Source organism: Ruminococcus flavefaciens MA2007 (assembly GCF_000621845.1).
In the GTDB taxonomy this organism is placed as follows: Bacteria; Bacillota; Clostridia; order Oscillospirales; family Ruminococcaceae; genus Ruminococcus; species Ruminococcus flavefaciens_E.
In genome coordinates, this window is record NZ_KK211355.1 from 230,685 (window position 1) to 271,342 (window position 40,658).

The following is a 40,658-nucleotide window of genomic DNA, read 5'->3' on the forward strand; positions in this document are numbered from 1 at the left end:
ATGTTGATTCTCCTTTCACGATCATAATTCGGGAGTCAGTTCAAGGCGCAGTCTCTGCTTTATGCGCGAAAGCTTTGAGCGTACCGTACCCGACCTGATACCGCACATACGCGATATCTCGTCGCTTGTATAGCCGCCCAGCACTGACATTGAAAGCAGAAGCCTTGATTCGTCGTCCAGCTTGTCCACAGCCTCGCGGAGCTCTACCGACTCGAAGCTGAAGCCCTCCGAAAGGGGAGAGCCATCGCTGAGCTCGTCGGCAGGCTCGAAATACGAGCGCTGTTTACGTTTTATCTTAGCAGCGAGGATAGACATGATCCAGCTTTTGAAGCTTTCAGGACTGCGTAATTTTTTTATGGAGCAAAAAGCGTCCAGAACAGTATCGCTTACCGCGTCGGCAGCGTCATGGGAGCTTCGCAGACTGTATAGGGCTATATGGTAAAGGTCCTCGTATACAGTGGAGTAGAGTCTTGCGAAAGCTTCGGTATTGCCCTGTCGGGCGAGATCGACGTCATTAGAAAAGTCGTTCATGCGAATCCCTCCTTTGAATCCGAATTCATAACATAAGTGTCGAGAAAGGTAAAAATTGCTGCAAAGAAGCTTGAAGTTCTGCTCTTTGCACAAAAAGAATGCCTTTTCATTATGCATTATAACGATATATAAATATTCAACCCACAAAAATGCGCTTTTGGTGGAAAAAACGCAGGAAACTTCATTGACATTTCTTAATAAATAATGTATAATATATGTAACTTCTATTGCTCCATATCTGAAATTATACATTAAAACACTGTGAAAGTAAAGGATTTCCGCACAAAAACCGACCGAGCGGATATGTGCGTCCCTGAAAATCAATAACGGGGTGGGAACATGGTAAGAAAAAAGAGAATGATTTTCGGCGTTGTTGCAGCAGAAGCCAACAGCATCGAACAGAGACAGGTCATAAAGGGCATCGCCCGTTTTGACCAGTGTATCGGAGTAGACACTGTCGTTTTTTCAAACAATTACAATCCTAACGTCAAGGAAAAGGAGCTTTTCTGCGAAAACAGGATATACGACCTGATACTCTCCGACGAGCTTGACGGCTTGATACTGCTCTCAGAATCTTTTGTCAATGAGGATCTGAAAAAGCTTATTGCCGACCTTATATCGCGCAAAAATATTCCTATCGTAGTTGTGGGTACTTATATCGCGGAGCTTGACCTTCCTAACTGTACCTTTATAAATACCAGCGACGAGAACGACATGGAGGATATCACAGACCATCTTATGGACGTTCACGGCTTTACGGAAATAGATATACTCACAGGCTATGACTTTATCAAAGCTTCAAGTCTCCGAGTAAACGGCTACAGAAAGTCCCTTGAAAAGCACGGCATAGAGTTCGACGAGAGCCGCGTTCACTACGGAAACTACTGGATGAACTCGGGCGAGGAGCTTGCCGAGCGCTATTACAGCGGCGAGCTGAAGCTCCCTCAGGCTATAATCTGCGCAAACGACTATATGGCTTACGGACTTATCGACAAGTTCGACGAGCTGGGAATAAAAATACCCGAGGACGTTACGGTAGTGGGCTATGAGTACATAGGCGACCGCTTCATGCACACCCCTCTGCTGACGACCTATAAGCGAAACCGCGAGACCATAGGCGAGGACGCCGCAAATATGGTCTACAGCCGCATAAAGAAGAGGGAGTTCCTCTTTGCTCCGCCACAGGGCGAGATAATCTGCGGAACAAGCTGTACCTGCGGAGTTGACCGCAGGATATATACTACCGAGCTGAAAAACGCAAGGCAGAAAAAGGAATACGACAACTGGAACCTGTTCAATCCTCTTGACCAGAAGCTGACAGAGTGCCGTACTCTCAACGAGTTCGTTGATATCTGCGGTCAGTTCCACTGGCAGGTAAGAGGCATTCAGAGCTTCTATCTGTGCCTTTACAAGAACTGGTACGACAGCGACGCAGAGCTCAGCGACATACTCTCCTGTCAGTGTATGGTGGACTGGGAGGATAAGACGCCCTTTGATATGCAGAAGTACAATTTCTCGGCGCTTCTTGCCCAGAATTACGAGCCTGCAATATACTATTTCAATCCGCTGTTCTTCAATGACCGCCTTTTCGGTCATCTGGTGCTCAAATTCCACGATCCCGATACCTACGACGATATCTACAGAAACTGGCTGAAATCCGTTTCCAACGGTCTGGAATTCCTGCGAATGAAGAACGATATCCAGTATCTGACACAGTGCCAGAACCTCTCAGACCTGCGCGATACTCTCACGGGTATGTACAACGAGACAGGTATGAGAAAGGCTTATCACACCATAGACTTTGAAAATCAGGAGCACTGCCTTGTTATGATGAGGATAGGCATATCCAATGCAGGCTTCTATGAGCTCAGCGGCAAGATACCTGCTATCATGGACGCCGCCGAAGCTGTCAAGCAGTTCTGCGGAAGCAACGATATCTGCGGCAGGGTGAACGATAACACCTTTGCCTGCATAATCAGCGGCGAGAACGATATAGAGCTCCTTGAAAACAGGATAAATTCAATAATGCTCCAGCACGGAGTATACATCGACCAGTACGGACTGGATTCCTTCGTCTGCGCGGCTGTGAAGTGCACAGAGAAGTCCTATACACGTATCACAGGTATCTGCTCCGATATACTTGCGGAGCGCCAGCGCGAGAAAATGGAGATGCGTATGCGTCCCCACTACGAGGATATGCTCCATATAAGAAGCTATATCTACAGCAATCCCCAGGACAGCTTCGAGTCGGAGAAGCTCCAGAAGCTCTATCCATACAGCGCAGGACATCTCCGCGAGGTATACAAGAAGTGTTTCGGCGTAAGCATACATAAGGACTGCATAAACGCACGAATGGCAAAAGCTACCTACTGCCTGACGGTAACACCGCTGAGTATGGCTGAGATAGCCGAGCAGTGCGGCTATGTGGACAGCAAGTATTTCCTGAGACAGTTCCTTGCAACAGTCGGCGTAACGCCGAACCAATACCGCAATATGGCGAAGTAGGCAGCGTGACGCTGCACCCTTGCCACGCTGCGAGCTGAGCCAGCTCGACCGCTTCCACGTTGCCGCTCGTAAACTCGCTCACGATCATCAAAAACGATAATCGTACATCGCTTACAGCACTTTTTGTATAGGCGGCGTGAATATCAAACAATAAAAACAGACCCCCGAAAGCAATTGCTTTCGGGGGTGTTTTTGGTAATTTATTAGCGCAGATCATTCAATATCATAATCTTCTTCGATCCTTTCAAATATACGATTTTCTATCCAGTCCTTCAATGAAAACTTACGGAGAGGCTCATCATGGTTCTCGTGATCGGCTAAATAAAGTTCGCCGTTTTCGTTTGAAACCAAATATGCACCGTCTCCTATGATCGAACCAAGGTCTAACCAGCCATCAGGCACGGAGTCCCAGTTTTCAATTATTTCTATTTTATCAAGCGGAAAAACAACGATTGTTCCCCAGCCATATTCAAAACCGTCAGAGAACTGTAAAAATTCCTTTATTTCTTCGGGAATTACGGCATTATGTATATTTTCCCATTCAACTATGTCATTGATAGAAGCAGGAGGATTGAGCTTATCGGAAATACCTGCTTTTTCGAGTAAGAGCTTTAATTTATCGAGTGTCGTTTTCATGAGTTTTTCTCCTTGGTTCCGGGGTTTTATACTGAAATTATAACCTGAAAATATGGATATGTCAACAAAAAAGCCACAGCACGATAAATGCTGTGGCTTTATTTCATTATTTAACGGGCTGTCGAGAACGCCAGCCCCTACAGAAAATCAGCCGATTGCGCGTCCGAGGAATGCTGCACCGATGATACCTGCGTCGTTTCCGAGCTTTGCAATAACTATCTCGGTATTCTTGGGTGAGTTGCGTGTGTAAACTTCCTTTGCAACGAGCTCCTTCATTGGCAGGAGAAGCGGATCTCCCTCATTGCAGACACCGCCGCCGATGCAGAGTATATCGGGCTGGAAGATATTGATAGTATTTGTGATACCTGCTGCGAGGTACTTGATGTACTTGTCAACAACAGCCTTTGCGTACTTGTCGCCTGCTCTCATGCAGTCGAATGATGTACGTGCTGTTACCTTGCCCTTTTCCTTTTCGGACTGAGCCATAATGCAGTCAGGGTGCTCTGCGATAGCTTCCTTTGTCATGCGGATAAGACCTGTAGCTGAGGAATAAGCCTCGAAGCAGCCCTTTCTGCCGCATGAGCACTGAGCGCCGTCAACTTCGATAACTGTGTGGCCTATCTCAGCGCCTGCAAAGTTAGAGCCTGAGTATATCTTGCCGTCGATGATGATACCGCCGCCGACGCCTGTGCCGAGAGTGATGCATACTGCGTTCTTAGCGCCCTTTGCAGCACCTGCAACGAACTCGCCGTAAGCTGCTGCGTTAGCGTCGTTCTCGATGAATACGGGCTTGTCGATAGTCTCCTGTATGTACTTCACCATAGGAGTGTTCTTGAAGCCGAGGTTGTTTGAATACTCGATGATACCTGTCTCGCTGTTTGCGATACCCGGTGTACCAACGCCTATCCACTCTATCTGGTCGATAGTGAGGTTTGCATTCTTGACAGCCTCAAGAGCCATTCTTGCCATATCGTCTGCGATCTCCTTTTCGGGACGAGGGCAGTTTGTCTTGGTGCTTGCCTTTGCGATGATGTTGTATTCCTCGTCAACTACACCTGCAACGATGTTTGTACCGCCGAGGTCGATACCTACGTAATATTTCATGTTTATATCCTCCTTATTGGATAGTTGTGACTATTATATCACAATTTCCTTTTATAGCAAATGCGCCTGTTCCTGCGGGAACAAAAACGCTTGAGCCCATAGTAAGCGGTAATGTGTAATTGTCAGCGACAAGCTCGCCGCCGCTGCCGCCTATCATCAGAACGTGTGCAAAGGAGCTTTTATCTGCATAGAGCTCAAGCTCCTTGATTATCCTGTGGCGGTTTACATTGAAGTACTCGCAGTCTGCGAGAAGCTGAGTGACAACGCCGTCAAGCTCCATTCCGTAAACAGGGCTTTTCGGCTCGGCAGGGACTGTATTTGTAACGTCCAGTGCCTTTTCGATGTGGAGCTCGCGGGGCTTGCCGTCAGCGCCCAGCCTGCCGTAGTCGTAAACTCGGTAGGTGACGTTGGAGCTCTGCTGTATCTCGGCAATGAGAATGCCCTTGCCGATAGCGTGGAGCGTACCCGGCTTTATGAAGAAAACGTCGCCCTGACGGACAGGAACGCGGTTCACCTTGTCCATGAGGGTGTTGTCCTCGATAGCCTGTCGGAACTCCTCTTTGGTGAGCTCCTCCTTGAAGCCGTATATCAGCTCCGAACCGATGTCAGCGGAGATAACGTACCACATCTCGGTCTTGCCGCTGTCGTTTTCGTGCTTGCGTGCGTAGTCGTTGTCGGGGTGTACCTGAACGGACAGGTCTTTCTCTGCGTCGATGAGCTTTACCAGCACGGGAAAGCTGTCGCCGCTTTTAAAGCTGCTGCCCACAGCCTCGGGGTGCTGCTTCACGAAGTCGCTGAGCTTCATGCCGTCGAAGTCGCCGCCGCTTATGGTGCACTCGCCGTCGGGGTGACAGCTGAGCTCCCAGCTTTCGGCGAGGCGTTCAGTATCGCTTTCCTTGCCGAAAACAGTGCGGAGCTTTGTACCGCCCCATATATAATCCTTGATAGGTGCTTTCAGAAAAAATGGTCTCACGTTGCTGCCTTTCTTGTAGAAACCGCGGAATCATCCGCTTTTTTAGTGCTTTTTGCAAATTCTCTCTCGAAGTCCTCCTCGGAACCGTTATATACGTTGAGGTCGATGTGTTCCTCGTCGCCGTTATAGCCTGTGAGAGTGCCCTTGTCGCTGTACTGCCAGAATTTCCAGTCCATAAGGTCGGGCTCGAAGCTCACGCTTCTTATCCACAGGGGATAGTCGGAGAAGCTTTCCCTGACGTATCGGAAATAAACGGGGAGAGTTGTGTATATAATGGGCTTTACGCCGTAATAGGCTTCAAGCCTGCTGAGAAGAGGCTTCAGTATGCTTTCTGCTTCTGCCTGTGAGGGCTTGTTTTTGCGCTTGTCGCCGTAGTATTCGATATCCACAACGGGGGGCATATTTATCTCATCTCTGCCGACAGCGGAGATGAAGTTGTCAGCCTGAGTATCGCCTGCGCTGTCAAAGCTGAAAAAGTGATACGCCGAGACCTTTATGCCTGTGCCTGCGGCACGGTCAAGGTTGCGCCTTACGGACTCGTCAGTGTGACCGCTGCCCTCGGTAGCCTTTATAAAGGCGAAGGAAACGTTCTGTGATTCAAGCTCCTGCCAGTTGATATCGCCCTGATAGTTTGATACGTCAACGCCGAAAACGGGATATTTAGCCTTGTTTACCTTGGCTGTGGAAAACAGCATAGCGCCTGCCGCGGTGGCTGTCATAAAGACTGAGCCCAGCAGGGTACAAAGGATATTACGTTTTAAGGTCTTCATATACGGGCAACACCTTCCAAAGCGGCGCTCCCGAAAGGGAACGGAGCAAAAAGTCATACTCTATTATAATAAACTAAAACGCTGAAATAGTCAAGAGTTTTCGTGAAATTCCGTTGCAGAACTTGGAAAGAGAGCTAAAGACCAAGAACTAAGCTGAAGGGGACGCCGTACTCGGCGCCCCGTTGTTTGCTGGCGGTGTGATTTTTAATGTGTATTGACATATCGGCGGAAAAATGATAGAATTTTCTTGATACAATATAATAGGAGGCACATATCATGGATTTTGAAGAAGAATACAAACAGAACAGGACGCAGATGAAAAAAATAAAAAAAGAAGACACAGTGATACTTATAGTATTTGCAGCGAATGTCGTTATGTCGCTGTGGATGCTGTTTGCATTTGTGATGACGTTTAACAAGACGGCGCTCCTGACCGCAGTTCTTGGGCTGGCAGCTTCGGCAGTTGGCTTTTTCAGCGCATACAGGAAGGATTCGGCTCTTGCTATAGCGGCAGGAGTGCTTCTCTTTGCGGAGATATCAGCTCTGTTCTTTTCTAACGGTATTTCGCTCTTGGGAATTCTGGAGATAGGCGTATTCGGGTGGTTCGCTGCCAGAAACTTCATGAATATAAAGAAATACAGGTGGCTCGAACAGCAGGACGGCTTTCCACAGTTTGAGCCTAAGCTGAAAGAGTACGACATGGACAGAGTACAGCGAGCCATAAAGGACCCTTATGCTCGGAAAATGGAGGAAAGGCAGAGAAGCTCATCAGGCAGTATGGAGGAGTTATGAGCTAAGGGCTAAGCGACTGAAAGGAGCGATATATGCAGAATAAATGGAAACAAGCCGCCGCGGAGCTTCAATGGCTCGCCGACAGCTACTCGGCAGAAAAGCTTCTGCCGCCAAGTGAAATACATCAGGAGATACTCATTCGCGCATTGAAGCTTCTCGGGGAGGTCTCTCCGCAGGCAGAAGCGCTGATACGCCCGAATTTAGGGATAATGCTGCCCTATACCATAATTGCAGATGTTAAGGGAGACCGCGAAAACGGTGCAGGCAGGCATTATTACTGCGGCTGCGCCACCAACGGCAAACCGCAGAAGACCGTTCGCGGCTATTATAAAAACGGAAAAGACCTTTTCGCAAAGAGCGCCCGAACCATGTTCGAGGAGGACTATACCATGGCGCTGTCTATGCACTGCGGCGGCTTCGTGAAGCATGGCGCAGTCTATCTTGCCCGTGCCGTCCATATGCTGGCTGATATGTGCTGTCTGCCCCATGCGGCGAAAATGACCTATTTTTCCAGCAAGCGCGGTGTCCACATGAGCTATGAGAACCTCGCCCGTGCCATGTATCCCGAGTTTATCCCTGAGCAGCACATCAAATACGAACAGCTCCGCCGCTTTGCCAAGAGAAGCAGCTTCACCGCGGCCCTGAACAAAAATACAGTTGCCATATGCAGCGAGATACCTGAGATATTTACAGCTCCCGAGGCTGAGATAAAACACCGCCTTTACGATACGGAGACGGCAGTTGCGGCACTTCTGTACCGATTCTACCGCGATACAAGGGTAGACGCTATCCACGGTCACTATGTCGCCGACGGCATGACCTGCCGTCCCTTTGCGGACTTCCCAACCCTTGAAATAAGGCTTACCGAGCATGGTATCACTTTTGAATTTGAGGGCGTTCCCGTCAATACCCGTTTCGGCAGCGCTTTCCGTGCCGCCCACCGTTTTGAGGGGCGTTTTACTCTCACACCTGTGGGAAATACCAACGGACTTGTGCTCTCTCGCAGAAAAAACGGGCTGGTGCCCTTTGATCCCCGTGATATGGAGCAGATGTTTACTATTTTGTAGAGCTAAGGATTAAGAACTAAGAGCTAAGAGCTAAGAACTAAGAGCTAAGAGCTAAGAACTAAGTAGGGGCGCCGTTTCGGCGCCCGTTAATTACGTTGCAAACAAAATTGTGTCTGTAGGGGCTGATGCCCACATCAGCCCGTTTTATCTATACAATACTTACGGGGCGATGTAGGCATCGCCCCCTACATTGTGTTCGCGTTCATGCAATAATTATGCATTATGAATTACAAATTAAAAAGGGCGTTCGTGATGAACGCCCTTTGATATTGCATTAGTTTCAGCTATTAGCCGAGCTCTGCAAAGTACTTGATTGTTCTTACCATCTGTGATGTGTAAGAATTCTCGTTGTCGTACCATGAAACAACCTGTACCTCGTAGAGGCCGTCACCGATCTCAGCAACCATTGTCTGTGTAGCATCGAAGAGTGAACCGAATCTCATGCCGATAACGTCAGAAGAAACGATCTGATCCTCATTGTAACCGAATGACTCGGAAGCAGCAGCCTTCATAGCAGCGTTGATGCCTTCCTTAGTTACGTTGCTGCCCTTAACAACAGCTGTGAGGATTGTTGTAGAACCTGTTGGAACAGGAACTCTCTGTGCAGAGCCGATGAGCTTGCCGTTGAGCTCTGGGATTACAAGACCGATTGCCTTAGCAGCACCTGTGCTGTTAGGAACGATGTTTGCAGCGCCAGCTCTTGCTCTTCTGAAGTCGCCCTTTCTGTGAGGACCGTCGAGGATCATCTGATCGCCTGTGTAAGCGTGGATTGTGCTCATGATACCGCTCTGGATAGGAGCATAATCGTTAAGAGCCTTAGCCATAGGAGCGAGGCAGTTTGTTGTGCATGAAGCAGCTGAGATGATCTTGTCATCCTTTGTAAGAGTCTTCTCGTTTACGCTGTAAACGATTGTAGGAAGATCGTTACCAGCAGGAGCTGAGATAACAACCTTCTTAGCGCCAGCGTCGATATGAGCCTGTGACTTGTCCTTTGAGCAGTAGAAACCTGTGCACTCGAGAACAACGTCAACGCCGATCTCGCCCCATGGGAGCTCTGCAGCGTTAGCCTTAGCGTAGATTGTAAGAGTCTTGCCGTCTACAGTGATTGTGCCCTTCTCATCGTCTGCTGAAACAGTGTGAAGATTCTCACCGATCTTTCCGCAGTAACCGCCCTGAGCTGTATCATACTTGAGAAGCTGAGCGAGCATTGAAGGCTTTGTAAGGTCGTTGATTGCAACTACCTCATAACCTGGAGCATCAAACATCTGTCTGAATGCAAGACGACCGATACGGCCGAAACCATTAATAGCAACTTTAACTGACATTGGATATACCTCCTAAAAATTTGTATGAATTAATTATACCCCAACTGAGAAATTTTTTCAAGTGGTTCGATAAAAAAATAACAGAATTTTCTATAAAATCACAGATTGTATAAAACGGGCACTGTTGAAACGAAAAATTTTGTCAGCATTTTACTGTACCAAATCATCACTGTAACTATTTCTTTTTTTACTCAAATGGTGTATAATATATACATATATTATGTCTCTGCACATTTGCGGAGAGACTGGAGATACTATGGACAACAACAAAGACTTCGGGGAATTTTTCGGGAGCCCCTTTGCTGCGGAGCTCATAAGCAGCACGGAAAATGTGATAAGGCGCTCTGTGTCGGGTATAGCGGCTGCCTGCGAGACGCTCAGCGAGTCTGCGGAGAAAAAGCACTCAAAGCAGGATAAACAGCTCATTGACGGCATAATGGCGATGTGCTGCGACCTTATGCGCAGTGCTCAGCTCAGTAAGGCTCTCACGGCTGAAAAGCTCACCGACGAGGATATGAGTACGATACGTGCAGACGCCTTTCTCAGGGATTTCGCCGAAAGCTGCAAGGCGGCTTCAAAGGGCAGGTGCACTGTAACGGTAGGCGAGACCTCGGCTTCTTATATCAGGACTGACAGGGAGGCTCTGCGCTTTCTGCTGCTGAGCTTTGTGAGACGGCTCACGGCTTGCGGCGAGGGCGGAAAAAACGCCTTTGAGGTGTCCTGCGGTGAGAAGTTGAAAACTTTAAACATTTCTGTCAGGGCTTTGGGGACATTTGTGGACGAATCCCATGTGGGACAGACCGATATTTTTGATTCCCGTTATCGTGAAGTATGCATGGGCTTTGCAGAGCGCATAGGCGCCTGCGCAGAGCTCTCGGACAATGCGCTGACAGTTGGTATTCCGCTTAGTGACGGCAATAGCAGGGCTGTTGCGGAGGCTGCCTCGGCAGAGCCCGAGAGGGACAGCTTTGATCCCTTCGGCGTTATGCTGGGCAATATGTGAAGCCCATTGTGACAGGATTGTGACAATTTCGTAAAACTAAGCAATATTGACAGAATAATCTGAAAATTTTGTTGACATTATTCAAAAAAAGTTGTATAATAAAAATGTTGAAAGATCTCAGCGAAAAATTCATCGTTTTGGAGTGCTTTTATGGGAAAGAATTATGAGATCGAGAGGAAATTCCTCGTTGAGTTTCCCGATGTTTCACTGCTGGATGTAAAGCGCAGGATAGCTATAGTCCAGACCTATCTCAAAAGCGGCAGCAACGGCTCGCAGCGGAGAGTAAGGTACGTGGACGAGAACGGCAGTGTTAAATATACCTACACGGAAAAGATATTTCTTACTCCTGTGACAAGAGAGGAAAATGAATCCGAGATAAGCGGCGAAATGTATCAGCAGCTCCTTAAAGAGCACCGCGGCGACTGTCCGCCTGTGGAAAAAGTCCGCTACTGCTTTGACTATGAGGGGCAGCTCTTTGAAATGGATAAATATCCCTTTTCGGATAAGCTTGCTATCATGGAGCTGGAGCTCAGCTCTCCCGAGCAGACTATCGATTTCCCCGACAAGGTCAGAGTTATAAAGGAAGTATCCGATGATCCGCGTTACTCCAATGCGGCTCTTGCAGCAGCAGGGGCGTTTCCCGAACAGCAGATTGGAGAATAGATTCAATGTCGGAAAAATTTGTACCCGCTGACAGCCCCGAGCAGCTCTCCGCATTATTCGGTCAGCTTGACGGCAATATCAGCGGTATCCAGAAGGATTTCAATGTCACCGTCGTAAGCAGGGACGGGGGCATTAAAATTATCGGTGACGGCGATACCGAGGGCGCTGAAAAGGCTCTGAAGGCTCTTATGAAAATGGCAAGCAGCGGCAATTCTGTCAACGAGCAGACCGTCCGCTACGTCACATCTATGGTGGCTGACGGAGTCGAGCAGGAGCTTCAGGAGCTTGGAGGCGACGGCATATGCATGACCGCCTCGGGAAAGATACTCCGTCCGCGAACCGTCGGTCAGAAACGCTATACCGACGCTATAAAAAATAATACCATAGTTCTGGGAATAGGTCCTGCGGGTACTGGCAAGACCTATCTTGCAGTTGCTATGGCTGTAAAGGCGTTCCGCGAGCATAAGATAAAGAAGATAATCCTTACCCGTCCTGCCGTTGAAGCAGGCGAGAAGCTGGGATTTCTGCCAGGTGATCTTCAGGATAAGGTGGATCCTTATCTTCGTCCGCTCTACGACGCACTTTTCGATATGTTCGGAGCAGAGAGCTTTGCACGATACATGGAAAAGGGGATAATCGAGGTGGCTCCGCTGGCTTATATGCGCGGACGTACACTCGACGAAGCTTTCATTATCCTCGACGAGGCTCAGAATACCACCTCCGAGCAGATCAAGATGTTTCTCACAAGACTGGGAAACGAGAGCAGAATGGTCATCACAGGCGATATCACGCAGATAGACCTGCCCGACACCAAGAAATCGGGACTTGTGGAAGCCATTAAGGTGCTCAAGGGTATAGATGATATCGAGATACACCGCTTTACCGAGAAAGACGTTGTGCGACACAGATTAGTACAGGATATCATCAAGGCTTATGAAAAATACAATGAAGGGAGAAAGAATTATCATGGCTAAGTTAAAAGTTTATGTAAAGAACAATCAGACAGAGGTGAAGGTACCTGTAGGTATCAGACTCCTTATCAGAAGATGCTGTCAGGCAGTACTCACTACAGAGAATTTCGGAAAGGACGCAGAGGTAAGCGTTTCATTCGTAAGCAACAATGAGATAAAGAATCTCAATAAAATATACAGAAACAAGGACGCTGTAACAGACGTTCTCTCATTCCCGCTCACAAGCGAGGACGGCACTGTTGAGATAAATCCCGAGACAGGCGCAGTTCAGCTTGGCGACGTTGTTATCTCACTGGAGACAGCAGTAAAGCAGGCTCAGAACTTCGGTCACTCACTGGAGAGAGAGGTGGGCTTCCTTACCGTTCATTCAATGCTCCACCTGCTTGGCTACGACCACGAGACAAGCCAGCTCGACCAGCGTATCATGCGCGAAAAGGAAGAGTCTGTCCTTGAAAAGCTTGGTATCTCCAGAGACGCTACATTTGTTATCAACGGAGAAAACAACTGATGTCAAGAACGGCTTTCGTTACTATCGCAGGACGTACAAATGCAGGAAAATCCTCGCTCCTTAACGCTATCGTGGGCGAGAAGATAGCTTCTGTCAGCAATAAGCCCCAGACTACCCGTACCCGTATCACGGGCATACGCAATATAGACGACGTTCAGCTGGTATTCTTCGATACTCCGGGATTACATAAGCCCGTGAACAAGCTCAGCGAGCATATGCTCAATACCGTCAAGGAGTCCGTAAGCGACATCGACGCGGTAGTGTTTGTTATGGACTGCACCAAGAAGATAAACGAGCAGGAGCTGAATTTGCTCAGGTCTATGAACGACTCGAAAATGCCCGTTATCCTTGTGCTGAACAAGATAGACCTCCTTAAAAACAAGGACGAGCTTGCTCCTGTTATCGCTGACCTGACCTCGAAGATAAAGTTTCAGGCGGTAGTTCCCGTAAGCGTTACGGAGAACAGCGGCGTTGACATAGTTATCGACGAGATAATCGCTCTTTCAGAGGAGTCCGTGCACTTCTTCCCCGAGGATATGATAACAGACCAGCCTGAAAAGGTGCTGGCGGCAGAGATGATACGTGAAAAGCTCCTTATGCTCCTCAGCGACGAGGTGCCTCACGGCATAGCTGTAGGCGTTGAGCAGATGACCGAGCGCGAGGACAAGGATATCCTTGATATATCCGCTGTTATCTACTGCGAGAAGGAGTCCCACAAGGGCATAGTCATAGGCAAGGGCGGAGCTATGCTGAAAAAGGCTTCCACTGCCGCAAGAATAGAGCTGGAGGACTTCTTCCAGATAAAGGTCAACCTCAAGTGCTGGGTAAAGGTCAAGGAGGATTGGCGCAACAGGGAGAATCTCATCAGGAGCTTCGGACTTTCCGAGAAATAATTACCGCAAATAATAACAGGCTTTCCGCAGATGATATTTTCAGAGCTATGGCTCGTATCTTATCTGCGGAGGCTTTTTATGAATGAAGATATATTATGGGATAAATTCGCCGAAACAGGCAGGATAGAGGACTATCTGCGGTATTCGGCTTGCAGGGAAGATAAACATGACTACTGTTGAAGGCATCGTCCTTAAAGAGCGTTCTGTGGGAGAACAGGACAAATTCATTGATATACTCACCAAGGAGAGCGGAGTTATCGAGGTTTCCGTCAAAGGCGCAAGGAAAATAAACGGAAAATCGGGCAGCTCTACTCAGCTTCTGGCGTATTCTCGGTTCTGCATAGACAAGAGGGGCAGCTATCTGTACCTCAACAGTGCAGAGCCGATACATATTTTTTACGGGCTCCGCGAGTCCCTTACCAAGATATCCCTTGCCTCTTATTTTGCGGAGGTGCTTCGCTTCTGCATAAGACCTGAGACTCAGAACGGGGATATACTGCGGCTCATGCTGAACTGTCTCCACTACCTTGAAAATGGCGAGCGTGATGAAGCCTTCCTCAAAGCAGTGTTCGAGCTGCGACTGATGTCCGAGACAGGCTATATGCCCGATATCGTGGCTTGCAGAGGCTGCGGCGTTTTTGAGCCCGGGGAGCTCTTTTTTTGTATCCGCGACGGCGGCTTCTTCTGCGCAGACTGCTTCGAGAGCGAGAACGCAGACGACTTTATGAAGATAAAACTGCCTGTACTCAGCGCTGTGCGGCATATAGTTCTTGCGGATATGGGCAGGCTTTTCAATTTTCGCGTGTCCGAGGGCACTCAGCAGAGACTTTCGGCACTGGCGGAGTCCTATGCGCTGACTCATCTGGAGCGCAGCTTCGGGACTCTGGATTTCTACAGGTCGCTTCTCTGAAAGACTGAATTTTTGGCTTCAATGTAATTTTTTTTATGATTTTTAGCGCAAATAATGAAAAAGTTATTGCATTATTGCTTTTTTTGATGTATAATTATAATGTCTATTTATGCATTGAAGGGGAGGTGCGCACTGTGAAGAAGAAAAAAACAATAGCTGTTATTGCTGCTGATGTGTTCAACGACTACATGAACCGTATTTTTGTGGGAATTTCTGAGCAGTGCAAAGAGCTGGGCTACGATGTTCTGACCTTCCTCATGGCTTTCAATCTTGACAGCGGCAATCTCATTCAGCAGGGCGAGGAGAATATCTTCACCCTTGTTAAAAAGAATATAATAGACGGCGTTGTGCTCATGGCAGGTAATCTCGCCAGCCAGAACCTTATCGACAAGTTCGTGAAGGTGTTCTCTCACTGGGGCATACCTGTTGTGGCTCTTGACCACGACTTCGATTTCTGCGACAGCATTTACGCAGACGATACAAAGCTTTTCGAGCAGATGACCGACCATTTCATCGAGGTACACGGCTGCAGCAGGATAATGTGTCTTACAGGTCCCGATGGCAGCAAGCCTGCGGAGACAAGACTTGCAGGCTATAAAAACTCTATGGAAAAGCACGGTCTGGAGATCGGCGAGGGAGACATAGTCTACGGCGATTTCTGGAAGATAGTCTCACAGAGACTTGCCAAGGAGTTCATAGAGGGCAAAAGAGAAATGCCCGAAGCTGTTATATGCGCAAATGATACTATGGCAAGGTATCTTGCCAGCGCACTGGTCAAGGGCGGCAAAAATATCCCAGAGGATATAAGGATTTCAGGCTATGACGGCAGCAATGACGCTATACTGAATATCCCGTCCATTTCAACGGTGCTCCCCGAAAATGAGCGCATGGGCGCAAGAGCAGTATGCATACTCCACAAGAAGATAAGCGGCATTACTGTTGAGCCTGTGGAGACTCTTGCTCACGGAAGACTGCTGTTTGCACGTTCCTGCGGCTGCGGCAGCGCTACATATCACAGCGTTTCTACCCGTGAGGAGTACCATAACCGCGTTGTAAGATACGAGAATTATTTCAAGAAGAGCGGTATGCTGGAAAGCCTTATGGAGGAGGAGAACCTTGACGGGCTCCTGCATAAGCTCAACGGCTTTGTTTACGCTATAAACGGGCTGGATACCTATATGCTCTGCCTCAATAAAAACTGGGACAACATCGAGGGCGACGAGGGAGACTACGTCCGCGAGGGCTATGCTGCCTTAATGGAAGCAAGAATGGTCTATACCAGAAAAAAGACGGAATTTACCAGCAGGAGCTTCCGTTCAAACGATATCCTGCCTCATTTTATCGACGAGTATTGCAGCGAGCCGTCTACTTATTTCCTGCTGCCTGTTCACTTCATGGACAGGTGCTTCGGTTATTCGGTATTCAGATTCAGCGATATACGCTGTGCGGCAAGCAATGTTTTTGCTCTCTGGAACAGGAATATCAGCGTTGCGCTGGAGTTCCTCCGCGTGCGTACAAAGCTGCTCAGCATAAATCAGCGTATTTTCATGAGCTCTATCCGTGATACCCTTACAGGTATCTACAACCGTCACGGCTTCAACCGTATGGCGGAGGGCATATTCCGCAAGGCTTGTCAGGAGAAAAAACAGCTCTTTATCATCATTGCTGACCTTGACAGGCTCAAGATGATAAACGACAACTACGGTCATATAGAGGGAGACACAGCTATCACGGCTGTGGCGAACGCCCTTAATACCTCCTGTGAGATGAACGAGGTCTGCGCCCGTACAGGCGGCGACGAGTTCGCTATCATAGGCTGCGGAAACTACACCCCCGATAAGATACAGGAGCATTACAGGTATATCTACGACTATCTTACAAGGTATAACGCTTCTGCGAAAAAGGGCTATGCTGTGGGAGTCAGCCTCGGCTGCTTCTGCGAGGTGCCCGATGAGAACGAGCCTCTTGACAAGTATATCAAGATAGCAGATACCCGAATGTATGAAAATAAGGTGAAGCGCAAAAAGCTCCGAGAGGACTGAGGCTGCTGTGGGAACACGGCAGCTTTTTTTGTGCGTTTTGCCTTGATATAAAATATGTATTGCTATTGACAAAAAGGCTGAAATGTGGTAAAATAAACTGAATTGCAAAAGAAGCTTCGGTTTCAGCGCAAGACTATTGACCACTCCTTTCGGAGTCGAGGCCATACGGACAGCCGGGTCAAATGCCGAATGCCGAATTATCGGCTGGCAACTTTCTGTTGCCTTATTGATTCGACTGTGCGTCGATAAAGTTTTTATAAGTTCTCATCAGCTTGTGAAAGGTCAATAAGAGTAGTAAAAGGTAGTACTTGCTTGTATAGACTCTGAAACCGTATATGAAGTTTCTGCGTTTTCCGCATAATATTTCATGCACACAATGGCTGATAAGGTCTTTTGTGTGCATTTTTTGTTTAAAGGTGTGGTATTATGGAGAATAAACTGAAACTTTACGGATTCAATAACCTTACGAAGTCTTTGAGCTTCAATATATACGACGTCTGTTATGCCAAGACGGCACGCTCTCAGCAGGAGTATATCGCCTATGTTGACGAGCAGTACAACTCCGAGCGTATAACAGATATCATGACTCATCTTACCGAGATGATAGGAGCACAGGTGCTCAGCGTTTCACGTCAGGACTACGATCCTCAGGGCGCTTCTGCTACCTTCCTTATCGCCGACGATACTATGATACCCGCAGGGGGCACTGAAACTGTAGCTCACCTCGACAAGAGCCATGTTACCGTTCATACCTACCCCGAGTTCCACCCCGATACCTCTATCGCTACTTTCCGTGTGGATATCGACGTTGCTACCTGCGGCAAGATAACTCCGCTGACAGCCCTCGATTACCTCATCGGAAGCTTCGATTCGGATATCATCACCATGGACTACAGGGTAAGAGGCTTTACCCGTAATCTGGACGGCGAAAAGCTCTTTATCGACCACAATATCACTTCCATACAGGACTATATCGACTCAAAGATACTCGATAAATACGACGCTGTGGACATAAACGTATATCAGGCGAATATGTTCCACACAAAAATGCTCATTAAGGAGCTTGACTTGCAGAATTACCTGTTCAATACAGATGTGAACGAGCTTCCTCCAAGGCGCAGACTTGAGATAACAGACGCGCTGAAGCGGGAGATGATAGAAATTTTCAGCGGAAGGAACGTGTTCGGAAATGGCTGAGCTTTCCCAGACAAATGCGCCGATATATGAGGCGCTGAGAAAATTCCGCCGCATGAGAGTAGTGCCCTTTGATGTCCCCGGACATAAGCGCGGCAGAGGAAATATGGAGCTTACCGAGTTCCTCGGCGAGGACTGCATGAACGTTGACGTCAACTCCATGAAGCCTCTCGACAATCTCTGTCACCCCGTATCCGTCATCAAGGACGCGGAAATGCTGGCGGCTGAGGCATTCGGCGCGGCTAACGCCTTTTTCATGGTGGGCGGAACTACTTCTGCGGTCCAGAGCATGATAATGTACGCCTGCAAGGAGGGCGACAAGATAATCATGCCCCGAAATGTCCACAGAAGCGCTATAAACGCGATGATACTCACAGGCGCTGTGCCTGTTTACGTAAATCCCGACGTCAATCATCAGCTTGGCATCGCGCTGGGTATGTCTGTTTCACAGGTGGAGCAGGCTATCCGCGACAATCCCGACGCCAAGGCTATAATGATAAACAATCCAACATACTACGGCATTTGCTCCGATTTGCAGAGGATAACCGACCTTGCCCATGAGCACGGTATGCTGGTGCTTGTTGACGAGGCTCACGGCACCCATTTCTACTTCGGAGAGAACTTCCCCATAACCGCTATGGCGGCAGGGGCGGACTGTGCTTCCGTAAGTATGCACAAGTCTGGCGGAAGTCTTACCCAGAGCTCATTCCTGCTCATGGGAAAGAACATCAACGCCGACTATATGCGTCAGGTGATAAATTTAACTCAGACTACCAGTGCTTCCTATCTGCTTCTGTCGAGTCTGGATATCTCACGAAAGAGACTTGCTCTCGGGGGGCGTGAGATTTTTGCACAGACTGTTGAAATGGCAGAATACGCCCGCTCGGAGATAAACGAGATAGGCGGATATTACGCTTATTCAAGGGAGCTTATCAACGGCGACAGTATCTATGACTTTGACGTTTCAAAGCTGAGTATCTATACCCTGCCCATAGGTCTTGCAGGTATCGAGGTCTATGACCTTCTCCGCGACGAGTACGACATACAGATAGAATTCGGCGATATCGGCAATGTTCTCGCTTACATCTCGGTAGGCGACAGAAAGCGCGATATCGAGCGCCTTATCAGCGCTCTTGCCGAGATAAAGCGCCGCTTCGGAAAGAGCAGCGCACATATGCTCACTCAGGAGTATATAAGTCCTGTAGTTACGGAAACTCCGCGAAAGGCGTTCTATGCGCCCAAGCGTTCACTGCCTCTTGAAGAAGCGGCAGGACACGTTTGCAGCGAGTTTGTAATGTGCTATCCGCCCGGTATACCAATACTTGCTCCGGGAGAGCTCATAACTCCCGAGATAATCGAGTATATCAGGTACGCCAAGGAAAAGGGCTGTCAGATGACAGGTACAGAGGATATAAAAATCGAGAGACTTAACGTCCTTGATATATAAGTCGGCATAATAAAGGCGGCATTTTTGTTATTTTTTATTTAGGGGGAAATGTATATGAAAAAAGTAGGTATCATCATGAGTGTGCTTATGGGAGTTACCATGAGCTTCTGCCTTTCGCTTACGAACTCTATTGTGTCAGCGGATAAATTCGATATGACGCAGTTTCTCATAAGCTTCGGCGCAAGCACGGTGCTCAGCCTGATAATAGGCTTGATAGTGCCTATGAAAAAAGTTGAGGACGGAGCCTGCAAAGCAATGAAGCTGAGAGAGAACAGTGTTCCTGCAAAGCTTGTGTCTGCATTTATCTCGGATATCATATACACTCCGATACTCACATTGTCAATGATAATCATAGTACGCAAAATGGTAATGAAGATGAGCCACGGACACGCAGTGCTCCCACCCTTTGCGACAATGTTCATAAAGTCTTTTATACTCAGTCTGGTGGTTGCGTATATCATCATTCTTATCGTAACACCGATATTCCTGAAGCTTTCATTGAAGCTTGCAGGCGTTAATCCCGCAGGAGGTCCGCCTGCTGATAAAAAATAATTTGCGGAGCTAACTGTTTTTTTGATGTTAGCTTGTAGGGGCTGATGCTTAACAAGCACCCGTACCCTCTGTCAGCTTTGCTGACATCTCCCTACACTGTAGGGAGTCACCCACATCAGCCCGACTATATTCCGCAATTAAGCGGGGCGATGTGGGCATCGCCCCCTACATTTGGGAGTGATACCCATTTTGCAAAGCATAATGGGTATCATAGAACGGAGGTATTGTATGGAATTATGGTTCACGGAGAGACATACTCCTAATGTTAAATTTTCAATAAAGGTCGATCATCAGCTCTACAGCGGCAACAGCGAGTTCCAGCGTATCGACGTTTTCGACTCTAAGGAGTTCGGGCGGTTCCTCACTCTCGACGGCTACATGATGCTGACGGAGAAGGACGAGTTCATCTACCATGAGATGATAACTCATGTGCCTATGGCTGTACACCCGAATCCCAAGAATATACTTGTCATCGGCGCAGGCGACGGCGGCGTTGTCCGCGAGCTTACGCGCTATGCCTCTGTTGAGAGCATAGACCTTGTGGAGATAGACGAGCTTGTTGTGGAGGTCTGCAAGAAGTACCTGCCCACTACAGCCTGCCGTTTCGACGATCCGAGAGTTCACGTATACTACGAGGACGGCGTGAAGTTTATCCGCCGATGTACAGACCAGTATGACGTTATAATCGTGGATTCCACCGATCCTTTCGGTCCTGGCGAGGGACTCTTCACCAAGGAGTTCTACGGAAGCTGCTTCAAAGCGCTCCGCGACGACGGTATCATGGTAAATCAGCATGAGAGCCCGTTTTACGACGAGGACGCAGCCGCTATGCAGCGCTCGCACAAGCGCATAGTGGAGAGCTTCCCCATAAGCAAGGTATATCAGGCTCATATCCCGACCTATCCCTCGGGACACTGGCTCTTTGGCTTTGCTTCAAAGAAATATCACCCGACTAACGACTATAACGGCACAAAATGGAGTATGCTCGGCATAAAGACGCGCTATTACAATCCAAGACTCCATACGGGAGCTTTTGCTCTCCCGTGCTATGTAGAGGAGCTTCTCAGAGATGTTGAATAAGAATATACAGACCTTTATCGCCTGCGACAGCGAATATGAGGACGCTAAGATAGTCCTCTTCGGAGCAGGCTTCGACGGTACTACAAGCTTTCGTCCGGGAACGAGGTTCGCACCCTCGGCTATCCGCAATGAGAGCTTCGGTATCGAGACATACAGTCCTTACCAGAATAAGGAAATGACCGACTACAGCTACTTCGACAGCGGAGACTTAGAGCTCCCATTCGGCAGTACAAAGCAGGCGGTTGCCGATATCACAGCACGCTCAGAGAAGATACTTTCCGACGGCAAGCTGCCCTTTATGATAGGCGGCGAGCACCTTGTAACTCTGGGCTCGGTCAAGGCGGTCAATGACAAGTATGACGACCTTTATATCGTTCACTTTGACGCACACGCTGACCTCCGCGACGACTATCTCGGTCAGCAGATGTCCCATGCCTGTGTGCTGAGACGCTGCCACGAGCTTGTTGGTGACGGTCATATCTTCCAGTTCGGTATCCGCAGCGGTGACCGCGAGGAGTTTTACTTTGCGGACAAGCATACGGAAATGCATAAATTCAATTTCGACGGGCTTGAAGAGGTCGTTGAGAAGCTCAAGGGAAAGAACGTTTATTTCACCCTTGACCTTGACGTGCTTGATCCGTCCATATTCCCGGGCACGGGTACTCCCGAGGCAGGGGGCGTGACCTTCGAGGAGCTTAGAAAGGCTGTGACGCTGGTTTGCAGCAGGCTCAACATCGTAGGCTGCGACGTGAACGAGCTCAGTCCCGTTTACGACCAGAGCGGCGTTTCCACAGCAGTTGCCTGCAAGATAATCAGGGAAATGCTTCTGGCTCTTTCATAAAAAGTCTGTATGGGGGAAATGATATGGACTATAATTTTAATAATGATAACAGGGACGACTTCACACTGAAACGTGAAGCTATGGTGGATAAGTTCCGCGAAAAGAATGATCTGGAAACAAGAGCAAATGAAAGCCTTAAAGCAAATAAAGCTTTTATGAAGCTACGCATACGTATTTGTTTTCTTTTTATACTTGGCGGTCTGGTGTTCTTCATACTGGGAATGGTTCAGGTAGGTCTGCTTATCAAGTCTAAGCACGACTGCACAGTACTTGTCAAGGGCAAGGTGGATTCATTCGCTGTCAGCTCTTCTATATCTGATGAGGATTCGTCGCCGTCCTATGCTCCCGTGTTCAGCTATGAGTATAACGGCGAGAAGCATATCTATGACGGAGATACCTACTCCGACAAGGGCAAGCTTTACGTGGGACAGGAGGTAGACGTTTACGTCGATCCCGACAAGCCTGACCATATTTATGTGCCTGCTTACAAGGCAAAGAAAAGAACTCCTATCGCTTTTATCATTATCGGACTGCTGATGTCCGTAGGACCTGTTTTGTACTCGCTCCATGAGTACAGATGCGTCGAAAGATACTGGGAGAACGAAAAAAGCAAGGCGCTGTAAGCCGTAAGATGAATGATATCGAGGAAAATATGGATAATAATTCTTATAATGATACGAAAAACAGAAAAAATCCTGCTGGGATCATAATAATTGCTGCCGCAGTTGTGATTTTTCTTGTGGCTGTAGGCGGTATAATACCGTTCATAATGGCAAAAAATCTCGTAGGCGACGCAATAAGAAAGGACACTACTCAGTATAATGTCCCTATTACCGCGGTCATTACCGAAAACCGCGTCAGAGAATCGGACGGCGGTCCCGGCAACAGCATTGCCGACACCAAAACGGGCAAGGTCTATACTCCCGTTTATGAGTACGAATACAGGGGCAAGACCTACAGTGTTGCAGGCAGCGTAGCTTCAAGTGAGAAGAAATATGAGGTGGGAGACAAGGTGAATGTCCTTATTTCGGACGCTAACCCCGGCAAGATGTACGATCCCGAGTATAATCCCACCAAGGTAATAGATGACTTCGGACACAAGATATCGGGTACGTTTATTCTTATACTTGTTGTACCGATAATAATGCTGGCAGTGCTGACGGCTTTTGTTATTATAATAATCCTCCGTGCTTCAAAGAAGAACAAGGCAAATAATGACGAAGAAAACGATCATGATCCCAATGACGACTACAGAGGATAAACGCAATAAGAAAGGCAGGATATGATATGAACATTTTCAGAGCACAGAATGTTTCGGGACTTGCCGAGATACGCATGAAGTATCTCCGCGAGGACTTCCCCGATATGACTACTGCGCAGGCGGCTCAGATAAAGGCTAAGCTGCCGCGGTATTACTCAGACCACCTTAACTGCGACTTCTTTGCATATCTTGCAGAGGAGGGCGGAAAGATAATCGGTTCGGCATTCCTTACAGTAAGGGAGCTTCCGCCCAATCCCAATTTCCCCAGCGGACGTGTGGGAACGGTGCTGAACGTATTTACCGAGTCGAGCCACCGCCGACAGGGTATAGCTACAGCGCTCATGGAACTCCTGATATCAGACGCAAAGGTAATGGAGCTTGACTATATCGAGCTTAAAGCCTCCGAGGACGGCTTCAAGCTTTATAAGCAAATGGGCTTTGAGGTAGAAAACACAGGCTTTACAAATATGAAGCTGAAAATAAGATAATATGCTGAAACTAAAATATTGAAAGGATATTATCAAATGAAGAAAATATTTGCATGGTTTAGTCCCAGCGGAATATTATTCATACTTATTGGCTGCTTATTATTTGTATTTGTTTTTTTTATAAAAAATATGTCTGTTGAAAAGTCTGAAAAATGCACTTTTGAGACCGAGGCTGTGGTAGAAAAAATAGTTGACAGCCGCAACTACGATAATGAAAGAACTCATATGCCAGTATATTCTTATGTTTATAATGGTGAGCCTTTTAAAGCAAATGGTTCAATCTCTCAAAAAAAGCCCAATGTAAAAGTAGGAGAGACAGTAAAGTTCTTTATTGATCCTGATGATCCGACGGACTATTATTGTCCCAAGGAAGAAAAAGGTGATAACCTTGCTTTTATAGCTATTATTATTATGGGCGTGGCTCTTTTTGCTGCGGGCATAGATTCAATTAGAAAAGAATATCAAAATAATACTGAAAAAAATTTTTAAGATACGGAGGAAATTAAAATGGGAAAATGTATGATCATCGGCTGCGGCGGTGTTGCGTCCGTAGCGATCCACAAGTGCTGCCAGAACAGCGAGGTTTTTGAGGGCATTATGATAGCAAGCCGTACCAAGTCAAAGTGCGACGCGCTGAAGGAAAAGCTCCAGCCTACAACAAAGACTGTTATCGAGACCGCACAGGTAAACGCTGATAACGTTGACGAGCTTGTTGCTCTTATCAACAGCTACAAGCCTGACGTAGTGCTTAACCTTGCTCTCCCTTATCAGGACCTCACTGTCATGGACGCTTGTCTCGCTACAAAGACTCATTACGTTGATACTGCCAACTATGAGCCTCTTGATACTGCAAAGTTCGAGTACAAGTGGCAGTGGGCTTACCGCGAGAGATTTGAAAAGGCCGGTATCACAGCCCTCCTCGGAAGCGGCTTCGATCCCGGCGTTACAGGAGTATTCTCCGCTTACGCTATGAAGCATGAATTCGACGAGATAAACTACATCGACATTCTCGACTGCAACGGCGGCGACCACGGCTATCCGTTTGCGACAAACTTCAACCCCGAGATAAATATCCGCGAGGTTTCCGCTAAGGGAAGCTACATCGAGGACGGCAAGTGGGTAGAGACAGAGCCTATGGAGATAAAGAGAGTTTACAACTTCAAGGGCGTCGGCGAGAAGGATATGTATCTTCTCCACCACGAGGAGCTTGAATCCCTTGCACTCAACATCAAGGGCATCAAGCGTATCCGCTTCTTCATGACATTCGGTCAGAGCTACCTCACACATCTCAAGTGCCTCGAAAACGTTGGTATGACATCTATCGAGCCTATCATGTATGAGGGCAAGGAGATAGTACCGCTCCAGTTTCTCAAGGCTGTACTGCCCGATCCTGCGTCACTCGGTCCGAGAACAGTGGGCAAGACCAATATCGGCTGTATCTTCCGCGGCAAAAAGGACGGCAAGGACAAGAACTACTACCTCTACAATATCTGCGATCATCAGGAGTGCTACAAGGAAGTGGGTTCACAGGCTATTTCCTATACAACAGGCGTACCTGCTATGATAGGTGCTATGATGATAATGACAGGCACATGGAAGAAGGCAGGCGTTTACAACATCGAGGAATTCGATCCAGATCCGTTCATGGAGGCTCTCAACAAGTGGGGACTTCCATGGGAAGAGGACTTCGATCCTACTCTTGTTGACTGATTTGCGAATAAAAAGGATCATCGTCTTTACGCTTTTTGCCGTATATATCATATGTGCGGTATTCATGCTGTTCTTTATGAGGAAAAGCCTGCTGGGGAGGTGCTCCTATGGGGAATACTTCCGAGAGAACACAAACTTCGTACCGTTCCGCACGGTCATTGAGTTTGCAGGCTATATCCGCGATGACGACACGGTGTACGGGGATATCTCCTTTGAGAATATCTTCGGCAATGTCATTGCGCTTATGCCTATAGGCTTTTTCTTCCCTGCAATATGGAAAAAACAGCGCCGCTTCGGGAGCTTTCTGCTGACGGCTTCGGCGGTGATAATCGGCGTGGAGACGATACAGTTCATTGCAATGTGCGGCGCCTGCGATATCGACGACTTTATACTGAATCTCACAGGCGCAGTCATGGGCTTTGGCTTTACAAGGCTCAATATAGTGAAAAGACTGATGTTTATCGACGTCATCTTAAAAAAAGGAGAATAGAAATGTCACATTTCAAGAATTTCAAGAAGATAATGGCTGTTGCCGCAGCAACAACTATGCTCATGCTCACAGGCTGCGGAAAGAGCATTTCCACCTCTGACGTAAACGATACGCCTCCCACAACTAATTCAAATCAGTCGGGAAACATTATCGTTCTCACACTTCACCCCGACGCAGCGCCGATTACCTGCGAAAACTTTGAAAAGCTGGTAAATCAGGGCTTCTACAACGGACTTACCTTCCACCGCGTAGTTGACGAGTTCATGGCTCAGGGCGGCGATCCAAAGGGCGACGGCACAGGCGGCAGCGCTGACACTATCAAGGGCGAATTTGCTGCAAACGGCGTTAATAATCCGCTTTCACATCAGCGCGGAGTCGTTTCAATGGCTCGCAGCATGGATTACGACAGCGCTTCAAGCCAGTTCTTCATCTGCTACACAGGCAATTATGCTTCGTCTCTGGACGGTCAGTACGCTGCATTCGCAAACGTTACCGAGGGCATGGAGGTCGTTGACGACTTCATGAAGGTAGAGCGCGACCTTAACTCTATGGGCGAAATGGCTTCACCGAAAACTCCTATCATAATGGAGAAGGTAGAGATGATAGCTCCCGATGAGAACGGCTCTCCGAGAGCAATGATAACCATGAACGACTTTATCAAGAAATGATGGATTATAATTTCGATGTAAATAAAGTGCCGACTCCCTGCTACATAGTGGATGAGTCGGCGCTTATCCGTAATCTGGAGATACTCCGCGGCGTTTCCGAGAGAACAGGCGCGAAGATACTCCTTGCACAGAAGGCATTTTCCTGCTATCACCTCTATCCCATGATAGGGGAGTACCTTGCAGGCACGGCTTGCAGCGGACTTTTCGAGGCAAAGCTGGGCTATGAGGAAATGGGCAAGGAAAATCACGTTTTTTCCGCAGCCTACCGCGAAAGCGAGATAGACGAGATAATCTCATACTGCGGACATATCATATTCAATTCGTTCACGCAGCTCGACAGGTACCGTGACCGCGTTCTTGCGGCAGGCAAGAAGATAGGACTGCGCATAAATCCCGAGCATTCCACACAGGAGGGGCACGAGATATACGATCCCTGCTCGCCTAAGTCAAGGCTGGGCATTACCCGCAGGAACTTCCACGATGATGACCTCAGCGGTGTTACGGGACTTCATTTCCATACTCTCTGCGAGCAGAATTCCGACGATTTAGAGACTACTCTGGACGCAATTGAGGATAAATTCGGAGATATACTGCCGAAAATGGAGTGGATAAACTTCGGCGGCGGTCACCACATCACCCGTGAGGACTACGATATACCGCGGCTGGAGCGCTGCATACGCCGTATGCAGGAGAAGTACGGGCTTGAGGTCTTTCTCGAACCCGGTGAAGCTATCGCTCTCAATGCAGGCTGGCTGGTGACGGAGGTCCTCGACCTTACGGAGAACGATATGCCTATCGCTATCCTTGATACCTCGGCTGCCTGCCATATGCCCGATGTACTGGAAATGCCATACCGTCCGCCCCTTGTGGGCTCGGGAGAGAGCGGCGAGAAGAAGTACAGCTACCGTCTGGGCTCTCAGACCTGCCTTGCAGGTGATGTCATTGGGGAGTACTCCTTCGACGAGCCGCTGAAGATAGGCGACAGGCTTGTATTCGGCGATATGGCTATATACTCAATGGTCAAGAACAACACCTTCAACGGTATGCCCCTGCCGCATATCCTGCTTCTGAAAAAGGACGGCAGCTTCGGGACTCTGCGCAGCTTCGGCTATGAGGACTTCAAGGAGAGACTGTGATGACGAATATTTACTTTGTGCGCCATGCACTGCCCGATCATTCATGCAGGGACGCGGCGCTGAGACCGCTCACCGATGAGGGCATGAGAGATACAGCCGAGGTAGTCCGCGCAATGAAGGATATACACCTTGACTACGCAGTATCCAGTCCCTATAAGCGCAGCTATGACACTATCAAGGGAGCTGCTGACGACCATGGGCTGAAAATAGAGCTTGACGACCGCCTCCACGAGCGTATCAGCGGCGAAAACGGCAACAACCGCGAGATGTTCCAAAGGCGCTGGAGCGATTTCAGCTTCTGCGAGGAGGGCGGCGAGAGCCTTGGCTCGGTGACAGAGCGCAATATGGCGGCTGTCCACGATATGCTCCGCGCCCATGAGGGGGAGAATATCATGGTAGGAACTCACGGAACAGCCCTGAGTACCATACTCAATTACTATGACAGCACCTTCGGCGTTGAGGGCTTTCTGCGTATCATCAACTATATGCCATATATAATCAGGCTTGGCTTTGAGGGCATGAAGCTTGTTGACAAAGAAGAGATACTTATTGTTGATAAGCCTTTTGATTGAGAACTAAGAGCTAAGAACTAAGATTGTAGGGGCGGCGTTCCGCCGCCCCTACAAAATACGTCTGCGTTAGCGGAAATATTAATTATGAATCAAAAAAGGACTCGATAGAGTCCTTTTTTCTTATATCCCCCGAATTACAGCCATTTATACGTTAAAACTGCCAAATAGAGGAAGAAGATATTGTATAAATAGACAAAGCTGATTTAACTTTTTACGATTTTATTTACAACTCTTACTGCCTGTGCTATAATTATGATGTATAGGTGCATATTCCGAAGCTCTGCTTTCCCTGTGCTCAGCTCCCGATATCACCGCATTTGTGACAGCTCCGATTTAGGCAGCGGAGGTCATCGTTAGAAAAGGAGTAAAAACTATGGCTACAAAATCAAGAAAGCTGGCTTTGCAGCTTTTTGCCTTTGCAGTTTCCATTGTCATGTTGCTGGCAGCGTTCGCGGCAGTTCCGCCCGTCAGCGTTCATGCGGCAGGAACAGACCTGTACGTGGGCTACTCAGGCAGAAACAACAACTTCTCAACAGTGCAGGCGGCTGTTGACAAGGCTGCAAGCCTCAATCCCTCATCAGAGGCAAACCGCGTGACGATACACATAGCTCCCGGTACATACCGTCAGCAGGTCATCGTCCAGACGCCTTACATCACATTCGTAAACGACGAGCCCCAGAAGGGCAGCGCAATTCTCACATGGTACTACGGTATCGGCTACAAGTACTACAGCGCAAACTCAAAGGGCTACTATGACGCAAATCTTGCTAAATCAAAGAGCGGCAAGAACGTTTCAAACTACCGTTGGGGCGCTACAGTTCAGCTCTGGCCAAAGGCTACAAACTTCAAGGCTAAGAATATCGTTTTCGAGAACTCCTTCAACCGCTATCTCACTCAGGAGGAGCTTGCGGACGGCGTTGAGTGCACCAACGAGACATTAAAGGTACAGCGCTACAACGGCGTTGACGTAAAGTCAAAGGCTTATACCGAGCGTGCGGCTGCTCTCTCAGTTGATACAGGCTATGCGGAGTTCCTCAACTGCCAGTTCCTGTCAAGTCAGGATACTCTTTACACAGGCGGCTCTCCTCAGTACTACAAGAACTGCCTTATCGAGGGACAGACAGACTATATCTTCGGCGGAAGCAACGCTGTTTTCGACAGCTGCGAGCTTCGCTGGAAGGGCTACAGCAGCGGTTCAGTAGGCGGTTACATCACAGCGGCAAGAGAACAGGGAAGTCCTTACACAGGATATCTCTTCAAGGACTGTAAGGTAACAGCAAACAGCGGTCTCACAGTAACAGCAGGCTATCTCGGCAGACCGTGGGCACAGAGCGCAAAGGTTCTCTTTGTGAATACTACTCTCCAGAACGGCAATATGATAACAGCAGCAGGCTGGACTTCGATGAGCGGCGTACAGCCCGAGAGCGTCAGCGGCTTCAAGGAGAACGGCACGAAGCTCTCAAACGGTCAGCGTGTTGATCTTTCACAGAGAAAGGGACATATCGTATCCGACAGCGACGCTGCAAGTATAAATATCAAGAGCTACATGAACAACTGGACACCGTCGTTCCTCAACGGTGATTCCGGCAGCACAGGTAATCCCGGCAATAACGACCAGCCTTCCAACGTACAGGGCGCTGTCAAGACCTGCGGCGGCTGGTTCGAGGAAGCCTACGTTGAGTGGGACAGCTCAAAGCTTGGCAATAACGTCAAGGTAAGCTATGCTCCCTCGGGCAGTACAAGCTTCACAGCTGTTGATTCGCAGCTCATCAGAGGTACAAGAGTTGATATCCCAGGACTCAAGGGCGATACAGAGTACGATATCGTATTACAGGGCTCAAACGGCACAGCAGGCTGCAAGATAAAGACTATGGCTTTTGACCGCAGCGGCTACGCTCACTATAACACATCAGAAGCTGTGGGAGCTTACAACAACGACGGTACTCTGAAATCAGGAGTGACAGTTATCTATGTGAACAACTCAAACAAGGATTCTGTCACATACGGCGGTCAGACAGGTCTCTACAACATCTTCTACAGCGGAAAGCCTAAGAACGTTGTATTCAGACTTATTGGCAGCATTGATGTGCCAAAGGGTGCAAAGGCTAACGACGGTCAGCAGAACGACGGCTCAAATATGCTGTATCTCCAGAACGCTGAAAACGTTACTATCGAGGGTATCGGCTATGATGCCGCACTCAATCAGTGGGGCTTTGAGATGAAGCGCTCAAAGAGCTGCGAGGTCCGCAACCTGTGGCTGGGCAAGTACCCTGATGACGGCGTATCCATGACAGGCTCTGCCGACAACAAGTCAAATCATATGTGGGTACACAACTGTACTATCGAAAAGGGCTATAATGCTTATGCAGGCAACGGTATAGTAGATGCCGACAAGGCAGACGGCGACGGTTCACTGGACATAAAGTGGAGTGAGTATATAACAGTTTCATATAATCTGTTCAAGGATGGTCACAAGACCTCACTTGTAGGCGGCGGAACCAATCATGAGCAGGACTGGATAACCTATCACCACAACTGGTTCAACAATACCGAGTCACGTAATCCCCGTGCGAGAAACGCACATATCCACAGCTACAACAACTACTTCTACAATAACAAGCAGTACGGTATCGGAGCTTCCTACAACTCAAAGGTATTCTCTGAGGCTAACTACTACGAAAAGACAAATCTTCCTCTTGATGCTGAGAATATGGGAAATGACGCATATTCGGGAACTATCAAGTCCTACGGCGACAAGTTCGACAGCTGCAATATGGGCAGCGGACTCGCTTATCAGATAGTAAACTCCAGAAACGACAAGTCCTATGTAGGCAACCTCAAGAGCGGCGGACAGGGCTATGATAACTTCGATACGGATTCATCGAAGATATACACCAGCTACAAGGTGCAGTCCGCAGACGCTGCTAAATCCGAGGTAATGGCTTACGCAGGACGTATGCAGAACAAGGCTTACAATGCAGGTACAGTCTCAGGCGGCGGAGATGTGGTCATCGACGAGCCTGTTTTAAAGAGCAACCTTATCTCCAAGTTCGAGACAAAGGACGCAAGTTACGGCGCACAGTGGTCTATCGCTGAGAGCTTCAATGTAGGCGACAAGGCATTCGGTGACCGTGAGCACGTTATCGCTTCTGTTCCGAGCAGCATAAGCGGCGGCGAGCAGATAATCACAGCCTGCAACTCAAAGAATACAGATTCAGACCTTGCAGTTCTTACAGCTGCCAAGGATATCACAGTATTCGTATGCATGGACGAGAGAGTAACATCTATCCCGTCATGGCTCGGCAGCTTCAACAAGAACGGCGAGATAGTTGAGGTCAACGACAGCGAGGCTATCAGACCATTCGATGTTTACGCCAAGGAGATAAAGGCAGGGGATACCCTCACTCTCGGAACAAACGGCATGAGCGGAGTCTGCATGAACTACATCGCATTCGTCAAGGAGACTCCCGTAGTTACAACAACTACAACTACAACCACGACGACTACTACAACGACTACTACTACAACGACTACTACTACAACAACGACTACTGAGTCCACAACTACTACGACTACAACACAGCCTGTACCACAGGGACTTCCGGGCGACGCAAACTGCGACAATACAGTTGACCTGTCAGACGCAGTTCTCATCATGCAGTCGCTGGCTAACCCAAACAAGTACGGAATCAACGGAACAGACGACCACCACCTCACAGAGCAGGGCTCTGCAAACGGTGATGTAGAGGGCAGAAACGGAATCACCTCCAATGACGCCCTTGCGATACAGCGCTATCTGCTCCACCTTATAACAACACTTCCGATAGACTAAATAATAAAGCCCGAGTTTAAAACTCGGGCTTTTAGCTTCTCGGAAAAGTGGCTTCCCCCATGAAATGGATTCCAAAGGGACTGTTTTACAAGAGGGGACGCCTTGCAAGTGAAGGCGTCCCTTTAATAAATTATGCTTTATATTACACAAAAAGGGCTATGCATTTGTATAGCCCTTAAAATTTTACTGATTATTCAGCGTCCTCAGCAGGAGCTTCCTCAGCGTCGTCCTCTGCATTCTCAAGGAGAGCACGCATAGAAATGCTGATTCTCTTTGACTCCTCGTCGATGTCGATGATCTTTACGTCAACCTCGTCGCCAACGTTAAGAACGTCCTTGACATTCTCAACCTTCTGGTCAGCGATCTGTGAGATGTGGATAAGGCCGTCAACGCCGTCGATGATCTGAGCAAATGCGCCGAAGCTTGTGATAGAAACGATAGTAGCCTTAACTACGTCGCCTACCTTATACTTGGACATGAAGATCTCCCAAGGATTGTCCTCAGCCTTCTTGAAGCCGAGAGAGATTCTGTTAGCCTCTCTGTCGAGGTCCTTGATGTATACCTCAAGAGTATCGCCAACGTTAACAACTTCGCTTGGATGCTTGATTCTCTTCCAAGAGAGCTCTGAGATATGAACCATGCCGTCAATGCCGCCGAGATCAACGAATGCACCGAAGCTTGTGAGTGACTTGACCTTACCTGTGTATGTCTTGCCAACCTCAGCTGTCTCCCAGAACTTAGCCTTAGCTTCTTCCTTCTTAGCGTTCTGAACAGCCTTGATAGAACCAACTGCTCTCTTTCTGCCGCCCTCGGAAACCTCAATAACGATGAACTCTACCTTCTTCTTGAGGAGCTGGTCGAGCTCTGCGCCTCTTGGGAGACCTGTGAGTGAAGCAGGGATAAATACTCTGACACCAAGAACTGTAAGTGTAACGCCCTTGTTTACAACGCTCTGAACAACGCCCTCGAGAACAGTGCCTTCCTGCTGAGCCTTTACGATCTTCTCGTAGCCGGCCTGCTCGTCCACCTTTCTCTTGGAGAGAGCTGCTGTACCCTCAGCATCATTTACCTTGATAACAACGAGGTCGATCTCGTCGCCAACGCTTACGATGTCGGAAGGCTTCTTTGAAGGATCGTCTGTAAGATCATCAAGAGCAACATAGCCTGTGTGCTTTGTACCGAGGTCAACGATTGCTTCTGTATTGTTTACGGCGATAACGGTGCCTTTAACTTTCTCTCCTGTATGTATTTTTTTGAATGATTCGTCGATAGCCTGTGCAAAATCGAAATCTTCATTCTGAGCTGCAAGAATTTCATTTTCTGCCATTTTGGTTTGTACCTCCTTGATTATATAGGCGGGGGTTGATGCGCCTGCAGTGATGCCGATCTTCTCGGCATTTGGAAGCTTTAAAGTCCGAAGCTCGTCCGAATTCTCAATATGATACGTTTTACAATAGCGGCTGCAGACTTCATAAAGCTTGACAGTATTTGAACTGTGTCTGCCGCCGACTACAAGCATTATGTCAGAGTTTTTGGCAAGCTCGGCAGCGTCGGACTGACGTGTGTCGGTAGCGTTGCAAATGGTATCATATATGACGATATCGGGATCGTCCTTCGGGATCACGTTTAAACACTCACCCCATACTACTATATTATACGTCGTTTGCGCCACAATTGCAAGCTTTTTTCGCAAATTTTTATAATTTTTTTCAAAAAAGGCTTTTAGCTCAAAGTTGTCCTTAAAAACAAGGCAATTTTCGTCACAATGACCAACTATGCCCTGAACCTCGGGGTGGTTGCGGTCTCCTGCGATGAGGATAAAGTATCCCTCGGCAGTTTTTTCAGCCACTATCTTGTGGATACGGGACACGAAAGGGCAGGTAGCGTCCAGCATACGGTTACCCTTAGCCTTTATCTGCTCGTAAATCTCCCTGCCTACGCCGTGGGAGCGGATAACTACGGTCTCATCGGGCTTCAGCTCGTCAACCGTGTCGATTATCCTTGCGCCCTTGGCCTGCATATCGTTTACGACGTCCTGATTGTGGATAATAGGACCGAGAGTAGCCACATTTGTGTTCTTTTCCAGCTCGCCGTAGACCATTTTCACGGCTCTGTCAACGCCGAAGCAGAAGCCTGCCGACTTGGCAACTGTTACCTTATTCATCAGCCTTATCCTCCTTTTTCTCCTCGGCAGGAGCCTCCTGCTCGCCTTCAACGAGGAGCTTTATATCAGCCATATAGCGGTTTTTGAGCTTTACCAGCTGACGCGGATTGGGAGTGTCACTTATCTCGCAGTACTCCGCAGGATCAATGGGAGTTCCGTATTTTACGGTGATATGTGTGCGGAATCTGAGCTTTCCCTCGAAAACTATACCTACGGGGATAATATGCTTGCCTGAACGGGCGGCGATAAGTGCCGCGCCTGTGTGACCTCTGCCCACCTTGCCGTCCTTGGAGCGAGTGCCCTCGGGGAATATCATAAGGCTTCGTCCGCTGTCAAGGCGTTCAACGGCAGTATCTATAACTCCAGTGTCGCCCTTGCCGCGGGCAACGGGAAAAGCTCCGAGGGAGCTTATGAGCCACGCAAAGAGCTTGTTTTTGAAGAGCTCCTCCTTAGCCATGAATGCGTATTTGCCCCTGCCGCCTGCACCGAGAATAGGCGGATCGGCGTTTGAGCGGTGATTTGAGGCGTAGATAACAGGAGTACCCTTGGGGATATTCTCCCTGCCCTCAAAGCGGAGCCTGTATGCGATGTGCATTGCGAGCCATACCAGAAACTTTGCTATGTAATACATAATGTCTCACCTCAGTAATTGTTTTGCCATTCTATAGCGGCTGCCCTCGTCGGCAGTAACAGCGTAGCCCAGCCTTGTGTAAAGCCTGTAGGCTTTCTCGTTGGACTTTTCAACATGGAGCACAGCTGTCACCACAGACTTATCCCTGCCGTATCTTTCGGCAAACTCTATAAGCTTTGTGCCGATGCCCTTTCCGCGGGATTTTTCAGCTACAGACAGGTCGTCGAGATAGATGAAGCTGTCATGCAACTCGACCGAGATGTAGCCGATAACTCCCCCTTCAGCCTCGGACACGTATATCACGCCGTCGCTCTCGGAAAAGAACTTGTTGAGATATCTGTCCTCGTAGCCTGCGGCGTCCTCACAGCTGTTTACACTTCTCAGCATTTCCATGAAAAGCTTCTCAATGGCGGGTATATCCCCGCGTACAGCTTTTCTGTAAACAATATCCATCAGCCTATCTTGTCCTTGATGACCTTAACGATAGCTGCCGCGGACTCCTCTAAATTCAGCTTTGTTGTGTCCACAAGCACAGCGTCCTCAGCCTGTTTCAGCGGAGCTGTCTCACGGTGCATATCCTGATAGTCGCGCTTGATGATGTCGTCGAGTATCTCCTGATATGTGGGGCAGTTGGGCTTTTCGGCAAGCTCCTTGTAGCGGCGGTTAGCTCTTTCCTCGGCAGAAGCAGTGAGGAATATCTTCACATCAGCGTTGGGGAGAACTACCGTGCCGATATCGCGTCCGTCCATGAGAACGTTGTTCTCACGGGCTATTTTCTGCTGAGTCTCGAAGAGGTATGCTCTTACCGCAGGGATAGCCGATGTGCGTGAAGCCGCCATTGATATCTCGGGAGTTCTGATAAGGTCGGAAACGTCCCTGTCACCGAGGAAAACACGCTGTGCGCCGTCGATGAATCTGAGCTGAACGTCAGCCTTTGGCAGAGAAGCCTCGATATCCTCGTCCTTGATGTTGTTCTCGGTGATATAGAGGGCGATAGTGCGGTAGAGAGCGCCTGTATCCACATAGATGTAGCCAAGCTCCTTTGACACCATTTTTGCGATAGTGCTCTTGCCTGCGCCTGCAGGTCCGTCGATTGCGATATTTACAGTTTTCATGATGATAGCTCCTTTATATAATAAGTATACTCTGTTATTTTTTATTCTTTGCCATGTAAGCCTCAAAGCTTTCCGCAGCTCCTGCGGAAGTGGCGGTATAGGCGTAATAGGAGAGGATATATGACGCGTCAACGGCGTTTACTGAACCGTTTGCGTCAACGTCAGCCGCAAGAGCCTGTCTGTCGTCGGTAAAGGTGGTCTTTTTGCCGCTGGACATGGAAGCATACTCAGTCAGCGCTATGGAAGCGTCAACGGCGTTGACAGAAAAATCGTTATTTATGTCGCCTAACTTGTAGGGCGGATCGGCAATAACGGTAATTCCGCCTGTAGCGAGTCCGTTTGTGAAGATATGCTTTGTCAAAGCTTCACCCTTGCTGTCATAGGCAAAATTGGTGAACAGCGGCTTTATCTTGCCGTATTTGGAGTCACCTATCTTTACGTCGAATACATCGCCTGCCTTGCAGTCCTCGGGAAGGTCGAATGTGAGCTCCCACATAACGCCGTCAGCGCCGAGGTCGGAATCTCCGCTGGTGGTAAGCACCATGAAATCCTTGGTATCGCCGAAAGCCTGTCCTGTGGTGAGCTTTTCCACAGCCTTGCCTGCAACTGCTGTCTCAGCGGTCATGCGGCTGTCGTAGTAAACATAGATGAGAGTATCGCAGTACAGCCCGTTTGCGCCGTCAACTATTATTGACACCTGCTGTTTCTTGTTCCTTGCTTCGGTCTGGCAGACCTCGGTATTTGTGATGTGAAAAACAGGCTGTCCCTGTACAGCAGGCTTGTATGTAGTGGTAGTCGTTGTAGTCGTCGGTGCGGCTGTAGTGGTCCTGACTGTTGTCGTTGTCGTCTTGGCAGTAGTAGTTGCCTTTGCGGTAGTTGTGGTCACAGCCGCCTTTGCAGTCGTAGTAGTGACTGCTTTTTTTGCCGTAGTAGTCACAGCAGGAGCGCTTACCCTGTTTGTATTATAAATAGTATCGCCGCTTACAGCAGCTTTTTCTGCCATTGTACCCATGGGAGACGGCAAAGCGCCGACTGTCAAAGCTGCGGCAGCTGCCGCGGAAATAAGCCCTTTAAGCTTCATAAAAACCTCCAAAAATTACGTTATATCCCTGTGCAGCTGGATTATTCGTCCATTCTGCGAAGTCTCCACTCGTCGTACTGCATTTTCGACATGAGCACCTTTCGGGGCTTAGCGCCCTCGCTGGCGCCGATGACTCCGCGCTCTTCAAGCTCGTCCATGATACGTGCTGCTCTTGCATAGCCCAGCTTCAGCTTTCTCTGGAGCATTGATGTAGACAGCTGTCCTGCGTCTACGGCTACTTTTATAGCAGCCTCCACGATATCCTCGTCGCTGCCGCCGCCTGTAGGAGCACCGCTGTCAGAGCCGCCTGAGCCGCCCTGAGCCTGAGGAGAATAGCCCTCAACAGTTTCAACGACCTCGGGATCGTATTTTACTTCCGTCTGTGACTTGATGAAGCGGACGGTCTCAGCAATATCGTCGTTAGGCGAGAAGCAGCCCTGTACACGGACGGGCTTTCCTGCGCCTATAGGCATATAGAGCATATCGCCGTTTCCGAGGAGCTTGTCAGCTCCGCCCATATCAATGATAGTACGTGAGTCGGTAACGGATTTTACCGAAAGAGCGATACGGCTTGGAATATTAGCCTTGATAAGACCTGTGATAACATCGGTAGTAGGACGCTGAGTTGCTACTACAAGGTGCATACCTGCGGCACGTCCCATTTGTGCAAGTCGGCAGATGAAGTCCTCGACGTCCTTGCCTGCGACCAGCATCATATCAGCCAGCTCGTCGATGAATACAACTATCTGGGGCATTTTCACAAGGTCGCCGTCCACCTCTGCAAGCTCGTTGTAGGACTTTAAGTCGTTGGCGCCTGCCTCTGCGAAGATATTATAGCGGCGCATCATTTCGTTTACCGCCCAGCAGAGAGCGCCTGCGGCACGTTTACAGTCCGTAACGATAGGAATGAGCAGATGTGGGATATTCTCGAATATCTTGAATTCAACTATCTTAGGATCTATGAGTATGAGCTTTACCTCGTCGGGAGTTGCGTTGTAGAGGATACTCATTATAATAGAACGGGTGCAGACGGATTTACCCGAACCCGTAGTACCTGCGATGATAACGTGGGGCATTTTTGCAATGTCGCCGACAATGGCGTTGCCTGTGATGTCCTTGCCCACAGCAAAGGCAAGCTTGCTCTTTGAGTCTCTGAACTCCGAGGATGTCAGTATCTCGCGGAGAGTTACCATGTCCTTTGTGGAGTTAGGTATCTCGATGCCTATAGCCGCCTTTCCGGGGATAGGAGCTTCTATACGGACGCCCTGAGCCGCAAGGCTGAGAGCGATATCGTCCTCAAGTCCCTTTATCTTAGAGACCTTGATACCTGGAGCAGGCTGTATCTCGTAACGGGTGATAGAGGGACCGCGGATAAGGTCCTTTATCCTTACAGCCACGCCGAAGCTTTTCAGTGTGTTTACGATGACCTCTGCCTTTTCGCGCATTTCAACCATAGCCTCGGTGCGGTTTGAGCGTATCTCGGGACGGGTGAGTATGTCGATAGGGGGGAGTATGTACACGGGCTTTTCTTCCTCGGGCTCTTCCTCCTCGATGATCTCTTCGTCAGCGTTAACGGGCTTCTTGTCAGCCGCCTTGCTGATAAGCTGTTCGAGTCCCTCGTCGGTGACTGCTGTCTCCTCGTTTTCTTCGGGAATTTCCTCGGGCACTGCCTCAGGAGCCTTTACCTTTTTCAGCGGCGGAAGCTTTTCCGCAGGTGAAGGCGCGGGAGACTGATCGATATCGACATCTATGGAGCTTCCGTCGTCCTCGGGCACAGCGCTGTCGTGAACGATAAGGTGGTCTGTGGGGAGCGGTATATCCAAGTCAAAGAAGCCGTCGGGGAGAGCCTCCACAGCTTTTTTGTTCTGCGCCTTTTTCTCAGAGGGCTTCTGTGAGGACTTACGGGAATTAGCGATGTTTATAGCTTCGAGGTCGGCGTCGAAGTCGCGCTTCTCGCGGTCGTCGTCGTTGTCGTCGTCCTCAAATGCGTCTACGAAGTCTCCGCCGATGAACATATTCTGTATGCCGTTGACGCACTTGCCGATGAATACGAATGGAGTTGCAAGGAGCTTGAGAAAGTCCACAAGTCCGCGTCCCGAAAGGAGCATACCGAACACGAAGAACAGTACCAGTGATATGAGCCTTGCGCCAAGCTTGCCGAAGAATTTCAGCAGAGGTCCTGCGAAAAGGAGACTTGCCACGCCGCCGCTTTTCAGCTTAGCGCCCTCCTCGTAGAGTATCTTGAAGTGACCGCCCCATGTACCGCCGGGGATACGTCCCACCACGAATATCTGGAATGCGGCGCTTGCAAGGAATATCATGGCGATACACCAGACGTTCCTGCCGCTGAGGTCCTTTTTGGTCTGCTCGGTGCCAAGTTTAACCGCTGTGTATATGAGTATAACGGGTATGAGGAACGCCGCTATGCCGAAAACTCCAAGCAGAAGATTATGCAGTGCCAGCCAGCCTTTTGTGCCCTTGACAAGCACCATGAGAGCGGTGAGGACTCCCAGTGCGAAAAGGAGTATCGACCACAGCTGGTTGCTTTCATTCTGCGGAGCCGTCGTCTTTGTATTTGCCTTGACGGGCTCTCTTTTGGGAGCTTCTGACTTTTTCTTTGGTGCTCCCTTTGTAGTTTTCTTTGCTTCTGCCATATTTGCCTCCGTTGTTCTTTCACATTATGTATCCGTGCCGATATTGTAGCATAAAATATGCGCAAAAAAGCGCGTATCGGCACAGCGCGGTCAATCCGCGTATCTTTTTTCTGTAGTTTCTATCATTTCGTAAAGACAGTCCATTGCGTCGCCGAGACTTCCGAGACTGTCGATAAGTCCCAGTTCTACGGCTTTTTCGCCCTCAACAACGCTTCCCACATCGAGAACGAGCTCCTCGGTGTTCATCAGCAGAGTTCGGAAGTTCTCCTCGGTGATACTGCTGTTCTTCGTGACGAAGCGCACTATCCTGTCCTGCATCTTGTCGAAATAGGAGAGAGTCTGGGGCACTCCGAGAACGGTGCCGTTCATGCGGACGGGGTGGATAGTCATTGAAGCCGTAGGAACGATGAATGAGCGCTTTGCACTGACAGCGAGGGGGACTCCGATAGAGTGTCCGCCGCCCACGACCAGCGATACGGTGGGAGTTTTCATGCCTGCGATAAGCTCCGCAATGGCAAGTCCTGCCTCCACGTCGCCGCCTACGGTGTTGAGGATAATGAGCAGTCCCTCAACGCTCCTGTCCTGCTCGATAGCCACAAGAGCAGGGATAATATGCTCGTATTTGGTGGTCTTGTTCTGCTCTGCCAGAACGTAGTGTCCCTCTATCTGTCCGACTACGGACAGGCAGTGGATAAGGTGCCTGGAGTTCCTTGATACAGTCTGACCGTTTTCACGGGCGAGCTGAGCTTCTTCAAGCGCCTCCTCGGCAGGAGAATCGACCTTTTTGTTTTCGTCTGTCATGTATACACCTCCGAAGCTATTTTGCGCAGGCTTCGTGAGCGTATACATTATTTATTATATACTTTTGTATTTTAAAAGTCAAGCGAATTAAGAGCTAAGAACTAAGAGCTGAGAACTAAGAGCTGAAAATTGAGAGTTAAGAATGCAGGGGGCGCTGGCACAGCTCTTTCCGAAAATAATGCAGCCGTATACATTTTGCGGCGTAAGCGATATTCGGCTAACGATCCTGATGAATGTGAGCGAGTTTA

Annotated in this window: 39 protein-coding genes (1 of these 39 only partly in view); 25 read left to right on the forward strand and 14 right to left on the reverse strand. The window is 48.8% G+C overall.

The window, feature by feature from the left end:
• Positions 1–2, reverse strand: a 2-nt sliver of a protein-coding gene (locus T497_RS0114090; RefSeq protein WP_028516171.1) for a beta-propeller domain-containing protein. Its footprint begins 2,410 nt before the window's first position; just 2 of its 2,412 coding nucleotides fall inside the window; the start codon is cut by the window's left edge — 2 of its three bases fall inside, at positions 1–2; the stop codon falls past the left edge of the window.
• Between the two features lie 19 nt (positions 3–21).
• Entirely contained in the window at positions 22–531 is a 510-nt protein-coding gene (locus T497_RS0114095) for an RNA polymerase sigma factor (RefSeq protein ID WP_028516172.1), read from the reverse strand.
• A 339-nt stretch (positions 532–870) separates the two neighbouring features.
• On the opposite strand from T497_RS0114095, the gene T497_RS0114100 reads away from it, so the two are divergent.
• On the forward strand, positions 871–3,036 hold the full coding sequence (locus tag T497_RS0114100) for a substrate-binding domain-containing protein (RefSeq protein ID WP_028516173.1): 2,166 nt from the start codon (positions 871–873) through the stop codon (positions 3,034–3,036).
• A 213-nt stretch (positions 3,037–3,249) separates the two neighbouring features.
• On the opposite strand, the gene T497_RS0114105 is transcribed toward T497_RS0114100, so the two are convergent.
• The 4 genes from T497_RS0114105 to T497_RS0114120 form a co-directional block, all read right to left on the reverse strand.
• On the reverse strand, positions 3,250–3,672 hold the full coding sequence (locus T497_RS0114105; protein ID WP_028516174.1) for an SMI1/KNR4 family protein: 423 nt from the start codon (positions 3,670–3,672) through the stop codon (positions 3,250–3,252).
• 147 nt (positions 3,673–3,819) lie between these two features.
• Complete coding sequence (locus T497_RS0114110) at positions 3,820–4,776, reverse strand: ROK family protein (RefSeq protein WP_028516175.1); 957 nt, start codon at positions 4,774–4,776, stop codon at positions 3,820–3,822.
• A gap of 13 nt (positions 4,777–4,789) precedes the next feature.
• Entirely contained in the window at positions 4,790–5,749 is a 960-nt protein-coding gene (locus T497_RS0114115; protein ID WP_028516176.1) for a type I phosphomannose isomerase catalytic subunit, read from the reverse strand.
• Positions 5,746–6,519 carry a GH25 family lysozyme gene (locus tag T497_RS0114120; RefSeq protein WP_028516177.1) on the reverse strand — a complete coding sequence of 258 codons (774 nt, stop codon included), beginning with the start codon at positions 6,517–6,519 and terminating at the stop codon, positions 5,746–5,748. Before T497_RS0114120 ends, T497_RS0114115 begins: the two co-directional genes overlap by 4 nt.
• Positions 6,520–6,795: 276 nt before the next feature.
• On the opposite strand from T497_RS0114120, the gene T497_RS0114125 reads away from it, so the two are divergent.
• Both T497_RS0114125 and T497_RS0114130 read left to right on the forward strand, forming a co-directional pair.
• A complete protein-coding gene (locus T497_RS0114125; protein WP_028516178.1) occupies positions 6,796–7,311 on the forward strand; it encodes a hypothetical protein in 516 nt (171 codons plus the stop codon).
• A gap of 32 nt (positions 7,312–7,343) precedes the next feature.
• The gene (locus T497_RS0114130) at positions 7,344–8,378 is read left to right on the forward strand and encodes a zinc dependent phospholipase C family protein (RefSeq protein ID WP_028516179.1); all 1,035 of its coding nucleotides are present in this window, start codon (positions 7,344–7,346) and stop codon (positions 8,376–8,378) included.
• Positions 8,379–8,665: 287 nt separating this feature from the next.
• Here T497_RS0114130 and gap read toward each other — a convergent pair whose 3' ends face one another.
• The gene (gene gap / locus T497_RS0114135; protein WP_024861751.1) at positions 8,666–9,703 is read right to left on the reverse strand and encodes a type I glyceraldehyde-3-phosphate dehydrogenase; all 1,038 of its coding nucleotides are present in this window, start codon (positions 9,701–9,703) and stop codon (positions 8,666–8,668) included.
• 256 nt (positions 9,704–9,959) lie between these two features.
• On the opposite strand from gap, the gene T497_RS0114140 reads away from it, so the two are divergent.
• The 22 genes from T497_RS0114140 (at position 9,960) to T497_RS0114245 (ending at position 31,964) form a co-directional block, all read left to right on the forward strand.
• The gene (locus T497_RS0114140) at positions 9,960–10,706 is read left to right on the forward strand and encodes a hypothetical protein (protein WP_028516180.1); all 747 of its coding nucleotides are present in this window, start codon (positions 9,960–9,962) and stop codon (positions 10,704–10,706) included.
• Between the two features lie 150 nt (positions 10,707–10,856).
• Positions 10,857–11,369 carry a CYTH domain-containing protein gene (locus T497_RS0114145; protein ID WP_028516181.1) on the forward strand — a complete coding sequence of 171 codons (513 nt, stop codon included), beginning with the start codon at positions 10,857–10,859 and terminating at the stop codon, positions 11,367–11,369.
• Positions 11,370–11,374: 5 nt separating this feature from the next.
• A complete protein-coding gene (locus tag T497_RS0114150) occupies positions 11,375–12,343 on the forward strand; it encodes a PhoH family protein (protein WP_028516182.1) in 969 nt (322 codons plus the stop codon).
• Positions 12,336–12,848, forward strand: coding sequence for an rRNA maturation RNase YbeY (gene ybeY / locus T497_RS0114155; protein ID WP_028516183.1), 513 nt, complete (start codon positions 12,336–12,338; stop codon positions 12,846–12,848). The genes T497_RS0114150 and ybeY overlap by 8 nt, the downstream gene beginning before the upstream one ends.
• Positions 12,848–13,741 carry a GTPase Era gene (gene era / locus T497_RS0114160; RefSeq protein WP_028516184.1) on the forward strand — a complete coding sequence of 298 codons (894 nt, stop codon included), beginning with the start codon at positions 12,848–12,850 and terminating at the stop codon, positions 13,739–13,741. Before ybeY ends, era begins: the two co-directional genes overlap by 1 nt.
• Before the next feature lie 166 nt (positions 13,742–13,907).
• Complete coding sequence (recO, locus tag T497_RS0114170; protein ID WP_037325226.1) at positions 13,908–14,651, forward strand: DNA repair protein RecO; 744 nt, start codon at positions 13,908–13,910, stop codon at positions 14,649–14,651.
• 134 nt (positions 14,652–14,785) lie between these two features.
• On the forward strand, positions 14,786–16,693 hold the full coding sequence (locus tag T497_RS0114175; RefSeq protein ID WP_028516186.1) for a substrate-binding and GGDEF domain-containing protein: 1,908 nt from the start codon (positions 14,786–14,788) through the stop codon (positions 16,691–16,693).
• Between the two features lie 426 nt (positions 16,694–17,119).
• Positions 17,120–17,890 (forward strand): adenosylmethionine decarboxylase, encoded by a 771-nt coding sequence (gene speD, locus T497_RS0114180; RefSeq protein WP_028516187.1) that lies wholly within the window; start codon positions 17,120–17,122, stop codon positions 17,888–17,890.
• Positions 17,883–19,334 (forward strand): aminotransferase class I/II-fold pyridoxal phosphate-dependent enzyme, encoded by a 1,452-nt coding sequence (locus T497_RS0114185; RefSeq protein ID WP_028516188.1) that lies wholly within the window; start codon positions 17,883–17,885, stop codon positions 19,332–19,334. Before speD ends, T497_RS0114185 begins: the two co-directional genes overlap by 8 nt.
• A 54-nt stretch (positions 19,335–19,388) precedes the next feature.
• On the forward strand, positions 19,389–19,886 hold the full coding sequence (locus tag T497_RS16990; RefSeq protein WP_051530691.1) for a hypothetical protein: 498 nt from the start codon (positions 19,389–19,391) through the stop codon (positions 19,884–19,886).
• 228 nt (positions 19,887–20,114) lie between these two features.
• Positions 20,115–20,966 carry a polyamine aminopropyltransferase gene (speE, locus tag T497_RS0114195; protein ID WP_024862200.1) on the forward strand — a complete coding sequence of 284 codons (852 nt, stop codon included), beginning with the start codon at positions 20,115–20,117 and terminating at the stop codon, positions 20,964–20,966.
• On the forward strand, positions 20,956–21,807 hold the full coding sequence (speB, locus tag T497_RS0114200; protein ID WP_028516189.1) for an agmatinase: 852 nt from the start codon (positions 20,956–20,958) through the stop codon (positions 21,805–21,807). Before speE ends, speB begins: the two co-directional genes overlap by 11 nt.
• Positions 21,808–21,830: 23 nt before the next feature.
• Complete coding sequence (locus tag T497_RS0114205; protein ID WP_028516190.1) at positions 21,831–22,430, forward strand: DUF3592 domain-containing protein; 600 nt, start codon at positions 21,831–21,833, stop codon at positions 22,428–22,430.
• A 29-nt stretch (positions 22,431–22,459) separates the two neighbouring features.
• Positions 22,460–23,068 (forward strand): DUF3592 domain-containing protein, encoded by a 609-nt coding sequence (locus T497_RS0114210; RefSeq protein WP_196243048.1) that lies wholly within the window; start codon positions 22,460–22,462, stop codon positions 23,066–23,068.
• A 26-nt stretch (positions 23,069–23,094) separates the two neighbouring features.
• Positions 23,095–23,556 carry a GNAT family N-acetyltransferase gene (locus tag T497_RS0114215; protein WP_028516192.1) on the forward strand — a complete coding sequence of 154 codons (462 nt, stop codon included), beginning with the start codon at positions 23,095–23,097 and terminating at the stop codon, positions 23,554–23,556.
• Positions 23,557–23,592: 36 nt separating this feature from the next.
• Positions 23,593–24,045, forward strand: a complete 453-nt coding sequence (locus T497_RS0114220; RefSeq protein ID WP_028516193.1) for a DUF3592 domain-containing protein — start codon at positions 23,593–23,595, stop codon at positions 24,043–24,045.
• An 18-nt stretch (positions 24,046–24,063) separates the two neighbouring features.
• On the forward strand, positions 24,064–25,266 hold the full coding sequence (locus T497_RS0114225) for a saccharopine dehydrogenase family protein (RefSeq protein WP_028516194.1): 1,203 nt from the start codon (positions 24,064–24,066) through the stop codon (positions 25,264–25,266).
• 1 nt (position 25,267) lies between these two features.
• Positions 25,268–25,756: a VanZ family protein gene (locus T497_RS16995; RefSeq protein ID WP_037325229.1), complete on the forward strand. Its 489-nt coding sequence runs from the start codon at positions 25,268–25,270 to the stop codon at positions 25,754–25,756.
• Between the two features lie 2 nt (positions 25,757–25,758).
• Complete coding sequence (locus T497_RS17000; RefSeq protein WP_051530692.1) at positions 25,759–26,424, forward strand: peptidylprolyl isomerase; 666 nt, start codon at positions 25,759–25,761, stop codon at positions 26,422–26,424.
• Positions 26,424–27,560, forward strand: a complete 1,137-nt coding sequence (gene nspC / locus T497_RS0114235) for a carboxynorspermidine decarboxylase (protein ID WP_028516196.1) — start codon at positions 26,424–26,426, stop codon at positions 27,558–27,560. The genes T497_RS17000 and nspC overlap by 1 nt, the downstream gene beginning before the upstream one ends.
• Entirely contained in the window at positions 27,560–28,132 is a 573-nt protein-coding gene (locus tag T497_RS0114240) for a histidine phosphatase family protein (protein ID WP_028516197.1), read from the forward strand. The genes nspC and T497_RS0114240 overlap by 1 nt, the downstream gene beginning before the upstream one ends.
• Before the next feature lie 373 nt (positions 28,133–28,505).
• Positions 28,506–31,964: a pectinesterase family protein gene (locus tag T497_RS0114245; protein ID WP_028516198.1), complete on the forward strand. Its 3,459-nt coding sequence runs from the start codon at positions 28,506–28,508 to the stop codon at positions 31,962–31,964.
• Positions 31,965–32,154: 190 nt separating this feature from the next.
• Here T497_RS0114245 and T497_RS0114250 read toward each other — a convergent pair whose 3' ends face one another.
• The 7 genes from T497_RS0114250 to T497_RS0114280 all read right to left on the reverse strand — a co-directional run bounded on the left by T497_RS0114250 (position 32,155) and on the right by T497_RS0114280 (position 40,410).
• Positions 32,155–34,128 (reverse strand): bifunctional 4-hydroxy-3-methylbut-2-enyl diphosphate reductase/30S ribosomal protein S1, encoded by a 1,974-nt coding sequence (locus T497_RS0114250; RefSeq protein ID WP_028516199.1) that lies wholly within the window; start codon positions 34,126–34,128, stop codon positions 32,155–32,157.
• A complete protein-coding gene (locus tag T497_RS0114255) occupies positions 34,121–34,759 on the reverse strand; it encodes a lysophospholipid acyltransferase family protein (RefSeq protein WP_028516200.1) in 639 nt (212 codons plus the stop codon). Before T497_RS0114255 ends, T497_RS0114250 begins: the two co-directional genes overlap by 8 nt.
• Before the next feature lie 6 nt (positions 34,760–34,765).
• The gene (locus T497_RS0114260; RefSeq protein WP_028516201.1) at positions 34,766–35,212 is read right to left on the reverse strand and encodes a GNAT family N-acetyltransferase; all 447 of its coding nucleotides are present in this window, start codon (positions 35,210–35,212) and stop codon (positions 34,766–34,768) included.
• Positions 35,212–35,874: a (d)CMP kinase gene (cmk, locus tag T497_RS0114265; RefSeq protein WP_028516202.1), complete on the reverse strand. Its 663-nt coding sequence runs from the start codon at positions 35,872–35,874 to the stop codon at positions 35,212–35,214. The genes T497_RS0114260 and cmk overlap by 1 nt, the downstream gene beginning before the upstream one ends.
• A 34-nt stretch (positions 35,875–35,908) precedes the next feature.
• Positions 35,909–36,955, reverse strand: coding sequence for a dockerin type I domain-containing protein (locus T497_RS18605; RefSeq protein WP_028516203.1), 1,047 nt, complete (start codon positions 36,953–36,955; stop codon positions 35,909–35,911).
• A 41-nt stretch (positions 36,956–36,996) separates the two neighbouring features.
• A complete protein-coding gene (locus T497_RS0114275; RefSeq protein ID WP_028516204.1) occupies positions 36,997–39,609 on the reverse strand; it encodes an FtsK/SpoIIIE family DNA translocase in 2,613 nt (870 codons plus the stop codon).
• A 90-nt stretch (positions 39,610–39,699) separates the two neighbouring features.
• Complete coding sequence (locus T497_RS0114280) at positions 39,700–40,410, reverse strand: ClpP family protease (protein WP_028516205.1); 711 nt, start codon at positions 40,408–40,410, stop codon at positions 39,700–39,702.
• Positions 40,411–40,658 lie beyond the last annotated feature (248 nt).

Coding starts and splice junctions, on each gene's coding strand:
- T497_RS0114210 (WP_196243048.1), top strand. CDS start 22,460: ATGGATAATAATTCTTATAATGATACGAAAAACAGAAAAAATCCTGCT.
- speD (WP_028516187.1), top strand. CDS start 17,120: ATGGAGAATAAACTGAAACTTTACGGATTCAATAACCTTACGAAGTCT.
- T497_RS0114140 (WP_028516180.1), top strand. CDS start 9,960: ATGGACAACAACAAAGACTTCGGGGAATTTTTCGGGAGCCCCTTTGCT.
- recO (WP_037325226.1), top strand. CDS start 13,908: ATGACTACTGTTGAAGGCATCGTCCTTAAAGAGCGTTCTGTGGGAGAA.
- T497_RS0114240 (WP_028516197.1), top strand. CDS start 27,560: ATGACGAATATTTACTTTGTGCGCCATGCACTGCCCGATCATTCATGC.
- speB (WP_028516189.1), top strand. CDS start 20,956: ATGTTGAATAAGAATATACAGACCTTTATCGCCTGCGACAGCGAATAT.
- T497_RS0114225 (WP_028516194.1), top strand. CDS start 24,064: ATGGGAAAATGTATGATCATCGGCTGCGGCGGTGTTGCGTCCGTAGCG.
- T497_RS0114145 (WP_028516181.1), top strand. CDS start 10,857: ATGGGAAAGAATTATGAGATCGAGAGGAAATTCCTCGTTGAGTTTCCC.
- T497_RS0114245 (WP_028516198.1), top strand. CDS start 28,506: ATGGCTACAAAATCAAGAAAGCTGGCTTTGCAGCTTTTTGCCTTTGCA.
- T497_RS17000 (WP_051530692.1), top strand. CDS start 25,759: ATGTCACATTTCAAGAATTTCAAGAAGATAATGGCTGTTGCCGCAGCA.
- T497_RS0114100 (WP_028516173.1), top strand. CDS start 871: ATGGTAAGAAAAAAGAGAATGATTTTCGGCGTTGTTGCAGCAGAAGCC.
- T497_RS0114215 (WP_028516192.1), top strand. CDS start 23,095: ATGAACATTTTCAGAGCACAGAATGTTTCGGGACTTGCCGAGATACGC.
- T497_RS0114150 (WP_028516182.1), top strand. CDS start 11,375: ATGTCGGAAAAATTTGTACCCGCTGACAGCCCCGAGCAGCTCTCCGCA.
- T497_RS0114185 (WP_028516188.1), top strand. CDS start 17,883: ATGGCTGAGCTTTCCCAGACAAATGCGCCGATATATGAGGCGCTGAGA.
- cmk (WP_028516202.1), bottom strand. CDS start 35,874: ATGAAAACTGTAAATATCGCAATCGACGGACCTGCAGGCGCAGGCAAG.
- nspC (WP_028516196.1), top strand. CDS start 26,424: ATGGATTATAATTTCGATGTAAATAAAGTGCCGACTCCCTGCTACATA.
- ybeY (WP_028516183.1), top strand. CDS start 12,336: ATGGCTAAGTTAAAAGTTTATGTAAAGAACAATCAGACAGAGGTGAAG.
- T497_RS0114260 (WP_028516201.1), bottom strand. CDS start 35,212: ATGGATATTGTTTACAGAAAAGCTGTACGCGGGGATATACCCGCCATT.
- T497_RS0114105 (WP_028516174.1), bottom strand. CDS start 3,672: ATGAAAACGACACTCGATAAATTAAAGCTCTTACTCGAAAAAGCAGGT.
- T497_RS0114110 (WP_028516175.1), bottom strand. CDS start 4,776: ATGAAATATTACGTAGGTATCGACCTCGGCGGTACAAACATCGTTGCA.
- T497_RS0114130 (WP_028516179.1), top strand. CDS start 7,344: ATGCAGAATAAATGGAAACAAGCCGCCGCGGAGCTTCAATGGCTCGCC.
- T497_RS0114120 (WP_028516177.1), bottom strand. CDS start 6,519: ATGAAGACCTTAAAACGTAATATCCTTTGTACCCTGCTGGGCTCAGTC.
- T497_RS0114125 (WP_028516178.1), top strand. CDS start 6,796: ATGGATTTTGAAGAAGAATACAAACAGAACAGGACGCAGATGAAAAAA.
- T497_RS0114220 (WP_028516193.1), top strand. CDS start 23,593: ATGAAGAAAATATTTGCATGGTTTAGTCCCAGCGGAATATTATTCATA.
- gap (WP_024861751.1), bottom strand. CDS start 9,703: ATGTCAGTTAAAGTTGCTATTAATGGTTTCGGCCGTATCGGTCGTCTT.
- T497_RS16990 (WP_051530691.1), top strand. CDS start 19,389: ATGAAAAAAGTAGGTATCATCATGAGTGTGCTTATGGGAGTTACCATG.
- era (WP_028516184.1), top strand. CDS start 12,848: ATGTCAAGAACGGCTTTCGTTACTATCGCAGGACGTACAAATGCAGGA.
- T497_RS0114275 (WP_028516204.1), bottom strand. CDS start 39,609: ATGGCAGAAGCAAAGAAAACTACAAAGGGAGCACCAAAGAAAAAGTCA.
- T497_RS18605 (WP_028516203.1), bottom strand. CDS start 36,955: ATGAAGCTTAAAGGGCTTATTTCCGCGGCAGCTGCCGCAGCTTTGACA.
- T497_RS0114280 (WP_028516205.1), bottom strand. CDS start 40,410: ATGACAGACGAAAACAAAAAGGTCGATTCTCCTGCCGAGGAGGCGCTT.
- speE (WP_024862200.1), top strand. CDS start 20,115: ATGGAATTATGGTTCACGGAGAGACATACTCCTAATGTTAAATTTTCA.
- T497_RS0114095 (WP_028516172.1), bottom strand. CDS start 531: ATGAACGACTTTTCTAATGACGTCGATCTCGCCCGACAGGGCAATACC.
- T497_RS0114255 (WP_028516200.1), bottom strand. CDS start 34,759: ATGTATTACATAGCAAAGTTTCTGGTATGGCTCGCAATGCACATCGCA.
- T497_RS0114250 (WP_028516199.1), bottom strand. CDS start 34,128: ATGAATAAGGTAACAGTTGCCAAGTCGGCAGGCTTCTGCTTCGGCGTT.
- T497_RS0114205 (WP_028516190.1), top strand. CDS start 21,831: ATGGACTATAATTTTAATAATGATAACAGGGACGACTTCACACTGAAA.